At 64.3% G+C, this 54460-nt stretch carries 65 protein-coding genes (1 of these 65 cut by a window edge); 55 read left to right on the forward strand and 10 right to left on the reverse strand.

Features of this window, described 5'->3' with window-relative positions:
* Together AC1DQR_RS26680 and rpsJ are read left to right on the forward strand one after the other, a co-directional pair.
* Window positions 1-151 (forward strand): EF-Tu C-terminal domain-related protein (locus AC1DQR_RS26680; protein WP_456301274.1); only part of this gene is annotated, 151 nt, incomplete at its 5' end.
* Between the two features lie 94 nt (window positions 152-245).
* Window positions 246-554, forward strand: coding sequence for a 30S ribosomal protein S10 (gene rpsJ / locus AC1DQR_RS26685; RefSeq protein ID WP_006160488.1), 309 nt, complete (start codon window positions 246-248; stop codon window positions 552-554).
* A 102-nt stretch (window positions 555-656) separates the two neighbouring features.
* On the opposite strand, the gene AC1DQR_RS26690 is transcribed toward rpsJ, so the two are convergent.
* The gene (locus AC1DQR_RS26690; protein ID WP_416049858.1) at window positions 657-1670 is read right to left on the reverse strand and encodes an AraC family transcriptional regulator; all 1014 of its coding nucleotides are present in this window, start codon (window positions 1668-1670) and stop codon (window positions 657-659) included.
* Between the two features lie 239 nt (window positions 1671-1909).
* Here AC1DQR_RS26690 and AC1DQR_RS26695 point away from each other — a divergent pair, with 239 nt between their 5' ends.
* The 34 genes from AC1DQR_RS26695 (at window position 1910) to dsbD (ending at window position 23043) form a co-directional block, all read left to right on the forward strand.
* The gene (locus AC1DQR_RS26695) at window positions 1910-3139 is read left to right on the forward strand and encodes a dienelactone hydrolase family protein (protein WP_477134062.1); all 1230 of its coding nucleotides are present in this window, start codon (window positions 1910-1912) and stop codon (window positions 3137-3139) included.
* A 112-nt stretch (window positions 3140-3251) separates the two neighbouring features.
* Complete coding sequence (locus tag AC1DQR_RS26700) at window positions 3252-4040, forward strand: SDR family oxidoreductase (RefSeq protein WP_458762293.1); 789 nt, start codon at window positions 3252-3254, stop codon at window positions 4038-4040.
* A 69-nt stretch (window positions 4041-4109) separates the two neighbouring features.
* A complete protein-coding gene (locus AC1DQR_RS26705; protein ID WP_416049855.1) occupies window positions 4110-5351 on the forward strand; it encodes a styrene monooxygenase/indole monooxygenase family protein in 1242 nt (413 codons plus the stop codon).
* 1 nt (window position 5352) lies between these two features.
* Window positions 5353-5844, forward strand: a complete 492-nt coding sequence (locus tag AC1DQR_RS26710; RefSeq protein WP_477134063.1) for a flavin reductase family protein — start codon at window positions 5353-5355, stop codon at window positions 5842-5844.
* 236 nt (window positions 5845-6080) lie between these two features.
* Window positions 6081-6731: a 50S ribosomal protein L3 gene (gene rplC, locus AC1DQR_RS26715; protein ID WP_035870770.1), complete on the forward strand. Its 651-nt coding sequence runs from the start codon at window positions 6081-6083 to the stop codon at window positions 6729-6731.
* 11 nt (window positions 6732-6742) lie between these two features.
* Window positions 6743-7363: a 50S ribosomal protein L4 gene (rplD, locus tag AC1DQR_RS26720; RefSeq protein ID WP_006160474.1), complete on the forward strand. Its 621-nt coding sequence runs from the start codon at window positions 6743-6745 to the stop codon at window positions 7361-7363.
* Window positions 7360-7674 (forward strand): 50S ribosomal protein L23, encoded by a 315-nt coding sequence (rplW, locus tag AC1DQR_RS26725; RefSeq protein ID WP_006160473.1) that lies wholly within the window; start codon window positions 7360-7362, stop codon window positions 7672-7674. Before rplD ends, rplW begins: the two co-directional genes overlap by 4 nt.
* A gap of 2 nt (window positions 7675-7676) precedes the next feature.
* Window positions 7677-8507 carry a 50S ribosomal protein L2 gene (gene rplB, locus AC1DQR_RS26730; protein ID WP_043350353.1) on the forward strand — a complete coding sequence of 277 codons (831 nt, stop codon included), beginning with the start codon at window positions 7677-7679 and terminating at the stop codon, window positions 8505-8507.
* 21 nt (window positions 8508-8528) lie between these two features.
* Window positions 8529-8804, forward strand: coding sequence for a 30S ribosomal protein S19 (rpsS, locus tag AC1DQR_RS26735; RefSeq protein ID WP_006160471.1), 276 nt, complete (start codon window positions 8529-8531; stop codon window positions 8802-8804).
* Window positions 8805-8813: 9 nt separating this feature from the next.
* Window positions 8814-9143, forward strand: a complete 330-nt coding sequence (gene rplV, locus AC1DQR_RS26740; protein WP_006160469.1) for a 50S ribosomal protein L22 — start codon at window positions 8814-8816, stop codon at window positions 9141-9143.
* A gap of 9 nt (window positions 9144-9152) precedes the next feature.
* Window positions 9153-9959, forward strand: coding sequence for a 30S ribosomal protein S3 (gene rpsC / locus AC1DQR_RS26745; protein WP_006160467.1), 807 nt, complete (start codon window positions 9153-9155; stop codon window positions 9957-9959).
* A gap of 2 nt (window positions 9960-9961) precedes the next feature.
* Window positions 9962-10378: a 50S ribosomal protein L16 gene (gene rplP / locus AC1DQR_RS26750; protein ID WP_006160465.1), complete on the forward strand. Its 417-nt coding sequence runs from the start codon at window positions 9962-9964 to the stop codon at window positions 10376-10378.
* Window positions 10379-10389: 11 nt separating this feature from the next.
* Complete coding sequence (gene rpmC / locus AC1DQR_RS26755; RefSeq protein ID WP_006160464.1) at window positions 10390-10584, forward strand: 50S ribosomal protein L29; 195 nt, start codon at window positions 10390-10392, stop codon at window positions 10582-10584.
* Entirely contained in the window at window positions 10581-10859 is a 279-nt protein-coding gene (gene rpsQ / locus AC1DQR_RS26760; protein ID WP_006160462.1) for a 30S ribosomal protein S17, read from the forward strand. The genes rpmC and rpsQ overlap by 4 nt, the downstream gene beginning before the upstream one ends.
* Before the next feature lie 276 nt (window positions 10860-11135).
* On the forward strand, window positions 11136-11504 hold the full coding sequence (rplN, locus tag AC1DQR_RS26765; RefSeq protein ID WP_017225233.1) for a 50S ribosomal protein L14: 369 nt from the start codon (window positions 11136-11138) through the stop codon (window positions 11502-11504).
* Between the two features lie 9 nt (window positions 11505-11513).
* Window positions 11514-11822 (forward strand): 50S ribosomal protein L24, encoded by a 309-nt coding sequence (gene rplX / locus AC1DQR_RS26770; protein ID WP_043350346.1) that lies wholly within the window; start codon window positions 11514-11516, stop codon window positions 11820-11822.
* A 25-nt stretch (window positions 11823-11847) separates the two neighbouring features.
* A complete protein-coding gene (rplE, locus tag AC1DQR_RS26775) occupies window positions 11848-12390 on the forward strand; it encodes a 50S ribosomal protein L5 (protein WP_006160458.1) in 543 nt (180 codons plus the stop codon).
* Window positions 12391-12399: 9 nt separating this feature from the next.
* A complete protein-coding gene (gene rpsN / locus AC1DQR_RS26780; protein ID WP_006160456.1) occupies window positions 12400-12705 on the forward strand; it encodes a 30S ribosomal protein S14 in 306 nt (101 codons plus the stop codon).
* A 27-nt stretch (window positions 12706-12732) separates the two neighbouring features.
* Entirely contained in the window at window positions 12733-13128 is a 396-nt protein-coding gene (gene rpsH, locus AC1DQR_RS26785) for a 30S ribosomal protein S8 (RefSeq protein WP_006160454.1), read from the forward strand.
* A 10-nt stretch (window positions 13129-13138) separates the two neighbouring features.
* Window positions 13139-13672 (forward strand): 50S ribosomal protein L6, encoded by a 534-nt coding sequence (gene rplF / locus AC1DQR_RS26790; RefSeq protein ID WP_043350342.1) that lies wholly within the window; start codon window positions 13139-13141, stop codon window positions 13670-13672.
* Between the two features lie 11 nt (window positions 13673-13683).
* The gene (gene rplR, locus AC1DQR_RS26795; RefSeq protein ID WP_043350338.1) at window positions 13684-14040 is read left to right on the forward strand and encodes a 50S ribosomal protein L18; all 357 of its coding nucleotides are present in this window, start codon (window positions 13684-13686) and stop codon (window positions 14038-14040) included.
* A 21-nt stretch (window positions 14041-14061) separates the two neighbouring features.
* On the forward strand, window positions 14062-14580 hold the full coding sequence (gene rpsE / locus AC1DQR_RS26800; RefSeq protein WP_006160449.1) for a 30S ribosomal protein S5: 519 nt from the start codon (window positions 14062-14064) through the stop codon (window positions 14578-14580).
* A gap of 13 nt (window positions 14581-14593) precedes the next feature.
* Entirely contained in the window at window positions 14594-14776 is a 183-nt protein-coding gene (rpmD, locus tag AC1DQR_RS26805; RefSeq protein ID WP_006160440.1) for a 50S ribosomal protein L30, read from the forward strand.
* 22 nt (window positions 14777-14798) lie between these two features.
* Entirely contained in the window at window positions 14799-15233 is a 435-nt protein-coding gene (rplO, locus tag AC1DQR_RS26810; RefSeq protein ID WP_006160439.1) for a 50S ribosomal protein L15, read from the forward strand.
* Between the two features lie 48 nt (window positions 15234-15281).
* Window positions 15282-16625: a preprotein translocase subunit SecY gene (secY, locus tag AC1DQR_RS26815; protein WP_006160437.1), complete on the forward strand. Its 1344-nt coding sequence runs from the start codon at window positions 15282-15284 to the stop codon at window positions 16623-16625.
* Window positions 16626-16648: 23 nt separating this feature from the next.
* Window positions 16649-16867 carry a translation initiation factor IF-1 gene (gene infA / locus AC1DQR_RS26820; protein ID WP_006160436.1) on the forward strand — a complete coding sequence of 73 codons (219 nt, stop codon included), beginning with the start codon at window positions 16649-16651 and terminating at the stop codon, window positions 16865-16867.
* Between the two features lie 31 nt (window positions 16868-16898).
* Window positions 16899-17015 carry a 50S ribosomal protein L36 gene (gene rpmJ / locus AC1DQR_RS26825; RefSeq protein ID WP_006160433.1) on the forward strand — a complete coding sequence of 39 codons (117 nt, stop codon included), beginning with the start codon at window positions 16899-16901 and terminating at the stop codon, window positions 17013-17015.
* 19 nt (window positions 17016-17034) lie between these two features.
* Window positions 17035-17400, forward strand: coding sequence for a 30S ribosomal protein S13 (rpsM, locus tag AC1DQR_RS26830; protein ID WP_006160431.1), 366 nt, complete (start codon window positions 17035-17037; stop codon window positions 17398-17400).
* A gap of 24 nt (window positions 17401-17424) precedes the next feature.
* Entirely contained in the window at window positions 17425-17826 is a 402-nt protein-coding gene (gene rpsK / locus AC1DQR_RS26835) for a 30S ribosomal protein S11 (RefSeq protein WP_006160430.1), read from the forward strand.
* Between the two features lie 307 nt (window positions 17827-18133).
* Window positions 18134-18757, forward strand: a complete 624-nt coding sequence (gene rpsD / locus AC1DQR_RS26840; RefSeq protein ID WP_006160429.1) for a 30S ribosomal protein S4 — start codon at window positions 18134-18136, stop codon at window positions 18755-18757.
* A gap of 182 nt (window positions 18758-18939) precedes the next feature.
* Window positions 18940-19920 (forward strand): DNA-directed RNA polymerase subunit alpha, encoded by a 981-nt coding sequence (locus AC1DQR_RS26845; RefSeq protein WP_006160428.1) that lies wholly within the window; start codon window positions 18940-18942, stop codon window positions 19918-19920.
* Between the two features lie 161 nt (window positions 19921-20081).
* Window positions 20082-20477: a 50S ribosomal protein L17 gene (gene rplQ / locus AC1DQR_RS26850; protein ID WP_006160427.1), complete on the forward strand. Its 396-nt coding sequence runs from the start codon at window positions 20082-20084 to the stop codon at window positions 20475-20477.
* A 160-nt stretch (window positions 20478-20637) separates the two neighbouring features.
* Window positions 20638-20982 (forward strand): divalent-cation tolerance protein CutA, encoded by a 345-nt coding sequence (gene cutA / locus AC1DQR_RS26855; protein WP_253931125.1) that lies wholly within the window; start codon window positions 20638-20640, stop codon window positions 20980-20982.
* 117 nt (window positions 20983-21099) lie between these two features.
* Window positions 21100-23043, forward strand: a complete 1944-nt coding sequence (gene dsbD, locus AC1DQR_RS26860; protein WP_416050399.1) for a protein-disulfide reductase DsbD — start codon at window positions 21100-21102, stop codon at window positions 23041-23043.
* A 53-nt stretch (window positions 23044-23096) separates the two neighbouring features.
* On the opposite strand, the gene AC1DQR_RS26865 is transcribed toward dsbD, so the two are convergent.
* From AC1DQR_RS26865 to yihA, 3 genes are all read right to left on the reverse strand, one after another.
* Entirely contained in the window at window positions 23097-24443 is a 1347-nt protein-coding gene (locus tag AC1DQR_RS26865) for a magnesium transporter CorA family protein (protein ID WP_416049853.1), read from the reverse strand.
* 10 nt (window positions 24444-24453) lie between these two features.
* Window positions 24454-25446, reverse strand: a complete 993-nt coding sequence (hemB, locus tag AC1DQR_RS26870; RefSeq protein ID WP_416049852.1) for a porphobilinogen synthase — start codon at window positions 25444-25446, stop codon at window positions 24454-24456.
* 330 nt (window positions 25447-25776) lie between these two features.
* Window positions 25777-26523, reverse strand: coding sequence for a ribosome biogenesis GTP-binding protein YihA/YsxC (gene yihA, locus AC1DQR_RS26875; protein ID WP_477134064.1), 747 nt, complete (start codon window positions 26521-26523; stop codon window positions 25777-25779).
* 570 nt (window positions 26524-27093) lie between these two features.
* On the opposite strand from yihA, the gene AC1DQR_RS26880 reads away from it, so the two are divergent.
* From AC1DQR_RS26880 to msrQ, 8 genes are all read left to right on the forward strand, one after another.
* On the forward strand, window positions 27094-27753 hold the full coding sequence (locus AC1DQR_RS26880) for a c-type cytochrome (RefSeq protein ID WP_416049850.1): 660 nt from the start codon (window positions 27094-27096) through the stop codon (window positions 27751-27753).
* Window positions 27754-27911: 158 nt separating this feature from the next.
* On the forward strand, window positions 27912-30107 hold the full coding sequence (locus AC1DQR_RS26885; protein ID WP_477134065.1) for a cytochrome c biogenesis protein ResB: 2196 nt from the start codon (window positions 27912-27914) through the stop codon (window positions 30105-30107).
* Between the two features lie 45 nt (window positions 30108-30152).
* Window positions 30153-31325 (forward strand): c-type cytochrome biogenesis protein CcsB, encoded by a 1173-nt coding sequence (ccsB, locus tag AC1DQR_RS26890; protein ID WP_477134080.1) that lies wholly within the window; start codon window positions 30153-30155, stop codon window positions 31323-31325.
* 151 nt (window positions 31326-31476) lie between these two features.
* Window positions 31477-31917, forward strand: coding sequence for a COG4315 family predicted lipoprotein (locus tag AC1DQR_RS26895; RefSeq protein ID WP_416049848.1), 441 nt, complete (start codon window positions 31477-31479; stop codon window positions 31915-31917).
* A 24-nt stretch (window positions 31918-31941) separates the two neighbouring features.
* Window positions 31942-32499, forward strand: a complete 558-nt coding sequence (locus AC1DQR_RS26900) for an RNA polymerase sigma factor (protein WP_416049847.1) — start codon at window positions 31942-31944, stop codon at window positions 32497-32499.
* The gene (locus AC1DQR_RS26905; RefSeq protein ID WP_416049846.1) at window positions 32496-33320 is read left to right on the forward strand and encodes an anti-sigma factor family protein; all 825 of its coding nucleotides are present in this window, start codon (window positions 32496-32498) and stop codon (window positions 33318-33320) included. Before AC1DQR_RS26900 ends, AC1DQR_RS26905 begins: the two co-directional genes overlap by 4 nt.
* Before the next feature lie 220 nt (window positions 33321-33540).
* A complete protein-coding gene (gene msrP / locus AC1DQR_RS26910) occupies window positions 33541-34542 on the forward strand; it encodes a protein-methionine-sulfoxide reductase catalytic subunit MsrP (protein WP_416049845.1) in 1002 nt (333 codons plus the stop codon).
* Window positions 34543-34556: 14 nt separating this feature from the next.
* On the forward strand, window positions 34557-35240 hold the full coding sequence (gene msrQ / locus AC1DQR_RS26915) for a protein-methionine-sulfoxide reductase heme-binding subunit MsrQ (protein WP_416049844.1): 684 nt from the start codon (window positions 34557-34559) through the stop codon (window positions 35238-35240).
* Between the two features lie 3 nt (window positions 35241-35243).
* On the opposite strand, the gene AC1DQR_RS26920 is transcribed toward msrQ, so the two are convergent.
* From AC1DQR_RS26920 to lptM, 5 genes are read right to left on the reverse strand one after another with little or no spacing between them, the layout of a single operon-like run.
* The gene (locus AC1DQR_RS26920) at window positions 35244-36299 is read right to left on the reverse strand and encodes a Rieske 2Fe-2S domain-containing protein (protein WP_416049843.1); all 1056 of its coding nucleotides are present in this window, start codon (window positions 36297-36299) and stop codon (window positions 35244-35246) included.
* Window positions 36296-37438, reverse strand: coding sequence for a GNAT family protein (locus AC1DQR_RS26925; RefSeq protein WP_477134066.1), 1143 nt, complete (start codon window positions 37436-37438; stop codon window positions 36296-36298). Before AC1DQR_RS26925 ends, AC1DQR_RS26920 begins: the two co-directional genes overlap by 4 nt.
* The gene (locus AC1DQR_RS26930; RefSeq protein ID WP_416049841.1) at window positions 37435-38598 is read right to left on the reverse strand and encodes an ATP-grasp domain-containing protein; all 1164 of its coding nucleotides are present in this window, start codon (window positions 38596-38598) and stop codon (window positions 37435-37437) included. Before AC1DQR_RS26930 ends, AC1DQR_RS26925 begins: the two co-directional genes overlap by 4 nt.
* 35 nt (window positions 38599-38633) lie before the next feature.
* Window positions 38634-39902 (reverse strand): diaminopimelate decarboxylase, encoded by a 1269-nt coding sequence (lysA, locus tag AC1DQR_RS26935; protein WP_416049840.1) that lies wholly within the window; start codon window positions 39900-39902, stop codon window positions 38634-38636.
* 2 nt (window positions 39903-39904) lie between these two features.
* A complete protein-coding gene (gene lptM, locus AC1DQR_RS26940) occupies window positions 39905-40156 on the reverse strand; it encodes an LPS translocon maturation chaperone LptM (RefSeq protein WP_416049839.1) in 252 nt (83 codons plus the stop codon).
* Window positions 40157-40321: 165 nt separating this feature from the next.
* Here lptM and cyaY point away from each other — a divergent pair, with 165 nt between their 5' ends.
* Window positions 40322-40657, forward strand: a complete 336-nt coding sequence (gene cyaY / locus AC1DQR_RS26945) for an iron donor protein CyaY (protein ID WP_043350301.1) — start codon at window positions 40322-40324, stop codon at window positions 40655-40657.
* Between the two features lie 78 nt (window positions 40658-40735).
* On the opposite strand, the gene AC1DQR_RS26950 is transcribed toward cyaY, so the two are convergent.
* Window positions 40736-43108 (reverse strand): penicillin-binding protein 1A, encoded by a 2373-nt coding sequence (locus tag AC1DQR_RS26950; RefSeq protein WP_477134067.1) that lies wholly within the window; start codon window positions 43106-43108, stop codon window positions 40736-40738.
* 371 nt (window positions 43109-43479) lie between these two features.
* On the opposite strand from AC1DQR_RS26950, the gene pilM reads away from it, so the two are divergent.
* The 10 genes from pilM to AC1DQR_RS27000 form a co-directional block, all read left to right on the forward strand.
* Window positions 43480-44550, forward strand: a complete 1071-nt coding sequence (gene pilM / locus AC1DQR_RS26955; protein WP_416049837.1) for a type IV pilus assembly protein PilM — start codon at window positions 43480-43482, stop codon at window positions 44548-44550.
* An 18-nt stretch (window positions 44551-44568) separates the two neighbouring features.
* Window positions 44569-45213 carry a PilN domain-containing protein gene (locus AC1DQR_RS26960; protein ID WP_477134068.1) on the forward strand — a complete coding sequence of 215 codons (645 nt, stop codon included), beginning with the start codon at window positions 44569-44571 and terminating at the stop codon, window positions 45211-45213.
* A 2-nt stretch (window positions 45214-45215) separates the two neighbouring features.
* Window positions 45216-45896: a type IV pilus inner membrane component PilO gene (locus AC1DQR_RS26965; protein WP_183034191.1), complete on the forward strand. Its 681-nt coding sequence runs from the start codon at window positions 45216-45218 to the stop codon at window positions 45894-45896.
* Complete coding sequence (locus AC1DQR_RS26970) at window positions 45896-46426, forward strand: pilus assembly protein PilP (protein WP_416050397.1); 531 nt, start codon at window positions 45896-45898, stop codon at window positions 46424-46426. The genes AC1DQR_RS26965 and AC1DQR_RS26970 overlap by 1 nt, the downstream gene beginning before the upstream one ends.
* Window positions 46423-48597 (forward strand): type IV pilus secretin PilQ, encoded by a 2175-nt coding sequence (locus tag AC1DQR_RS26975; protein ID WP_477134069.1) that lies wholly within the window; start codon window positions 46423-46425, stop codon window positions 48595-48597. The genes AC1DQR_RS26970 and AC1DQR_RS26975 overlap by 4 nt, the downstream gene beginning before the upstream one ends.
* 247 nt (window positions 48598-48844) lie before the next feature.
* A complete protein-coding gene (locus AC1DQR_RS26980; RefSeq protein WP_043350282.1) occupies window positions 48845-49459 on the forward strand; it encodes a shikimate kinase in 615 nt (204 codons plus the stop codon).
* Window positions 49446-50552 carry a 3-dehydroquinate synthase gene (gene aroB, locus AC1DQR_RS26985; protein WP_416049835.1) on the forward strand — a complete coding sequence of 369 codons (1107 nt, stop codon included), beginning with the start codon at window positions 49446-49448 and terminating at the stop codon, window positions 50550-50552. Before AC1DQR_RS26980 ends, aroB begins: the two co-directional genes overlap by 14 nt.
* 75 nt (window positions 50553-50627) lie before the next feature.
* Window positions 50628-51764: a deoxyguanosinetriphosphate triphosphohydrolase gene (locus AC1DQR_RS26990; RefSeq protein ID WP_477134070.1), complete on the forward strand. Its 1137-nt coding sequence runs from the start codon at window positions 50628-50630 to the stop codon at window positions 51762-51764.
* A gap of 121 nt (window positions 51765-51885) precedes the next feature.
* Window positions 51886-52608, forward strand: a complete 723-nt coding sequence (locus AC1DQR_RS26995; protein ID WP_416049834.1) for a transposase — start codon at window positions 51886-51888, stop codon at window positions 52606-52608.
* Between the two features lie 379 nt (window positions 52609-52987).
* Window positions 52988-54460 carry the 5' end (the start) of a glutamate synthase-related protein gene (locus tag AC1DQR_RS27000; protein ID WP_477134071.1) on the forward strand. Its footprint extends 3309 nt past the window's final position, so 1473 of the gene's 4782 nt are visible here — the first part of the coding sequence; it begins with the start codon at window positions 52988-52990; its stop codon lies off the right edge, out of view.

Raw genomic sequence — 54460 nt, forward strand, 5'->3', positions numbered from 1 at the left:
GAAGGACAAGGAAATGGTTATGCCGGGTGACAACGTGTCGATCACGGTCAAGCTGATTGCCCCGATCGCCATGGAAGAAGGCCTGCGTTTCGCCATCCGTGAAGGCGGTCGTACCGTCGGCGCCGGCGTCGTGGCAAAGATCCTCGACTAAGCAAACTTCCTGGAGCAGGCTGGCGGTACAATACCGTCGGCTTGTTCCCATGTTCCAGGGCGCACGCCGCCCATCGCTCTTTTAAGGAAATATCATGCAGAACCAGAAGATCCGTATCCGCCTGAAGGCTTTCGACTATCGCCTGATCGACCAGTCGGCAGCCGAAATCGTGGATACCGCCAAGCGTACCGGTGCGATCGTCAAGGGCCCGGTGCCCCTGCCGACCCGTATCCAGCGCTTCGACATCCTGCGTTCGCCGCACGTCAACAAGACGAGCCGTGATCAGTTCGAGATCCGTACTCACCAGCGCCTGATGGACATCGTCGATCCTACCGACAAGACCGTTGACGCACTGATGAAGCTCGACCTGCCGGCCGGCGTCGACGTCGAAATCAAGGTGTAAGGTATTCAGCACAAGACCGCCCTAAGCGGTTTTGCGCAAACAAGAACGGCGAACTTCGGTTCGCCGTTTTTGTTTTAGCGCTCCCACCCCGGCGAATGCGGCCTAGACGGGCCCGCGCCGACGCAGCGTCTGCCCCGGCGGTTCGCCAAAACTTTTGCGGTATTCCACGCTGAAGCGCCCCAGATGGCTGAAGCCCCAGCGCAGGGCCGCAGCCGTGACCGAGTCGATCGCGGGGTCGTTCAGCAGGTCATGGCGAACACGCTCCAGCCGCACCGCACGCAGGTAGGCCATCGGGCTGATGCCGCGGTGCTCCCGAAAGCCCGCATAGAGCCCGCGCAGGCTCACCCCGGCGATTTCCGCCAGCAGGGCGGGGGTCAGTGGCGCCTGCGCGTGGGCATGGATGTACTCCTCGACCTGCTTCACGTGGCGCGGCGCCAGCGGTTTGCCCCGTGCCCGCATGGCCTCCGCCAAGCTGTGGGGCTGCACTGTCAACAACGTGCCGATCACCAGCTGCTCTAGCTGGCAGGCCGTCAACGGATGCCGCGCCGCGTCCGGCGCCAGCGCCAGCAGGTCCGCCAGGTAGTGCATCAGCTGATACCAGGCCGCCAGGCGGCGCCAACCCATCCCAAGCTCAAAACGCAGCGGTGCCTGTGACCGATGGCCGAGGTGCGCCGCGCATACCCGCTCCAGCGCACCACGCTCTACGCGCACGATCAACTGGTCGCTGTCGTGGCTCCAGCGCATCCGCACGGGGTCGCTCGGCGTGAGCACCGAGGCCATGTCGCGGTCGGAGAGGATCTGCTGCTGGCCGCAATGGATCTGGGCATGGCCCGCCAGCGGCATCTGCACAAGCAGGAAATCATCGAGCGGCCCCGGCTCGATCTGGACCTCGGCGCCATAGGCCAGCCGGTTGAACGACACCGCGCCAAGCGGCGCATGATGCATGCGGGCAGCCAGCGTCGTGCCGCCGATGGTGAGCTTGTGCGGCTTGAAAACCGTACCCACCGCTGCGCGCGTCTGGACCTGGTCGGTCGAGGCGAAGACCAGCCGGGTGGGGTCGGATAGCAGGGCGCGTGCCAGCGGCTCTATGGCCGTGGCCGCGGGGGGCTGAGGCATTGTCTCGCTCCTCGGCGTCATTGGCGCGCCGCTTAGTACATTGGGCCCGGCCAGTCTGCGGGCGGATTCCTTCACACCACTATAGTGGATCGCTTCCCGGCTCCCCTTGCCGATGTCGGCATTTTCCTGCACTAATCGGATAGCCGCTGCAGCCCGCGGCTAGTTTGCTGCGGTGCGGATCGCCCATGATGGTATCCAGCACGGCAGCCCCAACCCCCAAAAACAAAGGAGCGCAGCCCATGGGCCAGACTATCCAGATCCACGCCACCGACGGCGCATTCAACGCCTACCTTGCCACGCCCCTATCGGGCAAGGGACCCGGCATCGTGTTGTGCCAGGAAATCTTCGGCGTCAATGCCACCATGCGCGCCGTGGCCGACTACTACGCCGAGGAGGGCTACACGGTGCTGGTGCCGGACTTGTTCTGGCGTATCGCCCCCGGCATCGAACTGGGCGATCGCGGCGAGGACTTTCAGCGCGCCCTGGGCTTGTATCAGCGCTTCGATGAGGCCCTCGGCGTCAAGGATGTCGGTGCGGCGCTGGATGCGCTGCGGGCCCGTCCTGAATGCGTGGGCCAGACCGGGGTGCTCGGTTTTTGCCTGGGCGGGAAGCTCGCCTATCTGGCAGCCTGCCGCCTGGATGGCGTGGCCTGTGCCGTGGCGTACTACGGCGTCGGCATCGAGCGCGCGCTGGGCGAGGCGGCCAATATCCAGGGGCGGCTGGTGCTGCATGTGGCCGAGCGTGACGGCTTTTGCCCACCTGAGGCGCAGGCGCAGATCCGTGCAGCCTTGGGCGGCAAGGACGGCATCGAGTTGTACGTTTATCCGGGCGTGGACCACGCGTTCGCGCGCATCGGCGGCGAGCATTTCGACCACCCATCGGCGCTGATGGCGCATCAGCGCTCGATAGCCGCGCTGCGCGCAGAGATGGGTCCGCACTACGATTTCTCGGCCCTGTGGGACAAGCACTGCGAATACGAGTTCGCCACCCGCGATGTCGACGCCACGATGGCGACGATGGTGTCGGAACCCTACGTGAACCATATCCCGACCATGACTGGCGGCGTCGGCCACCGGCAGCTCAAACGCTTCTACCAGAACCATTTCGTCAACAGCAATCCGCCCGATACCAGCCTGATCCCGCTGTCGCGCACCGTGGGCGCCAGCCAGATCGTCGACGAGATGCTGTTCTGCTTTACGCATACCTGCGAGGTCGACTGGATGCTGCCTGGCGTGGCGCCCACTGGCAAGCGGGTGGAGATCCCCCTCATCGCCATCGTCAAGTTCCGCGGCGATAAGCTCTACCACGAGCATATCTACTGGGACCAGGCGAGCGTGCTGGTGCAGATCGGCATGCTCGATCCGGCCGGCCTGCCGGTGGCCGGTGTGGAGACCGCGCGCAAGCTGCTCGACGAAACGCTGCCCTCCAACACCCTGATGGCGCGCTGGCAGGAGAGCGAAGGCAAGTAAGAGCCCGTAAGGGCAAGTACCACGCATCACAGAAAAGCAAAAGGCCGCACCCGGCACGTGCTGTCGCAAGGCGGCAGCCGGGCAGCGTCCAAGACAACCAGGAGACAGCGTCATGAAAGGACTGCGGGACAAAGTGGCCATCATCAGCGGTGGTGCTACGTTGATCGGCGCGGGCGTGGCCAGCGCCTTCGTCGAGGCCGGCACGCGAGTGGCCATTCTCGACATCGATGCCAGCGGTGGCGAGCGGGCGGCTGCCGCGTTGGGCGAGCGGGCGTTGTTCGTCCACACGGACATTACCGACGATGCCCAGGTGGCCGCGGCGGTTGCCCGGGTGAGCCAGCACTTCGGTGGCGTTGACTACCTGGTCAACTTGGCGTGCACTTATCTGGACGACGGCTTCAAATCAGGACGACGCGACTGGCTTGCGGCGCTGGACGTCAATGTGGTTTCCGGGGTGATGCTGGCGCAGGCCGTACACCCGGCCATGCGGGCGCGCGGCGGTGGCGCCATCGTCAACTTCACCAGTATTTCCGCCAATGTGGGGCAGACGGGCCGCTGGCTCTATCCGGCCTCCAAGGCTGCCATCCGGCAACTTACCCGCAGCATGGCGATGGATCTCGCGCCCGATGGCATCCGGGTCAACGCTGTTTCTCCCGGCTGGACATGGTGCCGGCTGATGGACGAGGTCAGCGGTGGCAACCGCGAGCGCACCGATCGCGTGGCGGCGGACTTCCACCTCCTTGGCCGCGTTGGCGAGCCCGACGAAGTGGCGCAGGTCGTGTTGTTCCTCTGTTCCGACCACGCCAGTTTTGTGACCGGCGCGGACTATGCGGTGGACGGCGGCTACTCGGCGATGGGGCCCGAGCAGAACGTCCCCGCCATTCCCAGGCTGGCCGATTGACGCCGGCATCGAGCATCCCCCAAATCCGGGGCTTCGATTTTCGTCCTGAACATCCAGTAGGAGATTGCCATGAGCCAACGCATTGCCATCGTCGGGGCAGGCCAGTCCGGCCTGCAGATGGCCCTCGGGCTGCAAGCCAAGGGCTATCAGGTCACACTGCTGACCAATCGAACGCCGGACCAGGTCAGGGCGGGCAAGGTCATGTCCAGCCAATGCATGTTCGATCGCTCGTTGCAGGCCGAGCGCGAGCTTGGGCTGAACTGGTGGGACGATAGCTGCCCCCCCGTAGAAGGCATTGGCCTGGCGATTCCGCATCCGGAGCAGGTTGGTGCCAGGCTGATCGACTGGGCCGCCCGACTCGAGCGGCCGGCGCAGGCCGTGGACCAACGCGTCAAGATGCCAGCCTGGATGGAGGCCTTCGCCGAGCGTGGCGGCGACCTGCGCATCGCCGATGCCGGCATCGATGAGCTCGAAGCGCTGACACTTGAGCACGATCTGGTCCTGCTCGCCGCCGGCAAGGGCGAAATCGTTAGCCGCTTCGAGCGTGACGCCGCGCGCAGTCCCTTTAGCGCACCGCAACGCGCGCTGGCCTTGACCTATGTGAACGGCATGACGCCGCGCACGCCGTATTCGCGGGTTTGCTTCAACCTGATTCCCGGCATCGGCGAGTACTTTGTGTTCCCAGCGCTGACCTTGAGCGGACCTTGCGAGATCATGGTGTTCGAGGGCATACCGGGCGGACCCATGGACCAATGGGCTGAGGCGCGTACGCCCGAGCAGCACCTGGCTGAAAGCCTGCGCATCCTTCGCACCTGGCTACCATGGGAAGCGCAACGCTGTGAAAATGTCACGCTGACCGATGAGCAGGGCATCCTCGCCGGCCGGTTCACGCCAACCGTGCGCCATCCGGTCATGACGCTGCCGTCCGGCCGGTTGGTGTTCGGCATGGCGGACGCRGTGGTAGTCAACGACCCCATCACCGGACAAGGCTCGAACAACGCCGCCAAATGCTGCAAAGTTTATCTGGAGGCGATCGTCGCGCGCGGCGATCATGCCTTCGACGCCGCCTGGATGACGCAGACCTTCGCCAGCTACTGGCAATACGCCGGTGACGTCGTGAACTGGACCAACTCGCTGCTCACGCCGCCGCCGCCGCACATCCTGGCATTGCTGGGCGCGGCCGGGCAGGTGCCGGCGCTGGCCGCACGCATCGCCAACGGCTTCGACAACCCGCCGGACTTCTTCCCCTGGTGGGCCGATCCCGCCGCCTGCCAGCAACTGATCGACCGGCATTTGCCGCAGGCAGCCTGAGATGGACGCCACTTGTGCCGTGCTCGATCCCATGGCGCTGCGCCACGCTTGTGGCCGTTACGCCACCGGCGTGGCGGTCATCGGGGCCTGCGGTGCTGATGACCGCCCGATTGGCCTGACCATCAACTCCTTTGCCTCGCTGTCGCTGGCGCCGCCGTTGATCCTGTGGAGTCTCGCCTTGCGTTCGCCAAACGCGGCGCGTTTCACGCCGGGGAACCCCTTCGGCGTCAGCATCCTGCGGGCGGGGCACGGCGAGCTCGCCCGACGCTTTGCCAAGCCCGCAGACGACAAGTTCGCCGGAGTCGCCCATCGGCGATGCCAGCGTGGAGTGCCTTATCTCGATGATGCCCTGGCCACCCTGGCGTGCCGGGTTGAGCGCGCCGATGCCGTCGGGGATCACTTGCTGATCGTGGGCCAGGTGGAGGGGGTTGAGGTAGGGGAAGGGGAGCCGCTGGTCTTCTTTGGCGGGGAATTTGTGCAGCTGGAGCGATAGGATCACGCGGAAACGTCACAAAACAACACCGCCCCGTACGCCCCCGCATACTTGTCAATCCACGCTTGCTCTTTCCAAATCTACGCGATATAGTGTAAGGCTACCCGTTTGTCTATGGGTAGTGGGCTGGCCAGTTTGGCCGCGCGCAGTCTTCTTCAGCGCAAGCCCCGCACTGCAAACACTGTTTTCGTGTATTAATCAGCCCCGGCCAATCGCAGCTGGGAATGGAGCAAACCATGAGCCTTGGCCTTGTAGGTCGCAAGGTTGGCATGACCCGTATTTTCACGGACGACGGCGATTCAATTCCCGTTACCGTGGTCGAGGTCGGCGACAACCGCGTGACACAAATCAAGACGGACGAGACCGACGGTTATACCTCGGTTCAAGTCACTTTCGGCGCACGCCGCGCTAGCCGCGTCACCAAGCCCCTGGCAGGTCACCTTGCCAAAGCTGGTGTTGAAGCTGGTGAAATCATCCGCGAATTCCGCATCGATGCCGCTAAGGCTGGCGAACTGCAACCCGGCGGCACGCTGTCGGTTGACCTGTTCGAAGTCGGTCAAAAGATCGACGTCCAGGGCGTGACCATCGGTAAGGGCTACGCCGGTACCATCAAGCGTCACCATTTCGCATCGGGTCGTGCCACCCACGGTAACTCGCGTTCGCACAACGTGCCGGGTTCCATCGGTATGGCGCAGGATCCGGGCCGTGTGTTCCCCGGCAAGCGCATGACTGGCCATCTGGGTGACGTCACCCGCACCGTCCAGAACCTGGAAATCGCCAAGATCGACGCAGAGCGCAAGCTGCTGCTGGTCAAGGGCGCCATTCCCGGCTCCAAGGGCGGCAAGGTTATCGTTACCCCGGCCGTCAAGGCCAAAGCCAAAGCTTAAGGAGCGAATCAATGGAACTCAAGCTCCTCCAGGACAATGGCCAGATCGGTGCAGGCGTTGACGCCTCGCCCGAAGTCTTCGGCCGTGACTACAACGAAGCCCTCGTTCACCAGGTCGTCGTCGCTTACCAGGCTAACGCTCGCAGCGGTAACCGTAAGCAGAAGGACCGTGAAGAGGTCAAGCACACGACCAAGAAGCCTTGGCGCCAGAAGGGTACGGGTCGCGCCCGTGCCGGTATGTCCTCCTCGCCGCTGTGGCGCGGGGGCGGCCGTATCTTCCCGAATTCGCCGGAAGAGAACTTCACGCAGAAGGTCAACAAGAAGATGTTCCGTGCCGGCATGCGCTCGATTTACTCGCAGCTCGCACGTGAAGGTCGTATCAACGTGGTGGACGGTTTCACCGTCGATGCGCCCAAGACCAAGCTCTTGGCCGACAAGTTCAAGGCCATGGGCCTGGACTCGGTGCTGATCATCACCGACAGCCTCGACGAAAACCTCTACCTGGCTTCGCGCAATCTGCCGCACGTGGCGGTTGTCGAGCCGCGCCAGGCTGACCCGCTGTCGCTCGTGCACTACAAGAAGGTGCTGGTGACCAAGGCAGCCGTCGCGCAGATCGAGGAGTTGCTGAAATGACGCAAGTAGCCAAGAACGATCATCGTTTGATGCAGGTGCTGCTCGCGCCGGTGGTTTCCGAAAAGGCAACCCTGGTCGCCGACAAGAACGAACAAGTCGTGTTCGAAGTCGCTCGCGATGCCAACAAGGCAGACGTGAAGGCGGCAGTCGAACTGCTGTTCAAGGTCGAGGTGCAGTCCGTTCAGATCCTGAACCAAAAGGGCAAGCAAAAGCGTTTTGGCCGTTTCATGGGGCGTCGCAACCACGTGAAGAAGGCTTACGTTTCGCTTAAGCCGGGTCAGGAAATCAATTTTGAAGCGGAGGCCAAGTAATCATGGCACTCGTCAAGACCAAGCCGACGTCCCCGGGCCGTCGCTCCATGGTAAAGGTTGTTAACCACAACCTGCACAAGGGCGCGCCCCACGCTCCGCTGCTGGAAAAGCAATTCCAGAAGTCGGGTCGTAACAATAACGGTCACATCACCACCCGCCACAAGGGCGGTGGTCATAAGCACCATTACCGCGTGGTCGACTTCAAGCGCAACGACAAGGACGGCATCGCCGCCAAGGTCGAGCGCCTGGAATACGATCCGAACCGCAGCGCCAATATCGCGCTGGTGCTGTTCGCCGACGGCGAGCGCCGCTACATCATTGCCACCAAGGGCATGGTAGTTGGCCAAGCGTTGATGAACGGCTCGGAAGCTGCGATCAAGTCGGGTAACAACCTGCCGATCCGCAACATTCCGGTTGGTACCACCATCCACTGCGTGGAAATGCTGCCGGGCAAGGGCGCTCAGATCGCTCGCGCCGCTGGCGGCTCCGCTGTGCTGCTGGCTCGTGAAGGCATCTACGCTCAGGTTCGCCTGCGCTCCGGTGAAGTGCGTCGTGTTCACATCGAATGCCGCGCCACCATCGGTGAAGTCGGTAACGAAGAGCATAGCCTGCGCGTCATCGGCAAGGCCGGTGCAAATCGTTGGCGCGGTATCCGCCCGACGGTTCGCGGCGTTGTGATGAACCCGGTGGACCACCCGCACGGTGGTGGTGAAGGCAAGACCGCTGCTGGTCGTGACCCCGTTTCGCCGTGGGGTACCCCGGCTAAGGGTTACCGTACCCGCAGCAACAAGCGCACTGCCAGCATGATCGTGCAGCGCCGCCACAAGCGTTAATCGGTAGGTAGGAGCCTAGACATGACACGTTCCGCAAAAAAGGGTCCGTTCTGTGACGCCCACCTGCTGAAAAAGGTGGAAGCGGCCTCAGCCGGCAAGGACAAGAAGCCCATCAAGACTTGGTCGCGTCGCTCGACCATTCTGCCGGACTTCATCGGCCTGACGATCGCCGTACATAACGGCCGTCAACACGTGCCGGTGTATGTTTCGGAAAACATGGTTGGCCACAAGCTCGGTGAATTTGCGCTCACGCGTACGTTCAAGGGCCACGCGGCTGACAAGAAAGCGAAGAGGTAAGGTGCCATCATGGAAGTGAAAGCGATTCATCGCGGTGCCCGCATCTCCGCCCAGAAAACGCGCCTGGTCGCTGACCAGATCCGCGGTCTGCCGATCGAACGCGCGCTCAACGTCCTGACGTTCAGCCCGAAAAAGGCGGCCGTCATCGTGAAGAAGGTGGTCGAATCGGCCATCGCCAACGCCGAGCACAACGAAGGCGCCGACATCGACGAACTGAAGGTCAAGACCATCTTCGTCGACAAGGCAACCTCGCTCAAGCGTTTCACGGCACGAGCAAAGGGCCGCGGCAACCGCATCGAGAAACAAACTTGTCACATCACTGTGACGCTCGGCAACTAAGGAGTCACGATGGGACAGAAGATTCATCCGACTGGCTTCCGTCTGGCCGTCAGCCGTAACTGGGCTTCGCGTTGGTACGCCAACAACACGAAGTTCGCCGGCATGCTGAAGGAAGACATCGAAGTTCGCGAGTTTCTGAAGAAGAAGCTCAAGAACGCTTCGGTTGGCCGCGTCGTGATCGAGCGCCCCGCCCGTAATGCACGTCTCACCATTTATAGCTCGCGTCCGGGCGTGGTGATCGGCAAGAAGGGTGAGGACATCGAACTGCTCAAGGCCGAGCTGCAACGCCGCATGGGTGTGCCCGTGCACGTGAACATCGAGGAAATCCGCAAGCCGGAAACCGATGCGCAGCTGATCGCCGACTCGATCACCCAGCAGCTCGAGCGCCGTATCATGTTCCGCCGCGCAATGAAGCGCGCGATGCAGAACGCGATGCGCCTCGGTGCCCAGGGCATCAAGATCATGAGCGCCGGTCGTCTGAACGGCATCGAAATCGCTCGTACCGAGTGGTATCGCGAAGGTCGTGTGCCCCTGCACACCCTGCGCGCCGACATCGACTACGGCTTCTCCGAAGCAGAAACCACCTACGGCATCATCGGTGTCAAGGTGTGGGTCTACAAGGGTGATCACCTCGGCCGCAACGATGCGCCGGTGGTGGAAGAGCCGCAAGACGATCGTCGTCGTCGCCCGGGTGGTCGTCCTGATGGTCGCCGCCGTGAAGGCGAAGGCGGCCGTCCGGGTGGCAACCGCCGCGGTGGCGCGGGTGCCGGTGCAGGTCGCCGCGCTCCTGGCGCAGATGCGAAGAGTGGAGAATAACGATGCTGCAACCTAAGCGCAGAAAATACCGCAAGGAGCAGAAAGGCCGCAACACGGGTAAGGCTACCCGTGGCAACGCCGTGTCTTTCGGCGAATTCGGCCTGAAGGCGATGGGCCGTGGTCGTCTGACGGCTCGTCAGATCGAGTCGGCACGTCGTGCGATGACCCGTCACATCAAGCGTGGCGGCCGCATCTGGATCCGGATTTTCCCGGACAAGCCGATCTCGAAGAAGCCCGCCGAAGTCCGTATGGGTAACGGTAAGGGTAATCCGGAATACTACGTGGCAGAAATCCAGCCGGGCAAGATGCTGTACGAAATGGATGGCGTGACGGAAGAGCTGGCTCGTGAGGCGTTCCGCCTCGCCGCCGCCAAGCTGCCGATCGCTACCAATTTCGTGGTGCGCCAGGTCGGGACGTAAGGAGAGCAGGGATGAAAGCATCCGAACTTCGCGGCAAAGATGCCGCAGGGCTGAACCAGGAGCTCTCCGAGCTGCTGAAGGCCCAATTTAGCCTGCGCATGCAAAAGGCCACCCAACAGCTGCAGAACACCAGCCAGCTGAAGAAGGTGCGCAAGGACATCGCGCGGGTGCAAACCGTGCTGAACGAAAAGGCGACCTCGAAATGACTGAAACTGCACAAACGGAATCGTCGCTTCGCCGCACGCTGGTCGGTCGGGTAGTTAGCGACAAGATGGACAAGACCGTCACGGTCTTGATCGAAAACCGCGTCAAGCATCCTCTGTACGGCAAGTACGTGCTGCGTTCCAAGAAGTACCACGCACACGACGAAGCCAACCAGTACAAGGAAGGCGACAAGGTCGAGATCCAGGAAACGCGTCCGCTGTCGCGGACCAAGTCCTGGGTGGTTTCCCGTCTGGTCGAAGCTGCGCGCGTCATCTAAAAAACCACACGGTTTTCGGTTGACTTGCGAGTCCAGGGTTATGTGCTATAATCCTGGACTTCCGCTTTGTTGCATTCGCCTTAGTTGTATCACCCCGGCGAATCGGTGAAGCGAACCTAGCCGAGCGGCTCCTGATTAACCATGTTCAGGCCGCCTGGTAACTACCGACTTCAAAGTTGATCAACCCAAACGGTTGCTGGCGCAAAGCCAGGGGCTGACGGGACCAAGACTGACCGGCGGGCGTTGCCCGGTGGATTAAGTTGGGAAGATAACACCATGATTCAGACAGAAAGCCGGCTCGAAGTAGCCGATAACACTGGTGCGCGCGAAGTTCTGTGCATCAAAGTGCTGGGTGGGTCCAAGCGCCGCTATGCGAGCGTGGGCGACATCATCAAGGTGACCGTTAAGGACGCAGCGCCGCGCGGTCGCGTGAAGAAGGGCGATATTTACAACGCCGTCGTCGTGCGCACCGCCAAGGGCGTGCGTCGCGCTGATGGTTCGCTCGTCAAGTTCGACAGCAATGCCGCTGTCTTGCTGAACACCAAGCTCGAGCCGATCGGCACCCGTATTTTCGGGCCGGTGACTCGTGAACTCCGTACCGAGCGCTTCATGAAGATTGTGTCGCTCGCGCCGGAAGTGCTGTAAGGAGCCGCCATGAACAAGATTCGTAAAGGCGACGAAGTCATCGTCCTGACCGGAAAAGACAAGGGCAAGCGCGGCACCGTGCAAGCCATGCTCGGCGAGAAGGTTGTGGTGGAAGGCGTCAACGTTGCTAAGAAGCACGCACGTCCGAACCCCATGCTGGGCACCACCGGTGGTGTGGTCGACAAGGTCATGCCGCTGCATATTTCTAACGTTGCGCTCGTGGATGCCAATGGCAAGCCGTCGCGCGTCGGTATCAAGGTGGAAGACGGCAAGCGTGTACGCGTGCTGAAGACCACCGGTGCCGTCGTGGCAGCTTGATTCTGGGCACAGATAGGAGTTGAGCATGACTGCACGTCTGCAAGAGTTTTACAAAGAACAAGTAGTACCGAAGCTGATCGAGCAATTCGGCTTCAAGTCGGTCATGGAAGTGCCGCGCATCACCAAGATCACCCTGAACATGGGCCTTGGCGAAGCCATCAATGACAAGAAGGTCATTGAGCTGGCCGTGGGCGACCTGACCAAGATCGCCGGCCAAAAGCCGGTGGTGACCAAGGCCAAGAAGGCAATCGCCGGCTTCAAGATCCGCCAGGGTTATCCCATCGGCGCGATGGTGACGCTGCGCGGCGAACGCATGTTCGAATTCCTGGATCGTCTCGTGACCGTGGCCCTGCCGCGCGTGCGTGACTTCCGTGGTGTTTCGGGCCGCTCGTTCGATGGTCGTGGCAACTACAACATCGGTGTGAAAGAGCAGATCATTTTCCCCGAAATTGAGTACGACAAGATCGACGCACTGCGTGGTCTGAACATCAGCATCACGACGACGGCGAAGAATGACGAGGAAGCCAAGGCACTCCTCGCAGCATTCAAGTTCCCGTTCCGTAATTAAGGGGTAACCGTGGCTAAATTGGCTCTGATTGAACGTGAGAAGAAGCGCGCTAGGCTCGTGGCAAAGTATGCCGACAAGCGTGCGACCCTCAAGGCCATTATCGACGACCAAGAGAAGTCGGAAGAAGAGCGTTATAGCGCGCGTCTCGAGCTGCAGCAGCTCCCGCGCAACGCGAACCCGACTCGCCAGCGTAACCGCTGCGCGATCACCGGTCGTCCCCGCGGTACCTTCCGCAAGTTTGGCCTGGCGCGTAATAAGATCCGTGAAATCGCCTTCCGTGGCGAAATCCCGGGTCTGACGAAAGCCAGCTGGTAATTACGCACAGGCTACAGGAGAAACAGTATGAGCATGAGCGATCCTATCGCCGATATGCTGACGCGCATCCGCAACGCCCAAGGCGTGCAGAAAGTGTCGGTTGTCATGCCGTCGTCGAAGCTGAAAGTGGCAATCGCCAAGGTCCTTAAGGACGAAGGCTACATCGACGACTACGCCGTGAAAGAAGAAGGCGGCAAGGCACAACTGAGCATCGGTCTGAAGTACTACGCTGGCCGTCCGGTCATCGAGCGCATTGAACGCGTCTCGAAGCCTGGTCTGCGTGTGTACAAGGGCCGCAGCGACATCCCCCAAGTGATGAACGGCCTCGGCGTCGCAATCATCTCGACCCCCCAGGGTCTGATGACCGATCGCAAGGCACGTGCCACTGGCGTGGGCGGCGAAGTTCTTTGCTACGTCGCGTAAGGAGTAGACCATGTCCCGTGTAGGTAAGGCTCCCATCGCGCTGCCCAAAGGCGCAGAAGTCAATGTGGCGGCTGGCGTGCTCTCCGTTAAGGGCCCGCTCGGCACGCTGACGCAGCCGATTCACAGCCTGGTCAAGGTCAATGTCGAAAACGACACGCTGACCTTCGCTCCGGTCGATGAATCGCGCGAAGCAAACGCACTGCAGGGCACCATGCGCGCCCTGGTGGCCAATATGGTCAAGGGTGTAACCGCCGGTTTCGAGCGCAAGCTTAACCTGGTCGGCGTGGGCTATCGTGCCCAGCTGCAAGGTACTGCGCTGAAGCTCCAGCTTGGTTTCTCGCACGACGTGATCCATGCGATGCCGGAAGGCGTGACGGCGGCAACGCCCACGCAGACCGAGATCATCATCAAGGGTGCGGACAAGCAGAAAGTCGGTCAGGTGGCTGCGGAAGTCCGCGCGTACCGTCCGCCTGAGCCCTATAAGGGCAAGGGCGTTCGCTACTCGGACGAGCGCGTCATCCTGAAGGAAACCAAGAAGAAGTAAGGGGTGCAATCATGAACAAGAAAGACGCTCGTTTGCGCCGTGCACGTCAGACCCGCGCCAAAATCGCGGAGTTGAAGATCAACCGTCTGACCGTGTTCCGTACGAATTCGCATATTTACGCCCAGGTCTACTCGCCGTGCGGCACGCAAGTGCTGGCATCGGCTTCGACCGCCGAGGCAGAAGTGCGCAAGGAACTGACCGGCAGCGGTGCTACCGCAGCCGCCGCGACCCTGATTGGCAAGCGCATCGCCGAAAAGGCGAAGGCAGCTGGCGTGGAAACCGTTGCGTTCGATCGCGGCGGCTTCCGCTTCCATGGTCGCGTGAAGGCACTGGCTGACGCAGCACGCGAAGCCGGCCTTAAGTTCTAAGCGCACATAGAGAGATACGTCATGGCAAAAATGCAAGCAAAAGTCCAGCAGGACGAACGCGACGACGGCCTCCGCGAGAAGATGATCTCGGTCAACCGCGTCACCAAGGTGGTGAAGGGTGGCCGGATTCTCGGTTTCGCTGCGCTGACCGTGGTTGGTGACGGCGATGGCCGCATCGGCATGGGCAAGGGCAAGGCTAAGGAAGTGCCGGTTGCAGTTCAGAAGGCAATGGACGAAGCCCGTCGCAAGATGGTCAAGGTCTCGCTGAAGAACGGCACGCTGCAACACGAAGTCGTTGGCAAGCACGGCGCCGCCAAGGTGCTGATGATGCCCGCCAAGGAAGGTACCGGCGTGATCGCTGGTGGCCCGATGCGCGCGATTTTCGAAGTGATGGGCGTGACCAACGTCGTGACCAAGTCGCACGGCTCGACCAATCCGTACAACATGGTTCGCGCCACSCTSGAYGGTCTKCAAAAGATGAGCACGCCGGGCGAGATCGCCGCAAAGCGTGGCAAGTCTGTTGAAGACATCCTCGGTTAAGGAGTCGGACGAAATGTCGCAACAAACCGTAAAAGTGCAACTCGTGCGCAGCCTGATCGGCACGCGCGAGGATCATCGCGCCACCGTCCGTGGCCTGGGCCTGCGCCGTATCAATTCGGTGTCGGAGCTGCAGGACACGCCTGCCGTGCGCGGCATGATCAACAAGGTCTCGTACCTGGTCAAGGTTCTGGCCTGAGTCCCGGGACACGGAGAGCAAGATGCAACTCAACAACCTGAAACCGGCTGACGGTTCGAAGCACGCTAAGCGTCGCGTCGGCCGCGGTATCGGCTCCGGCCTGGGCAAGACTGCCGGCCGTGGTCACAAGGGTCAGAAGTCGCGTTCGGGCGGCTTCCACAAGGTCGGCTTCGAAGGCGGTCAAATGCCGCTGTATCGTCGCCTGCCGAAGCGTGGCTTCACGTCGCTGACGAAGGCCTTCAACGCTGAAGTGACCCTGCGTGATATCGAGCGCCTGGAAGCCACCGAGGTGGACCTGCTGGTTCTGAAGCAAGCTGGCCTGGTGGCTGAGCTGGCCAAGAGCGCCAAGGTCATCAAGGCTGGTGAGCTGACCCGCAAGGTTACGATCAAGGGTCTGGGCGCCACCGCTGGTGCCAAGGCTGCGATCGAAGCCGCCGGCGGTCAGATCGCGGCGTAATTTAGCAGCAGATTTCGCAGCATAGGCGAGTCACAGTCGGAGCATCGTTTGGCCACGGCGAAACCCAATGCAAGCACGCAAGCCAAGAACACGGCGAAGTACGGCGACCTGAAGCGCCGGCTGATGTTCCTGGTGCTGGCCTTGATCGTGTACCGCATCGGAGCGCATATTCCGGTGCCGGGAATCGATCCGGAACAGCTTGCGAAGCTTTTCCAGAGTCAGTCAGGTGGCATCCTCGGGATGTTCAACCTGTTCTCGGGCGGTGCGCTGTCGCGCTTTACCGTCTTCGCGCTCGGCATCATGCCGTACATCTCGGCGTCGATCATCATGCAATTGCTGACGATCGTGCTGCCGCAGCTGGAGTCGTTGAAGAAGGAAGGGCAGGCGGGTCAACGCAAGATCACGCAGTACACGCGCTACGGCACGGTGGTTCTGGCCACTTTCCAGGCGCTGTCGATTGCGGTCGCGCTGGAATCTCAGCCTGGTCTGGTGATCGATCCGGGCCTGATGTTCCGGGCTACGGCAGTGATCACGCTGGTGACCGGTACGATGTTCCTGATGTGGCTGGGTGAGCAGATCACCGAGCGGGGTCTGGGCAACGGTATCTCGATCATCATCTTCGGCGGTATCGCAGCGGGCTTGCCCAACGCGATCGGCGGGCTCTTCGAACTGGTTCGCACTGGTTCCATGAGCATCATTGCTTCGATCCTGATCGTGGCAATCATCGCCGGTGTTACCTTCGCCGTGGTGTTTGTCGAGCGTGGCCAGCGCAAGATCCTGGTGAACTATGCCAAGCGTCAGGTCGGCAACAAGGTGTATGGCGGTCAATCGTCGCACCTGCCGCTGAAGCTGAACATGGCAGGGGTGATTCCGCCGATCTTCGCATCGTCGATCATCTTGTTCCCGGCGACCATCGCGGGCTGGTTCACGTCTGACTCGACGAGCGCTGCCGGCCGGTTCATCAAGGACCTGGCTGCGACGCTTTCGCCGGGGCAGCCGGTCTACATCCTGCTGTACGCTGCTGCAATTATATTTTTCTGCTTCTTCTATACGGCTCTTGTGTACAACAGCCGGGAAGTCGCGGACAACCTGAAGAAAAGCGGTGCCTTCATTCCGGGCATTCGTCCGGGCGAGCAGACGACGCGCTACATCGACAAGATTCTTGTCCGTCTGACGCTGGCTGGTGCGATCTACATCACACTGGTCTGCCTGTTGCCGGAATTCCTGGTACTGCGCTGGAACGTTCCGTTCTATTTTGGCGGAACCTCGTTGCTGATCATCGTGGTCGTCACGATGGACTTCATGGCCCAGGTCCAGTCCTATGTCATGTCGCAGCAATATGAGTCCCTGCTGAAGAAAGCGAATTTCAAGGGTAATCTGACCTTGCGCTGAAGCCGGGTCGGTACAGGCTAGGTATGGCAAAAGACGACGTCATCCAGATGCAGGGGGAGGTCCTGGAAAACCTCCCCAACGCGACGTTCCGCGTCAAACTGGAAAACGGCCATGTAGTGCTGGGCCATATCTCCGGCAAGATGCGAATGAACTACATCCGGATTCTTCCGGGTGATCGGGTGACGGTTGAACTGACCCCATATGATCTGTCACGCGCGCGCATCGTCTTTCGGACGAAGTGAAGCGAACAGGAATTGAAGGAAGAGGAAAATCATGAAAGTGCTGGCTTCTGTTAAGCGCATTTGCCGCAACTGCAAAGTTATCAAGCGCAACGGTGTCGTGCGCGTGATCTGCTCGTCGGATCCCCGCCACAAGCAACGCCAAGGCTAATCGGAAAGAGGATTGACGAATGGCACGTATCGCAGGGGTTAACATCCCGAACCATAAGCATACCGAGATCGGCCTGACGGCTATTTACGGTATCGGCCGCTCGCGCGCCCGCAAGATTTGCGTGGCCACCGGCGTTCCCTTTGACAAGAAGGTCAAGGACCTGACCGACGGCGACCTGGAAAAGCTTCGTGACGAAGTAGCCAAGGCCACGGTTGAGGGTGACCTGCGTCGTGAAACCACGATGAACATCAAGCGTCTCATGGACCTTGGTTGCTATCGTGGCGTCCGTCACCGCAGGGGTCTCCCGATGCGCGGTCAGCGCACCCGCACCAACGCCCGTACCCGCAAGGGTCCGCGTAAGGCCGGCGTGGCTCTGAAGAAGTAAAGCCGAAGGCAGAGGAAGAAACTAATGGCAAAAGGTCCGAATAACGCCGCCCAGCGCGCGCGTAAGAAGGTCAAGAAGAACGTTGCCGACGGCATTGCGCACGTCCACGCTTCGTTCAACAACACCATCATCACGATCACCGACCGTCAGGGCAATGCCCTGGCATGGGCAACCTCGGGTGGCCAGGGCTTCAAGGGTTCGCGTAAGTCGACGCCCTTCGCAGCTCAGGTTGCTGCAGAGAACGCCGGCCGCGTGGCGCAAGACCAGGGTATCAAGAACCTGGACGTGCGCATCAAGGGCCCTGGCCCTGGCCGTGAATCGGCTGTGCGCGCGTTGAACGCGCTCGGCATCAAGATCTCGATTATCGAAGACGTGACGCCAGTGCCGCACAACGGCTGCCGTCCGCCCAAGCGTCGTCGGATCTAAGCGCCGGTGTGATACCCGGGCTGCGGGTGAGGTCTTCCTCGCCCTCTGCCCGGTGTGGTAACATCGCACGTTGACCTGCTGCATATGCTTTGCGGCAGGTTTTCGTTTTGCGTTTTTGTGTCTGGCGATTGGCCCGATGGTCCGTCGCCTGATGCTAGTAGTCAGTCATATGCTTTTGCGCGTGCCCTTCGGGGAATGCGCTGGATAAGCCCACCGTCTGCCACTCACGCGCCCCTCGAACGGGCGGAGAAGGCGGACTCGCGGCGCGTCAAACAAGGCGCCGCGATCGATCAGGAAGGAAGATAAAGTGGCACGTTATATCGGCCCGAAGGCCAAACTCTCCCGTCGTGAAGGTACCGACCTGTTCCTGAAGAGCGCACGCCGCTCGCTTGCAGACAAGTGCAAGCTGGACAGCAAGCCGGGCCAGCACGGCCGCACCTCGGGTGCACGCACCTCCGACTACGGCAACCAACTGCGCGAAAAGCAGAAGGTCAAGCGCATCTATGGCGTGCTCGAGCGTCAGTTCCGCCGCTACTTCGCTGAAGCCGACCGCCGCAAGGGCAACACCGGCGAGAAGCTGCTGCAACTGCTGGAATCGCGCCTGGACAACGTCGTTTACCGCATGGGCTTCGGCTCGACCCGCGCTGAAGCGCGCCAGCTGGTGTCGCACAAGGCGATCCTGCTGAACGGTCAAGCCCTGAACGTGCCGTCGGCGCAAGTCAAGGCTGGTGACGTCATCACCATCCGCGAGCAGTCGAAGAAGCAAGTCCGTATCGCCGAAGCGCTGTCGCTGGCTGAGCAATCGGGTTTCCCGGCATGGGTTGCCGTGGACGCGAAGAAGTTCGAAGGCACCTTCAAGCAAGTGCCGGATCGCGCCGATATCTCGGGTGACATCAACGAAAGCCTGATCGTCGAGTTGTATTCGCGTTAATCACTCGAATTCTGACCGACACCATCGAACGGCCAGGGGCTTGCGTTTCCCGCCAAGCTTCACATTCAGCCCGACGCGCTGCCGCGCGTCGGGCTTATTKCCCATCGTGCGATGGGATTTTCRGGTTCCAAACGTCAGCCTTATCGGTGTAACGAGCCGAGGGTATTGAAAAGGACAACCTAATGCAAACAGCACTACTCAAGCCTAAAATTATTGCCGTGGAGCCGCTCGGCGACCATCACGCGAAGGTCGTGATGGAGCCGTTCGAGCGTGGCTATGGCCATACGCTCGGTAACGCCCTGCGTCGCGTGCTGCTGTCGTCGATGGTCGGTTATGCCCCGACCGAAGTCACGATCGCTGGGGTGGTCCATGAGTACTCCACCATCGATGGCGTGCAGGAAGACGTAGTCAACCTGCTGCTGAATCTGAAGGGTGTGGTCTTCAAGCTGCACAACCGCGACGAAGTCACGGTCTCGCTGCGCAAGGAAGGCGAAGGCGTTGTGACGGCTGCCGATATCGAGCTGCCCCACGATGTCGAGATCATCAACCCCGGCCACGTGATCGCTCACCTGTCGGCCGGCGGCAAGCTCGATATGCAGATCAAGGTCGAACAAGGCCGTGGTTATGTGCCGGGCAACGTGCGCAAGTTCGGCGACGAAGCGGGCAAGGTCATTGGCCGCATCGTGCTGGACGCTTCGTTCTCGCCGGTGCGCCGCGTTTCGTACGCAGTCGAATCGGCTCGTGTGGAACAGCGTACCGACCTCGACAAGCTGGTGATGAACATCGAAACCGACGGCGTGATTTCGCCCGAGGAAGCGATTCGTCAATCGGCGCGCATCCTGGTTGACCAGTTGTCGGTGTTTGCCGCGCTGGAAGGCACCGAGTCGTCGGCGGAAGCCGCTTCGAGCCGTACGCCGCAGATCGATCCGATCCTGCTGCGCCCGGTCGACGACCTGGAGCTGACCGTGCGTTCGGCCAACTGCCTGAAGGCCGAAAACATCTACTACATCGGCGACCTGATCCAGCGTACCGAGAATGAGCTGCTCAAGACCCCGAACCTGGGTCGTAAGTCGCTCAACGAAATCAAGGAAGTGCTGGCTTCGCGCGGTCTGACCCTCGGCATGAAGCTCGAGAACTGGCCGCCCGCAGGGCTGGAGAAGTAATAGCCAGGCGCGGTGGCGGGCTTGCCCAGCCGCCGCGCCAGGTCATCGCGGCGACCGGCATGTGCCGGCTGCCTTAATAGACTACCGGCCCGCGCCGAACCGGAGATTGCTCCGGCCAAGCGATAGAAGAGCTGGTCAAACATTGCAATAAAGGAATCATCATGCGTCACCGTCATGGTTTGCGGAAACTGAACCGCACCTCGTCGCACCGCCTCGCGATGCTGCGCAACATGTCCAACTCGCTGTTCCAGCACGAGCTGATCAAGACCACCCTGCCCAAGGCCAAGGAACTGCGCAAGGTTGTCGAGCCCCTGATCACGCTGGCCAAGAAGGACACCGTTGCCAACCGCCGCCTGGCTTTCGCCCGTCTGCGCGACCGCGACATGGTCACCAAGCTGTTCAACGAACTCGGCCCGCGTTACAACGCGCGTCCGGGTGGCTACACCCGTATCCTGAAGTTCGGTTTCCGCCAGGGCGACAATGCGCCGATGGCGCTGGTCGAACTGGTTGACCGCCCGGAAATCACCGAAGCGCCGGCTGAAGAAGCAGGCGAATAAGGTTGATTCCGTCCCGGCCCGCTTGCGACCGTTGGTCGCGGCGAGCCGCGCGGACACCGCTTACAATCGAGCCAGGCTACATGCCTGGCTCTTTTGTTTTCCGGGGCCGGTGCGCCGGAGTCTGGCCGCGGGGCAGCCTGCGGCCTGGGAGGACGATCTGATGAGCGAAGCAATCTTGGTGATGACATCGCTGCCGGACGCCGAGTCCGCCGGGCGTGTTGCAAGGGCCGTGCTGGAGTCGAGGTTGGCGGCATGCGTGAACCGGCTGGCGCCGTGCGAGTCCGAGTACTGGTGGCAAGGTGAGATCGAAAGCGCACGCGAGTGGCCGCTGATGATCAAGACCACCCAGGAGCGTTACGCCGCGCTGGAGGCAGCGATTCGGCTAGCGCACCCCTACGAGGTGCCAGAGATCGTGGCAATGCCGCTGGTCGCGGGATTCGCGCCGTATCTGGCCTGGGTAGCGCACGAAACCCGAACGACCACGGACGAAGGCGACAGTGCGTAAGGATAGTGGTTGCTGCGCCGACTCACACTGATGCTGGCAATAAGTACTGCGGCCGGGGACCGGCACGATGATGCGAGCGCGATGCGGATACAACGAATGACATTTCAAAGGCAGGGCATGAGTTTCGGTGTGAGCGCGAACGCCTCGGGTGGTTGGGGGGCTGGGCAAGCCATGCGGCATAGTGCCGCAGTGCGGCTGCTGATCATGCTGCTGGCCTCACTCTGGCTGTGCCTCGCCGGCGTGGCACATGCCGCCGATGACGACTTCTTGCCGCCGGAACAGGCCTTCCGGTTTGCTGCCCATCAGGTCGATGCGAAGACGATCGAGGTTCGCTTCGACGTGGCGGATGGCTATTACCTCTACCGCGATCGCTTTGCCTTTGCGGCGCAGCCTGCATCCGTCAAGCTGGGTGCGCCGGTGTTCCCGCCCGGCAAGGTCAAGTTCGACGAGACGTTCGGCAAAGAGATGGAAACCTATCACGGCGGGCTGACCATCCGCGTGCCGGTGGAGTCTGCACCGGCCGACGGCAAATGGTCGCTGGTGGTGACTTCCCAGGGCTGTGCCGACAAAGGCCTGTGCTATCCACCGCAGGAAAGTGTGTTCAAGGTCGGCGGTGGTGTGCTTGACGGATTATTCGGCAAGCGGGCACCGTCGGATTCCAGCAGCATCGGCAACAGCCCGCCCGCCGCAAGCGGCGACGCGGCCGGCCCCTCCCCCGCCCTGCTGGCCCCGACGGCCGACGAGAACGACCGCATCGCCGGCGCCCTGGCCAGCCGCAACCTCGGCGTGATCGCCGCGCTGTTCTTCGGCCTGGGCCTGCTGCTGACCTTCACGCCGTGCGTGTTGCCGATGGTGCCCATCCTGTCGTCGATCGTCGTGGGCGAGCACGTTACGCGCAAGCGTGCCTTGCTGGTATCGCTGTCCTATGTGCTCGGCATGGCAGTGGTCTACACGGGGATCGGCGTGGCGGCGGGCCTGCTGGGTGAGGGCCTCTCCGCAGCGCTGCAGGCGCCGTGGGTGCTGGCTGCCTTTGCGCTGCTGATGGTGGCGCTGTCGCTGTCCATGTTCGGTCTCTATGAGCTGCAGCTGCCGCAGCACTGGCAGACCCGGCTGACGGCATCGTCCAACCGCCGCCAGGGCGGGCAGCTTGCCGGTGCCGCAGCCATGGGCGCGATCTCCGCGCTGATCGTCGGGCCGTGCGTGACGGCGCCACTGGCCGGCGCGCTGGCCTATATCGCGCGCACTGGCGATGCTGTGGTCGGCGGCGGTGCGTTGTTTGCCATGGCGCTCGGCATGGGCGTGCCGCTGGTGCTGGTGGGCGTGGGAGCGGGCAACCTGCTGCCGCGCGCCGGACGCTGGATGGAGACGACCAAGCGCTTCTTTGGCTTCCTGCTGCTGGGTGTGGCGCTCTGGATGGTGAGCCCGGTGCTGCCCGCGTGGGCGCTGATGGCGGGCTGGGCTGCGCTGCTGCTGGTTGGTGCGGTCTTCCTGAGCGCCTTCGATTCACTCGGCCCAGATGCGCATGGCCTGGCCAGGGTAGGCAAGGGCCTGGGCCTGCTGGCGGCGCTGGCAGGCGCCATCCTCCTGGTCGGGCTGGCCTCCGGCGGCCGGGACCCCCTGCAGCCGCTGGCGCACCTGAGCGCCGCGCGCTCGGCGCCGGAAGCGGCGGCCGGCGGCGCGTCCGACGTACGGTTCGAGCGCGTCCGCTCAGTTGCGGAGCTCGATGCACGCGTGGCGCAGGCCGCTGCCGCCGGCAAGCCGGTGCTGCTCGATTTTTATGCAGACTGGTGCGTGAGCTGCAAGGAGATGGAACGCTTCACATTTACCGATGAGCGCGTGCGGGCGCGGCTGTCCGAGGTTGTGATGCTGCAGGCGGATGTCACCCGGAACAACGCCGATGACCGCGCGCTGCTCAAGCGCTTCGGCCTGTTCGGCCCCCCGGGCATCATCCTGTACGGCGCCGACGGGCGCGAGCGGCCGGTCCGGGCGATCGGCTATCAGCCGGCCACACGGTTTCTCGACACGCTGTCGCGCGCACTCGATACCAAAGCCAATACCTGAGACGTACCTGAAATACCCGATGCGGCCGAAGCGGCAGCTTCGGCTGGTGTCGGCTAGCTTTGCTCCAGCCGGCGCCCCAGCGCCCATACCGCGGCCAGCACCACCACCACCGCTCCCATCAGCCCCAGCGACCACCAGAAGCCCTGGGGTTCGCGCAGCCATGGCATGCGGTCGAAGTTCATGCCGAAGATGCCGGTGATCAGCGTGAGCGGCATGAACAGCGCGGTGATCAGCGTCAGCGTGCGCATGGTGCGATTGGTGCGGTGCGCCACCGAAGAGAAGTGAATCTGCACTGCGGACTCGATCGAGTCCTCCAGCCGGCGCGCATGCGCGAGCACGCGCGAGATGTGCTCCATCACGTCGTTGATCCGCACCAGCAGCGCATCGTCGCGGCCTGGCGTACCTGGGGTGCCTGCGGCGGATCGTTCACTCGCGATGCTATAGCTGTTGTCGAGCAGGCTGTCGCGGAACTCTTGCAGCGCATCGTGCTGCTCCTCGCACAGGTGCTCCAGCCGCCGCAACTCGATGCGGGCATCGAGCAAGCCCTCCCAGCTGGAAAAGCTGCGCCGCGCGTTAAGCAGCGCGCGCTGCCACCGGTCGAGCTGGCGCGTCAGCGGCGCACGCAGGTCCAGGTAGCGGTCGACCATGGCGTTGAGCAGCCGCAGCATCAGGTCTTCCGGGCGCGTTGGCGGGCGGATGCCATGCACCAGCGCGGCGTGGCCGTTGGCTCGTGTCTTTGACGCCGCTTGCGGCCGCGGCGCCTGGCACAGCTCAAGCAGGCGCTGGCGCACCTGGTCCAGCGTGCGCGATTGCGCGGGCCGTACCGTCAGCAGCACGTTGTCAAAGACGAAGAACGTGACCGGCTGGGTATCGATCTTGGCCAGCGCGGGCAGGAAGCCCGGCGGGTAGCGGCGCGGCTTGGTTGGGGGACTGGGTTTTGCCGCGGCCTGCGCGCCGGCTGTCGCGCAAGCCGTGGCCGAAACCACGGGCTGGCCCGGCATCGTCGGCATGTCCATCGCGGCGGTGGCTGAGGCCGTCGCCGTTGCCGTCGTGCTCGTACTCGTTCCGGATGCCGCCGCCCCCTCTGCGCCAGCCTCGGCGATCAGCCGGCTGGTCTCGAAGGTGAGCTTGCGGAAGATCACCATGTCGTAGACATGCGTCGTATCGAAATACGACGGATGCGACGGGTTGGTGGCATCGATGAGATGCAGGTCCAGCACCGGGGCGCCCGTCAGCGCCTGGACGCTGTCGCGCCAGGCCGTCGGCGCGGCGCTGATTTCCTCGATCGGCGTGTCGACCCAGACGAAACGGGCCGCTGCATTGCCGGCGAGGAAATCGCGCGCCGCGTCGAGCGAGGCGAGCGGATGGACCTGGCTGGCGGAAAAGCCTAGCAGCTGCATCCGGGCCGGTTCAGCGCGTGAGCAGGCGAGCGGCGTCGCGTGCGAAATAGGTCAAGATGCCATCAGCGCCGGCGCGGCGGAAGGCCAGCAGCGATTCCATCATGACCTTGTCGTGATCCAGCCAGCCATTCTGGGCTGCGGCCTTGAGCATCGCGTACTCGCCGCTGACCTGGTAGACGTAGGTGGGGAAGCGGAACTCGTCCTTCACGCGCCGCAGGATGTCGAGGTAAGGCATGCCGGGCTTGACCATCACCATGTCGGCGCCTTCCATGATGTCCTGCGCCACTTCGCGCAGGGCTTCGTCGGAGTTGGCCGGGTCCATCTGGTAGGTCATCTTGTTGCCCTTGCCCAGGTTGGCCGCCGAGCCCACCGCATCGCGGAACGGGCCGTAGAAGGCGGAGGCGAACTTGGCCGAGTACGCCATGATCCGGGTATGGATATACCCGCCGTCTTCCAGCGCCGCGCGCACGGCGCCGATGCGCCCATCCATCATGTCCGAGGGCGCCACGATATCCACGCCGGCCGCAGCCTGCGTCAGCGCCTGCTTGATCAGGATCTCCACCGTGACGTCGTTGATCACGTAGCCGTCGTCGTCCAGCACGCCGTCCTGGCCGTGGCTGGTGTACGGATCCAGCGCCACGTCGGTCAGCACGCCCAGTTCCGGGAAGCGGTCCTTGAGCGCGCGCACGGCGCGCGGGATCAGGCCTTCGGCGTTGGTCGCCTCGATGCCGTCGGGCGTTTTCAAGGCCGGATCGATCACCGGGAACAGCGCGATGACCGGGATGCCGAGTTTCACGCAGTCTTCCGCCACCGGCAGCAACAGGTCAATCGACAGACGCTCCACGCCGGGCATGGACGCCACGCTCTCACGCTGGTTTTGGCCGTCGACGATGAATACCGGATAGATCAGGTTATCTGGAGACAAGCGGTTCTCGCGCATCAGCCTGCGTGAGAAATCATCACGGCGCATGCGGCGCGGACGGTACTCGGGAAATGTGGACATGGCTTGAGAGAGGAGTCGAAAAAGAAGTGCGGGAGTCTGCCGGGCGGCTGGCGCGACGCGACTGGCGAGTGCCTGGCCAGGCCGCTTGCGAAAGAAAAACTAAACTTTTGATCTCGCCCGCTATCATACTCGCGGACACTCTGCGTTGCGCTTGCGTGATGCAGCGTCCCCCGCTACTCCTCCCTGAGCGGGTACCCGCCCTTAACCGGTGGGAAAGTTCGCCCCCGTTGCTTGCAACGGGGTTTTTTTTGCCGGTTCATTTACCGATTGGCGTGTCGATTCGACAACGGGGCGGGCGCAGGGGTGGGTACGCTTTGTGGCGCCAGCAGATCAGTTCGCGGGCGTGTCGGGAGGCGCATCTTCCGCAGCGGTATCTGGTTCCGCTTCCGGTTCAGCTTGCCGCGCAACTGCGGCCTTGTTCTCCTGGGCTGCGGGCGGCAGGGCCTCGGGCAGGGACAGCCAGCCCGCCACCACGCGCTGGGCTTCCTCGATGCCGCGGCGCTTCAGGCTGGAGAACAGCTGCGCGGTCAGGGGTACGGGCGTGTCCAGCTGTTCTGCGTAGCCGGCCAGCACCTTGCGGGTTTCGCGCAGGGCCAGGGCGTTCTCGCTGTTGGTCAGCTTGTCGGCCTTGGTCAGCAGCACRTGRATSGGCCGSCSCGTGGGCAGGAACCACTCSACCATCTGGCAATCCAGGTCGGTAAAGGGGCGGCGTGCGTCCATCATCAGCACCAGGCCGGACAGTTGCGAGCGGGTCTGCACGTAGTCGCTCAGCAACGCTTGCCAATGGAACTTGGCCGACCCCGAGACCTGCGCATAGCCGTAGCCGGGCAAGTCGACGAGGAAGGCGAGCGGGTCCGGCGCCTTGACCGGGGCCACGCCGAAGAAGTTGATGTGCTGGGTGCGACCCGGCGTGCGCGACGAGAAAGCCAGCCGCTTCTGGTTGCACAGGATGTTGATGGCGGTGGATTTGCCGGCGTTGGAGCGGCCGGCGAACGCCACTTCCGGCACGGCCGTGGCAGGCAGGTCGCGCAGATGATTGACGGTAACGAAAAAGCGGGCCTGATGTAGGAGGGACATGCGCTTGGGCGATGGGGCGGGTGGGGGCGGGCTGCCGCCTGGATTCAGGCGGGTTCGCCGGCGTCACCGCGCCGATGTGAGTGAGGTGGGCGGCACATGCGGCCGCCTGGATGGCCGGGGCTGGCGTCTGGCCGCGTCGCGGCGCGCACATCCTCTATCCGGCACACGATTTATTGTACAATAACGCGGTTAACGGCCTCCCGATTAGGTGACGCGCGGCATCCTTGGTCGCGCATTTATCTGGCAGGGAAGTCTTGCGTGTCCGTTCCATCGTGGTAGCAAGCCTGTTGGTCTAGTCCCTGTTACGGCGCCAAAGCCTGGCGTCGGTGCAAGAGGGCCAACCGGGGGTCTGGGCCTGCTACCGGGATATTCGCACGGTCTGCCGCTCTCGTTCGCATGGGGGCGGTGCCATCCGGCTTTCGCCTGGGCGTTTTCTGGCTTCAGGCGAGCCGGCGGTCCGTCGTGATGAATTTCCGATGTCAAAGTGCCTGTCCATCGCGTCCTCACCGCGGGCAGTGTGCTGAACGGCGTGCTCCATGGAATTCAAAACAATTCAGACAAGGTGTGCGAATGAACCGCATTGCGAAACTTCTGGCTGTTGTGGCGCTGGCTCTGCCGGCAACTGCCATGACCGGTCTGGCATCTGCCGCAGAGCAGGCCGCCGCAAAGGCTGATCCGGCCAAGGGCGAAACCCTCTACACGCAAGGTGCCCCTGATCGCAATGTCCCGGCTTGCCTGAGCTGCCATGGCGCCAACGGTAACAGCGGCGGCGCCGCCAACCCGAAGCTGGCCGCCCAGCATCCGGAATACGTGCACAAGCAGCTCGACGACTTCAAAGCCAAGGCTCGTAATAACGCCATCATGTCGCCCTACGCGGCCGCCTTGTCCGAGCAGGAAATGAAGGACGTCGGCGCCTACCTGGCCAAGCAGACCCTCAAGCCTGCTACCGCCAAGAACAAGGACACCATCGAAGCCGGCCAGAAGATCTACCGTGGTGGCATCGCGGCCAAGGGCGTGCCGGCCTGCGCGGCTTGCCACGGCCCAACCGGCGCTGGCATTCCCGCCCAGTACCCGCGTGTCGGCGGCCAATGGTCCGAGTACACTGAAGCGCAACTGGTTGCGTTCCGCCAGGGCACCCGCAAGAACAATCCTGTGATGACCACCATCGCCGCGAAGATGTCGGATGCCGAGATCAAGGCTGTGGCTGATTACGTCGCAGGGATTCGCTAAGTCGTTCCGCGCCGGGTAGCCGGAGCACCGCAGCGGGCCTCGCCACTCGCGAGGCGCCATGCCCAGGTGCAACCAAGCAGCCCGGCAACAATCGAAGAGGGTGGCCTGCGCGAGCATGTCCACCCTTTTTCATTTCAAGGCCGAGGGCCCTACTGCACATGTCCACCGCTTCCACGTCAGGACTGCACCTGAAGACTTCTCACCGCCTGCTACGCGACGCGGTTGAGCTGCTGTCCTCGATGCGTTTCGCTATCGCGCTGCTGACGGTGATTGCGATTGCCAGCGTGGTCGGCACCGTCCTCAAGCAGAACGAGCCCTATCCCAACTATGTGAACCAGTTCGGTCCTTTCTGGGCTGACCTGTTCCACGCGCTGTCGTTGCAAAAGGTTTACAGCTCCTGGTGGTTCCTGCTGATCCTGACCTTCCTGGTGATTTCCACCTCGCTGTGCCTGACCCGCAACGCGCCCAAGATGATCAAGGATATGCGCTCGTGGAAGGACCACGTGCGTGAGCGCAGCCTGCGGTCCTTCCACCATCACGCCGAGTTCGATTCGGGCCGTCCCCGCGCCGATGCGGTGACGCGTCTTACCGCGTTGCTGGCCAATCGCGGCTACCGCATCAAGAGCGTTGCGCATGAGGGCGCCACCTTGCTGGCCGCCAAGGCGGGCGCGGCCAACAAGCTAGGCTACATCCTCGCGCACACCGCTATCGTGGTGATCTGCGTCGGCGGCCTGCTCGATGGCGACATGTTGATCCGCGCACAGATGTGGTTTGGCGGCAAGAGCCCGATCAGCGGCAACGCCGTGATCAACGACATCCCGCCCCAGCACCGTTTGTCGGTCAACAATCCGGGCTTTCGCGGCAACGCCTTCGTGCCGGAAGGCTCGACGGTGTCCACCGCTATCCTGAATATCTCGGACGGCGCGCTGGTGCAGGACCTGCCGTTCAATATCACGCTGAAGAAGTTCACCGTCGAGCATTACTCGACCGGCATGCCCAAGCTGTTCGCCTCCGATGTGGTCATCACCGACCGCGCCACCGGCCACAAGACGGAGGCCACCATCAAGGTCAACGAGCCGCTGGTGGTGGATGGCGTGGCCATCTACCAGTCCAGCTTCGAGGATGGTGGCTCCAAGCTGAAGTTCGTTGGCTACCCGATGCAGGGTACTAGCGACAAGACCTTTGCCTTTGCCGGCACCGTGGGCGCCAACGCGCCACTGACCGGCACGGGCAACGCGGCCGACGCCGAGGGGTTGACGGTCGAGTTCAGCGATTTCCGCCTGATGAATATCGAGAACGTCACCGATGCATCGGGCAAGCCGGACGCGCGTGGCGTTGCGCGCAAGTCGCTCAACGAGAAGCTCGAGTCTCACCTGGGCTCGGCGGTCAATCCTGACCGTGCGAAGGAGTTGCGCAATGTTGGCCCTTCGGTGCAGTACAAGTTGCGCGACCGCAACGGCCAGGCGCGCGAATTCAACAACTACATGGTGCCGGTGCAACTCGACGGCCAGTCGGTCTTCCTTGCCGGCATGCGGGATACGCCTAGCGAGCCGTTCCGCTACCTGCGCATCCCGGCCGACGAGCAAAACGGCGTGGCGGACTGGATGCGCTTGCGTGCCGCGCTGCAGGACCGCGCGATGCGCAGCGAAGCCGCGCGCCGCTTCGCACTTGCCTCGATGCCGGGCGAAGACCGCGAAGTATTGCGCGGCCAGTTGGCCGAGAGCGCCTTGCGCGCGCTCGACCTGTTTGCCGGCGCTTCGCGCAGTAACCCGCAAGCCCCGCCGGGCGGCTTCACCGCGATTGCCGCCTTTCTGGAAAAGTCCGTGCCGCCGGCCGAACAACAGAAAGCCGCGGATGTGCTGCTGAAGATCCTCAATGGCTCGATGTGGGAGCTCTGGCAGTTGGCGCGCGCGCAAGACAAGCTGCCGGTGGTGCCAAATAGTGCTCAGAGCGGCGCTTTCATGCAGCAAGCCGTCAATGCGCTGTCCGACAGTTTCTTCTACACCGCGCCGGTTTTCYTGCAGCTCGACGACTTCACGGAAGTGAAGGCCAGCGTGTTCCAGATGACCCGTGCACCAGGGAAGAACATCGTGTATCTTGGCTGTCTGCTGTTGGTGCTGGGCGTGTTCTCGATGTTCTACATCCGCGAGCGCCGCGTCTGGCTCTGGGTGAAGGATCCCGCAGATACCGCGGATTCCGCGGGAACCGCCGGGGGACAGGGCGCCTCCAGCCATGTGCTGATGGCCATGTCCACGCAGCGCCGTACACTGGATTTCGAGAAAGAGTTTGTCGCGCTGCGCGACGATGTAGGCCGCGCCGCCGGCAGCATCGACACGGCCGGCGCCCGCAATTAAGCAGGAACCACTATGTCTTCGAATGTGAATCAGGCCCGGCCGGGCATGCATGAGAGTCCGGCGGGCGTTGCCGCGAGTGGCGCCGAGCAGGCCTACCTGGAGCCGTCGTACCTGCGCCGGCTGGGCTGGGTCGACTGGCTCTTTGCCTTGATGCTGGCAGTGGGCGCGGGCTTCGCGCTGGCGCGCTACGGCGAGTGGATGAATGTCTACGACAAGGGCGTGCTGATCGCCGCGGTGCCTACCTTCGCGCTGCTGGGATGGCACTGGAAGCCGGTGCGGCTGCTGATGGTGACGCTGACCGTGTTGTCGCTGTTCGCGATCCAGCTCTACCAGGGCCAGTTGCCGCGCGCCGAGCAGGCCTTCTTCCTCAAGTACTTCCTGTCGAGCCAGTCCGCCATCTTGTGGATGAGCGCCCTGGTGTTCCTGTCCACCCTGTTCTATTGGGGCGGCTTGCTGGCGCGCTCGGAGACCGGGCTGCAGATCGGCAGCAAGATGGTCTGGGCAGCGGTGGTGCTGGGCTTTACCGGCATGCTGGTGCGCTGGTACGAGTCCTACCTGATCGGCGCCGACATCGGCCACATCCCCATCTCCAATCTGTACGAAGTGTTCGTGCTGTTCACGCTGATCACCTCGTTGTTCCACCTGTATTACGAAGGCCGTTACAAGACCCGTGCGCTGGGGCCGTTCGTGATGCTGGTGGTATCGGCGGCAGTCGGTTTCCTGCTGTGGTACACCGTCAGCCGCGATGCGAGCGAGATCCAGCCGCTGGTGCCCGCGCTGCAGAGCTGGTGGATGAAGATCCACGTGCCGGCCAATTTCATCGGCTACGGCACCTTCGCCCTGGCTGCCATGGTGTCGGTGGCCTACCTGCTCAAGCAGCACGGCATCCTCGCCGAGCGCCTGCCCTCGCTCGAAGTGCTCGACGATGTGATGTACAAGTCAATCGCGGTGGGCTTTGCCTTCTTCACCATCGCCACAATCCTGGGCGCGCTGTGGGCGGCGGAGGCCTGGGGCGGCTACTGGAGCTGGGACCCCAAGGAAACCTGGGCCCTGATCGTCTGGTTGAACTACGCGGCCTGGCTGCATATGCGGCTGATGAAGGGCCTGCGCGGCACCATGGCGGCCTGGTGGGCGCTAGTGGGTTTGCTGGTCACGACCTTCGCCTTCCTGGGCGTCAACATGTTCCTTTCCGGCCTACATAGCTACGGCGAACTCTGACCTGGGTGTTGCGCCGCAATGAGAAAACCTGCCCATCGCTCCGATGCGGCAGGTTTTTTTTTTCGCCCGAATGGAATAAAGCCGTCACATCCGGTGTTTACTGAAGGGACGGCGCCGGCTGGCGGCGCCGCATCGCATGGAGATCGACATCATGGCCCTTTCCCGTCCCAACGCAGTCGCTTCCCTCGCATCGTTGTCCCGCCCCGCCGTGCTCGCGCTCGCTTCTGCAGCGGTCCTGCTGTCCGCTTGCTCGGGCATGGGCAGCATGGGTGGCAGCGCCGGCGATATGCCGCCCACGGTGAAGGTTGCCGGTGGCACATTGACCGATCCCCAGGGCCTGACGCTCTACACGTTCGACCGTGACACGGCCGGCAAGAGCGCTTGCAACGGCGGCTGCGCCACCAACTGGCCACCCCTGATGGCCGCGCCCGGCACCAGCGCCACGGGCGACTACAGCGTGATCACGCGCGACGATGGCGGCAAGCAATGGGCCTATCGCGGCAAGCCGCTCTACCGTTTCTCCAAGGATGCCAAGCCGGGCGACCGCGCGGGCGACAACTTCAACAACGTCTGGCACGCGGCAACGCCCTGATACGGGCCAGGGCAGCCTGACGGCATGGACGGTTTCGACCGCCAACTGGTGGCGCTGGCGCCGCGCTTGCGGCGCCACGCCCGGGGCTTGACCGGCGACGCGGCCTCCGCCGACGACCTGGTGCAGGACACGCTGGAGCGCGCGCTGCGCTTCCGCTGGCGCTTTCGCCTGCGCGCGGGTGCCTGGTGGGGCGATGGCGCGGATGGCCTGCTGTCTTGGCTGCTGACCATGATGCACCGGCTGCGCGTGAATGCGTACCGTCGCGCCGACCTTGTGACCTATACCGACACGCTACCCGACGTACCCAGTGCTGCGCCTGAGCCCGGCCTGCGGCTGGACTTGGCGCGGGCGCTGGCCCGCTTGCCCGAGGCGCAGCGCGCGGTAATGCTGCTGGTCGGCCTGGAGCAGCTCAGCTATGCCGAGGCGGCGCAGGTGCTGGCGGTGCCGGTGGGCACCGTGATGTCCCGGCTGTCGCGGGCTCGGGAGCAGATGCGCATGCTGATGGACGGCGCGCCCGCCGAGGCGGCCGAGGCGAACCCGCAGGCCGCCGGCCGCGCGGCCGGACTGCAGCGAGTCAAATGATGTCCCCAGTCAACGAAGCCGATCTCCACGCCTATGCCGATGGCCAGCTCGATCCCGCAAGACGCGCCGAGGTGGAGGCGTACCTGGCCGCCCATCCCGAGGCCGGGGCGCGCGTGGGGGGCTGGCGGCGGCAGACGGACGAATTGCACGCGGCCTTCGACGGCGTGCTCAATGAATCAGTGCCGCTAACGGCACTTCCGCCAAGGCTGCGGGGCAGTAGCCGCGATGCGGCGCGGCGACCCGCCGGCTGGGGCATGGCGTTGGCCGCCAGCATTGCCTCGCTGGCGGTAGGCGGCGCAATCGGATGGATTGCGCACGATCGCGCGGATACGCTGGCGGCCGGGGCGCCGTCGGTGGAGCGCTTCGCGCGCGAGGCGTTGGCCAGCCATGTCGTCTATGCGCCGGAGGTGCGCCATCCGGTCGAGGTGGCGGCCACCGATGAAGCCCATCTTGTTGCCTGGCTGTCCAAGCGCCTGGGGGCACCGCTGCGGGTGCCGGACTTGGGCGCCCAGGGATTCCACCTGATCGGGGGCCGTCTCGGCGTGGCCGAAGGCGGCCCGTCGGCCATCCTGATGTACGAGGCCGACGACGGCACCCGGCTGTCGCTGCAACTGCGGCACATGGCGCGCGACACGCCCGATACGGGCTTCCGGCTGGAGCGCATGGGCCCGGGGCCAAGTGAGCGTCCCGCCGCTGCGGCGCGTACCATGGCCTTCTACTGGGTAGACCGGGATCTTGGCTTCGCGCTGGCCGGGCCGCTGGAACGCGCACCCTTGCTGGCATTGGCGGAGGCCGTTTACCGGCAGTATCAGGGCGGTTGAGCCTCAGTCATGCTTTGCGCGGAGCGCCCCGCATCCGATTGCCGGCTGCAACGCGTACGCAGGTCAGGCGATGCGACGGTGACGACGGGCCTGAAAAAATGTCAGGATTTCCTCGTACCAACCGACTCAAGCTCAAGTCCAATCGTGCAGGCGGGCCCCACCCGGGCCAGGCACGAATGGTGAACCGCATTTTGCATATGGCACGCAACGAGGAACAACAATGCTGATCCCCTCTCCGAAATGGCTGCGCGGCGACGATATTGCCGCCAGCGAGATCACGCCCCGCGGTGTTTTCGACGCGCGGCGCCGCCTGCTGGCGCTGGCTGCAGCGGGCGCAGCGGGGAGCACGCTGGCGCCATGGTTCGCCCGCGATGCGCATGCCCAGGCGCCGCGCGGGCAGAAACTGCCGGCCACGCCCAACAATGCTTACGTGGTGCCCGAGAAGCGCACGCCTTACGAGGACGTCACCACGTACAACAACTACTACGAGTTCGGCACCGACAAGGCGGACCCGGCGCGCAACGCCGGCACGCTGCGGACCCGGCCGTGGCAGGTTGCGGTCGAAGGCCTGGTGAAGAAGCCCAAGGTCTACGACATCGACGAACTCGTGCGCCTGATGCCGATGGAAGAGCGGGTCTACCGGCTGCGCTGCGTGGAGGGCTGGTCGATGGTGATTCCGTGGAGCGGCTACGCGCTGGCCGAGCTGGTCCGCCGCGTCGAGCCGCAGCCGGGCGCGAAGTACGTGGAGTTCGTCACCCTCAACGACAAGAAGCAGATGCCCGGCGTCAGCGCCCGCGTGCTGGACTGGCCCTACACCGAAGGCCTGCGCATGGATGAGGCGATGCACCCGCTGACCTTGCTGGCCTTTGGCCTGTATGGAGAGGTGCTGCCCAATCAGAACGGCGCGCCCGTGCGCGTGGTGGTGCCCTGGAAGTACGGCTTCAAGAGCGCCAAGTCCATCGTCAAGATCCGCTTTATCGACAAGCAACCCGCCACCAGTTGGAACCTCGCCGCGGCGCAGGAGTACGGCTTTTACTCCAACGTGAACCCGGACGTGGATCACCCGCGCTGGAGCCAGGCTACGGAGCGCCGCATCGGCGAGGACAAAGGCAGCGGCTTTGGCGCGCTGTTCGCGCCCAAGCGCAAGACGCTGCCGTTCAACGGCTACGGGCAGCAGGTGGCGTCGCTGTACCAGGGCATGGACCTGCGGAAGTTCTTCTGATGGCGCCCCCGGATATGTCCCCGTCGCGCCAGGCGGTGCGCCCGTCGCGGGCGGCCGGGCAGCCCGGGCTCGAGACGCTTGCGCCGGAACGCGTGCGCACGGTGAAGATGGTGGTGTGGCTGCTTGCCATGCTGCCTTTTCTGCGGCTGCTCTATCTCGGCTTTACCGATCAGTTCGGTGCCAATCCGCTGGAGTTCGTCACACGCTCGACCGGCACCTGGACGCTGGTCATGCTGTGCGTCACGCTGGCGGTGACGCCGCTGCGCCGGCTCACGGGCTGGAACTGGCTGATCCGGCTGCGCCGCATGCTCGGGCTCTTTGCCTTCTTCTACGCACTGCAGCACTTCCTGTTGTGGCTTGCCGTGGACCGGGGCTTCGATGTGGCCTACATAATCAAGGACATTGCCAAGCGCCCCTTCATCACGGTGGGGTTTGCCGCCTTCGTGCTGATGGTGCCGCTGGCGGCCACCTCGGCCAATGCCATGGTCAAGTGGCTGGGTGGCAAGCGCTGGCAAGGGCTGCACCGGGCGGTGTACGCCATCGCCGTGCTGGCGATCCTGCACTACTGGTGGCACAAGGCAGGCAAGCACGACTTTGGCACGGTATCGATCTATGCCGCCGTGGTGTTCGGGTTGCTGGCGATGCGGGTCTGGTGGTGGTGGTGCAAGCCTGCAACCGGCCTCAAGGCACAGCGGTAGAACTCAAAGGTAGAGCGTAATTTCGCGCTCGGCGGGGCGGGGCGGCTGCCCCGCTTGGGGGAGCCATAGGGCTTCAAGATGGCCCCGGACCAGGTCCAGCTCCGTCGAGCAGTGGCGCCGCCCCGGAAAGCGCCGCAGGTTGTCGGATTGCAGCGCCAGCACCGCCTGGTCCTGGCGCGCCACGCGCCTCAAGAGGGGCCATGCCAGCAACCGCACCGCCCATGCCGGCGCCCATCGCCCGGCCACGTGCAGGGTGGCAAATACGCGGGTTTGCGTCGTGCTTTCCGGTGTGAAATTCAGCGTGATCCAGAGCCGGCTGCCGTTGGCGTAGCGATAGTCGATCTGGGCCGTGCCCGCGCCGCTGAAGTGCGCGCTCTCGCCGGTCCGTGGCGACTCGAACAAGCGATACAGCAGCCCGGACTGCATCGGCTGGTCGAGGTAGTCGACCGTGAACCCCTGTGGCGTATTCGACAAGCGGGCCCGCACCGGCGCGCGTTCGCCATCCTTGCGCACCAGCCCAGGATGCACCGTGTGCGTGTGCAACGGATCCAGGAAGTTCTCGATCGCGTCCAGCACATGGGCTTGCCAGCGGCTTTGCCACAGAAAGCGCCGGGAGCCGGCGGGCAGGGTGGCGACCGGCGCCGGCAGTGAGCGCGAGTCCGGCGCGGCTTGGCTGTCGGCCGCGGGCATCTCCGGGCCCGGCCGCAGCCAGACCAGCCCGTCATGCTCCAGCACTGGCAGGCGGCGCACGCCAACCTGCGGCAGGCAGGCTTCGGGCGCCAATCCGGGCACCGCGCTGCAGCGCCCGTCCGCGCTGAAGGTCCAGCCGTGGTACGGGCAGCTCACGCCAAGCGGGCCGATGCGCCCATGCGACAGCGGCGCTTGCCGGTGCGGGCAGCGGTCCTCGCAGGCCAGGATCTCGCCGGACGGCAGGCGTGCCAGCATCAGCGGGCGATCCAGCACCGTGACCGCCAGCGGGCGGGCATGCAGCGCACTGCTGCGCGCCACGGCGAACCATTGCGAGAAGACGGATTCTGGCCAGGGTGTGGATATCGTCATAGCTGGAACCGTTGCATGACAGGCACCCCGACGTGCGTGGCCAGCGAGCGCAGCAGCCCGATGCCGGCGCGCAGCGGCAGCGCCAGGTGCGCCGCATACACCGCGCTGTATTCGATTGCCGCCTGGCCGCCGCGCAGGCGCTTGAAGTGGCCCGCGCCAGCGCTCAGGTTGATGCCGTAGCCGGTCTCGATGGCGCGCGCGAACACCGTTGCCATCAGCAGCCGGTACAGCCCCAGCGGGGCCGGCAGGGCCGTGTTGTAGCCGACCACCGGCGCTGTGATGATGCCGCCCTGCACGAACAGGCCCACCACGGCTTGCAGTTGCCCTTGCCCGTCGCGCCAGCCATGCAGCTCCAGCAGCCCGGCCCCATGCCAGTGGCGCATGAAGGCGGCGGTGTAGTGCGGGTTGAGGCGGGAGTATTTGTCGAGGTACAGCAGCCCGTAGAGGGCGGCGATCCGCTCGTAGTCATCCTCCCGGCCGGCGGCTGCCCCGATGGTTTCGTTGCCGGCTCGTGCCAGCGCGGAGCGCTGCATCTCGCACAGGTCGCGCTTGAGGTTGGCATGGCGTCCCTTGGCCAGGTCCGCGGCCTCGAAGCACCACACCTGGCGGCTGGGCACCAGGCTGAAGCCCTCGGCCGCCAGTACCGCCAGCCAGTCGGGGTGCTGGCGCGTATTGAGCGAGCGAAACCACAGCGCGTGGCGCGGCCAGCGGGCGCGGGCCTGGGCGATGGTGTGTTGCAGCGCGCTGGTGTCGAGCGCGGGATACAGGTTGGTCGACAGCAGCCAATTGTTGATGGCCACCGCGCGGTCGACGCCGGCAGCGCCCAGCCAGCGTCCGTAGCCGCGGCACAGCAGGCGCAGCGGCCACGCCAGCGCGCCGTGCAGATGGCGGTCGATTTCCTCGCCCGCGTAGCGGCAATATGTGGTCAGCGGCGAGCAGACCCAGGCCGCGGTGGCATCGGCTTTGCCACTGTCGACCGTGACCGGCATGGCCCAATCGCCGGCACGGAGCAGGCCGACCTGGCTTTGCAGGTTGCGTACGAGTTGCGGGGTTGGCACCCGCGCATGCAGCGCCGACAGGCTTTGCGCGCTGCGATTGAATCGCGAGGCTGCGCGGTCGTCGCCCGAGAGCATCGTCAAGGCGAGAGCTCCTCGCCATCCCATTCGATATCCCGCGTGGTGGCGGCCCGCAGGCTGCAGCGCCGGCTGAGGGCAAGCCGCCCGTAGGCGGCAAGATCGCGCAGGGCGCCTAGCAGCGGCGCGCGGTCGCCAGGCCGGGTGATCACGTCGTCGGCGCTGGCAAAGGCCCGGCGCCATTCTCCCAGCCTGCCGCGCCTTGCCATGTCGTAGAGCCCGGCACTCGCCATGACCGCGGTGATCATGCGCGGGCGCTGCTCCGATGGCGTGATGCAGTCACGCACGGCCGCGTCCCCGGCCAGCGCCGCCGGCACGGCGTCGTCCAGGCCGAACAAGTGCAGGCCGCTGGTAGCGCGCGGGTTGCATTCGAGCACGGTGGGGTGGGCCGGATCGGCCTCGATCCAGTCGAAGGCGATCTGCCCGGTGAAGCCGATCCTGGCCACCAGCGTTTCGACGCAATGCTGGATGGCGGCGGATTCATGGTGCGCAAAGTAGAAGCTGGCGCTCTGGCTGAGCCGGTAGGTGGGGCGGTAGGCCGCGTGCGCGAGCAGCCGGCCTTGATGCGCGATGCTATAGGAGCAGATTTCCGGCCCAGCCACAAAGTGCTGGGCCACCCAGCGGCCGTGCGCGGGCAGCGGCGGCGCAGCGGCGGGTACGCCTTGCGGGTACAGCCGCAGGTGTGCGCCGAAGCGGGAATACTCGGGTTTGAGCACCAGCGGCGTGGCGCCGGCCCAGGCGCGTGCCTGGTCGAGGCTATCCACCAGCGCGCTGTCGGCGACACGAAATCCGCACTCACGCGCCAGCGCCAGGAACTGCCACTTGCTGTGCAGGCCGCGCAGCTTGTCGAAGTCGTCGACGGCCACGGTGAGTGTTACCGGCAGCTTGGCGCGGTGGCGGGAGAGAAAGAAGACTTCTTCGCAGGTTGGCACCACCAGGTCGATGCGATGCTGGTGCACGGCCTGGCGCAGGTCCTCGACAAAACGGGCCGGCTCTGTACGCGGCGGCGCGAGCCGCACGGTGGCGCAGACGGCACGCGATGCGCCGGCCGTATGGCAGGGGATGCTGTCCGCCACCACCGCGCGCCAGCCCTGGCGGGCAAAGCGGCGCGCGTGATCGAGCGCCACGGGCGCGCGCCCACCCAGGATCAGGACGCTGTGGGCCATTGGGGGGCGCGAGTGATGGCGGGGAGGGTGGGGGCTTAGCCTTGCAGCAGGCGTTCGTCGCGGAACAGGTCAGCCACGTGCTCGCGGCCGCGCACCAGGTGCACGTCGTCGCCGTCGACCATGACTTCGGCCGCGCGCGGGCGGGTGTTGTAGTTGGAGCTCATGACGAAGCCATAGGCGCCAGCTGACATCACGGCCAGCAGGTCGCCCGGCTGCACCGCCAGGGCGCGGTCGCGGCCGAGCCAGTCGCCGGATTCGCACACCGGGCCGACCACGTCGTAGGTCAGGGCGGTGGCCTGCGCGGTCTCGCGCAGCTGCACGGGCTCGATGCGGTGGTAGGCCTCGTACATGGCAGGGCGGGCCAGGTCGTTCATGGCCGCGTCGACGATGCAGAAGTTCTTGGCGGCGCCCGGCTTGAGGAACTCGACCTGGGTCAGCAGCACGCCGGCGTTGCCCACCAGCGAGCGGCCCGGCTCGAACAGCACCTCGCGATGGCCATGGCCACGCTCTGCCACGCGGTCCAGCAGCGTGCGGGCAAAGCCGGTGATGTCCGGCGGGGTCTCGTCGTCGTAAGTGATGCCCAGTCCACCGCCCACGTCGATATGCTCAAGGTTGATGCCTTCGCGTTCCAGCGCTTCCACCACGTCCAGCACCTTGTCCAGCGCTTCCAGGTAAGGGGCGACCTCGGTGATCTGCGAGCCGATATGGCAGTCGATGCCCGCGACTTCCAGGTGCGGCAGCGCGGCGGCGGCGCGGTAGGTCGGCAGCACGTCCTCGAAGGCSACGCCGAACTTGTTGCCCTTCAGGCCGGTGGARATATACGGGTGGGTCTTGGCGTCCACATCCGGGTTGATGCGCAGCGACACGCGCGCGCGCTTGCCCAGGCGGCCGGCCACGGCATTGAGGCGGTCCAGCTCGGGGATCGACTCCACGTTGAACGACAGCACATCGTGCTGGAGCGCCAGTTCCATCTCGGCGGCGGTCTTGCCCACGCCCGAGAACACTACCTTGCGCGGATCGCCGCCCACTGCCAGCACGCGCTGCAACTCGCCGCCAGAGACGATATCGAAGCCCGCGCCGAGCCTGGCAAAGACCTGCAGGATCGCCAGGTTCGAATTGGCCTTCATGGCGTACTGCACGCGCGCGCGGCGCCCTTGGCACGCAGCGGCGTAGGCCTGGTAGGCGGCGGTCAGCGCGGCGCGCGAGTAGACGTAGGTAGGGGTGCCGTATTCGGCGGCAATGCGCGCGAGCGGCACGTGCTCGACGCTCAGGGCGCCGTCGTGGCGATGGAAGAAGGCGGTCATGGTTATTTGGCGGTGGGAGTGGCGGCAGGCACTGCGTCCGGGGCCGTGGCGGGTGCCGCAGTGGAGGCGGAGCCCCGGGGAGCCGCCGGATTCGGCACGGCCGGGTTGCCCAGGCCAGGATCCGGTACACCCGGCTGCGCCGGTGCGGGAGGCTGCTTGGGCATCGTCAGCGGGCCGCGGATGCCGCATCCCGACAGCAGGGGCATCGCAAGGCTGGCGGCAAACGCCGATACAATCGCAACACGACGCAACATCGGGTCGTCCTTAAAATGTCGTCCAGGGTCGTCCCCGATCGTCCCGGAGTGTCCCTCAAGCGGAGCGCGGCGGGACCACCGGAAATACGAAGTACTTTTCAATACGCTGCCGGCTACGGCACCACATCGCTATAGCGGCGCTGGCCGGCGGTCTTGGAGTTTAGCATGCCCCCCATGAGTGAAAGTGAGTTCCTGGCGCTGGCCCAGCAAGAGCTGGACCGGCTGGAAAGCGCGGTGGAAACCGCCGCCGACGCGGCCGACGCCGACATCGAAATCAACCGTGCCGGCAATCTCATGGAGCTCGAATTCGAAGACGGCTCCAAGATCATCGTCAACAGCCAGGCGCCCATGCAGGAACTGTGGGTGGCCGCGCGCTCGGGCGGTTTCCATTTTCGCCATGATGGCCAGCGCTGGGTCGATACGCGCGGCGGCGGCGAGCTGTACGCGGCGCTATCGGGCTACGTGAGCCAGCAGGCGGGGGTGACGTTGAAACTGGCCTGAGCGCTCTCGCCCAGGCATGAAAAAAGCCGGCGCGAAGCCGGCTTTTTCATTGGCGGGAAGCTGTCCCGGCGGTGCCCCTCAGCCGCCGCCGAACATTTCCAGGATGCGCTTCTTCTCTGCCTCGACGTCGGCGGGCGATTGCGTGCTTTCGTCCGGCTTGCCAGGCCACGGATCGCCCAGGCCAACCGAAGCCACGCCAGCGCCGCCCGCGTTTTCCTCGAAGGTCCAGTCGCCGCCCACCATGACCACGCCTTCCGGGGCCTGGCGTTCGGGGAGTTCCGGTACGCCCTTGAGCATCTTGCCCATGTAGCCCACCCAGATTGGCAGCGCGAGGCCACCGCCGGTCTCGCGCACACCCAGGCTCTTGGGCTGGTCGTAGCCCATCCAGGCGATGGCCACCAGCTTGGGCGTGTAGCCAGCGAACCAGGCGTCGACGGCGTCGTTGGTGGTGCCGGTCTTGCCGGCCAGGTCGTTGCGGCCCAGGCGCTGCTTGGCGCTGTTGGCCGTGCCGGTGCGTACCACGTCGCGCAGCATGGTGTCGGCGATAAAGGCGGTGCGGGCATCCAGCACGCGTACCGCATCCGCGCCGGCGCGCTGGGGCTTGGTTTCGGAGATCACATTGCCGCGCGCATCGACAACCTTCTGGATCAGGTAGGGATTGACGCGGTAGCCGCCGTTGGCAAACACCGAGTAGGCGCCGGCCATCTGCAGCGGCGTGACGCTTCCCGCGCCCAGCGCCATCGGCAGGTAGGCAGGGTGCTTGTCGGCATCGAAGCCGAAGCGCGTGATGTAGTCCTGGGCGTACTGGGTGCCGATGGCGCGCAGGATGCGCACCGACACCAGGTTCTTGGACTTTGCCAGCGCGCGGCGCATGGTCATCGGGCCTTCGAACTTGCCGTCGTAGTTCTTCGGCTCCCAGACCTGGCCACCGTTATCGCTGATCGACAGCGGCGCGTCATTGATCACAGTGGCGGGGGAGAACCCCTTTTCCAGCGCCGCGGAGTAGATGAACGGCTTGAAGCTGGAGCCGGGCTGGCGCCAGGCTTGCGTCACGTGGTTGAACTTGTTGCGGTTGAAATCGAAACCGCCAACCATCGAGCGGATCTCGCCGTCTTCCGGGTTGAGCGAGACAAAGGCCGCGGATACTTCCGGCARCTGCGTGACCGWCCAYGCGCCYTTTTCGTCCTGYGTCACGCGGATGATCGCACCCGGCCGGATCTTGGCCTTGGGTTGCGCATTGGCCGCCAGCGACGGCGCGATGAAGCGCAGCGCCTGGCCTTCGATGGTGGCGACTTCGCCGGACAGCAGCGTGGCGGTGACCTGCTTGGCCGTCACGCTGGTGACCACGGCCGAGCGCAGGTCGTCGCTGCCCGGGTGCTCCAGCAGTGCGTCGTCGATGGCCTGCTCGCGCTCGTCCGCGCCGGCGGGCAGGTCGATAAAGGCCTCGGGGCCACGGTAGCCGTGGCGGCGCTCGTAATTCATGATGCCCGAGCGCACCGCCTCATAGGCGGCGTCCTGGTCGGGCTTGTTCAGCGTGGTGTAGACCGTCAGGCCGCGGGTGTAGGTTTCCTCGCGGTATTGCGCGTACATCAACTGGCGCACGATCTCGGCCACGTACTCGGCGTGGGTGGAGAACTCATTGCCCTCGCCGCGCACCTTCAGTTCTTCGTGGATGGCCTGGTCGTATTGCTCGGGCGTGAGGTAGCGCAGGTCGCGCATGCGCTGCAGGATGTATTCCTGGCGTACCTTGGCGCGCTTGGGGTTGACCACCGGGTTGTAGGCCGACGGCGCCTTGGGCAGGCCGGCCAGCATGGCGGCCTCGGCCGGCGTGACGTCCTTGATCGACTTGCCGAAATACACCCGTGCCGCGCTGGCAAAGCCATAGGCGCGCTGCCCCAGGTAGATCTGGTTCATGTACAGCTCGAGTATCTGGTCCTTGGACAGGTTGGCCTCGATCTTGTAGGCCAGCAGCATTTCATACAGCTTGCGGGTGTACGTCTTCTCGCTGGAGAGGAAGAAGTTGCGCGCCACCTGCATGGTGATGGTGGAGGCGCCCTGCGACAGGCCGCCGCGCAGGTTGGCCAGCCCGGCGCGCAGCACGCCGACGAAGTCGACGCCGCCGTGTTCGTAGAAGCGATCGTCCTCGATGGCCAGCACGGCCTTCTTCATCACGTCCGGTATTTCCGCAATCGGCACGAAATTGCGCCGTTCTTCGCCGAACTCACCGATGAGCACGTTGTCGGCCGTGTAGATCCGCAATGGGATCTTCGGGCGGTAATCCGTGATGGTGTCGAGCGATGGCAGGTTGGGCGCGGCCACCAGCAGCGCGTATCCCACCAGCAGTGCCACCGCCACGATCCCGGCCACCAGCAGGCCCAGGGCCCAAAAGGTTAGCCGCATCCAGATCGGACGTCGGGCAGGTAGGGACGGCTTCTGTTGTGCTGTGGCCATAAGGGAAATACCTAGTTAGAGGTGCCGGGATTATATCTCCCGGGATACTCCGCTCCCGGCGCGCTGTGGCGCGCAAGCCGCTATCGCGCTGTTACAAGATGTAATGGGATTGAGATCTGCATGAAACGAAAAGATGGGCAAAGTGGGTAGGGCGAAGGGCACCGTCGGATTTTGGCAACGCTTTGTGAGGGGCGTTGATGAAAAGCAATCGTGGTCAAACCGGCACATTGCCAGCGCCCCGTTTTTTGGTGAGAATCCACCAACTAAAAGAGCAAAACGTTTCATCCAAGAAACAATACAGACTCGCCAAATTAGAGCAACCAAGCCAAGGCGAGTTCAACGGTCAGGGGGTCACCTTGCGGCGAGGTATCTTGTCGGGGTTGTTGCGCCGTACGACGGTCGGCGTTGACATCGGGTCGTCCAGCGTTAAGGTAGTCGAGCTGTCCGTGGGCAGTGGCAAGAACGACTATCGGCTGGAAAAATGTGCCAGCGAACTGCTGGACCGTAATGCCGTTGCCGATGGCAACGTGGTCAATATCGAAGCCGTTGGCATCGCTCTCAAGCGCGCCCTCGGCAAAGCCGGCATCCGCACCAAGGAGGTGGTGCTCGGCGTGCCTTCGATGCTGACCGAATCGCAGACCGTCAGCCTGCCGGACAACCTGTCCGAGGACGAGCTCTACGTCCAGGTGGAATCCGAGGCGCATCGCCTCTATCCGCCATCGCAGGCCGTCAATTTCGATTTCGCCGTGATCGGCCCCAGTGAAACCGAGGGCGGCATCGGCGTGCGCGTTACCGCGGCAAACAGCGACCGTGTGCAGGAGCGCGTGACCGCTGCCGAAATGGCCGGGCTCAAGCCGTACGTGATGGACGTCGAGGAATACGCGGTGCAGCGCTCCGTGGTGCAGATGCTGGGCGTGTCCGCCGACATCAGCGCCACCGACGCCAAGGAACTGCCCGTGGTGGCCGTGATCCACCTTGGCGGCAGCCGCTCCAAGGCGATCTTCTACCAAGGCTGGAAAGAGCTCTACGAGCAGCCGCTCAACAGCTACGGCGACCAGCTCACCCAGAGCGCGGCGCGCATGTTTACGCTGGACGCGCTCAAGGCCGAGATCAAGAAGCGCAAGAATACGCTGCCCGAAGCCTGGCGCACCCAGTTGCTCAAGCCCTCCCTGGAGGCGCTGGCGGTGGAGGTGCAAGGCGCCGTGCGCAACTTCCTGTCAGCTTCGAGCATCGGCCGGGTCGACGAGATCCTGCTCTCCGGTGGCCATGCGTCGCTGGTCGGCGTGCAAGCCGCGATCGAGCAGCAAACCGAGATCACCACCACGCTGGCCAACCCCTTTGCCAACATGATGACAGCCGTCAAGGTCAACGAGCGCTATCTGCAGCGCGACCTGCCGGCCTACATCGTGAGCGCCGGGCTTGCGCTGCGCGGCCTGCAGTAAGCCAGCGAGGGAAGCCGCATGTCTACCAATTCGATCCCGACAGTCAATCTGCTGCCTTACCACGAAGCCCGCAGGGCCTCGCGGCGCAAGAAGGTCTACGCCCTGCTGGGCGGCGCGGCCGGCGCCGGCGCGCTGGTGGTGCTGCTGGGCGGCATGTACATCGATCGCCGTGTCGATGCCGTGTCCAGCCTGAACCAGGTGCTCCTCGCAGAGAACAACCGCATGGACGGCCAGATCCGCGAGGTCAATACGCTGCGCAAGGATATCGAAGGGCTGCTGCAGCGGCAGAAGGCCATCGAGGGCCTGCAGAACGAGCGCAACCGTCCCGTGCAGCTGCTGGAGGAACTGGTGCGCCAGGTGCCCGAAGGCGTGTACCTGACCACCCTCAAGCAGACCGGCGACGCCTTTACCGTGACCGGCATCGCGCAGTCGAACGAGCGCGTGTCGGAGTTGCTGCGCAACCTTAGCCAGGTGCAGTGGCTGGACAAGGCCGAGCTGGGCGAATCCAAGGCCGTGATGATGACCAACAACCTGCGCGAGCAGCGGCGCCTGTTCGATTTCTCCATGCGCTTTGCCTATCGTGCGCCGGAAGCGCCGGAGGACGGCAAGAAGGGCAAGGCCGGCCTCGCCGGCGCGAGTGCGCCAGCAGGCGGAAAGGGCTGACCATGGCACTCAATAGCGAAATCTCGCTCGCCACGCTGAACGATCTTACCGCGCAGTTTCGTGGCCTGAACCTCAATGAGCCGGAAACCTGGCCGGCCGCCCCGCGCGTGCTGTTCGCGGTGCTGGCTGCGGTGCTGGTGCTGCTGCTGGGCTGGCAGTTCTACTGGAGCGGCAAGCTCGAGGATCTCGATCGCCGGCATGCCGAGCAGGACACCCTGAAGCAGTCCTACCTGAGCAAGGTGGCGCAGGTGGCCAACCTGGATGCGCTGCGCAAGCAAAAGGCGGAAGTGGAGCAGCGCGTGGCACTGGTCGAGCGCCAGTTGCCCAACAAGACCGAGATGGACGCGTTGCTGGCCGACGTCAATCACGCTGGCGTGGCGCGCGGCCTGCAGTTCGAGTTGTTCAAGCCGCAAGCCGCCGTGATCAAGCCCTACTTTGCCGAGATCCCGGTCAACCTGAAGGTCACCGGCCGCTACCACGACGTGGCCCAGTTCAACGCCGATGTTGCCGCGCTCTCGCGCATCGTCTCGATGCAGGGGCTGCAGTTCACCACCGGCAAGGATGGCGGGCTGACGATGGAAGCCACGGCCATGGCCTACCGCGCGCTGGACCCTGACGAACAGGCGGCGCAGCGCAAGGCGGAAGCCGCGGCGGCCAAGACGGCCGCGGGAGCAAAGAAATGATGCCAGCGATCCAGGCTTCGTGCCTGCGTGCCTGCGCTTGCGCGCTGATCGGCGCCGCGCTGTTGGCAGCCTGCGGGGGCAGCGAGGAAGATGGCCTGCGCCAGTGGATGGCACAAGCCCAGGCTGCCAAGGCGCCGCCGCCGGCKCCGCTGCCCGAACCCAAGCCCTACGTGCCGCGCGACTACGCTGGCCGCAGCGCGCCCGAGCCCTTTGCCCAGAACAAGATCGGCGACCTGAACCGGGTCCTGTCCGAGTCGCCGGAATCCGGCCGCCGGCGCGAGCCGCTGGAGGATTTCCCGCTGGAGAACTTCAAGATGCTGGGCGCCATGAAGAAGAGCGGCGAGACCTACGGCGTCGTGCAGGTAGATAACAAGATCCACCACGTCAAGGTGGGGCAGTATCTCGGCCAGAATTACGGCCGGGTGGTCCGCATCAACGATCAGGAGATCGTGTTGCGCGAATTGGTCCGGGAAGGGGTAGCCGAGTGGAAAGAGAAAATGACCAGCCTGAAGCTGGAGGGGTCGGCATGATCATGGGTCGCTGGTACCGGGCGCTTGCGGGCGCCGCAATGATGACGCTGGTATTGGCCGCGCCGGCTGCACTGGCGCAACCGACGCCGGGCAACGCCATCAAGCGCGTCGATGCCACTACGGTGGGCGAGCAGACCGTGTTCACGGTCGAGATGCAGGGGCCGCCGGCGCAAAAACCGGCCGACTTCACCACGCAGAATCCGCCCAAGCTCGCCATCGACTTTCTCGATACCGGCTTCGCGGCCGGGCGAGCGCAATATGACTTCGGCGGCAAGCTGCTCAAGAGCGCCAATGTGGTCCAGATCGGCGATCGCACCCGTGTGATCCTCGACCTGACCCGCGTGGCCAGCTACCGCACCGAGGTGCGCGGCAACCTGTTCGTGGTGCTGCTCGATAATGTCGCCCCGACTGCCCGTGCGGCTGTACCGACGTTCGCCCCCAGCTCGGCGCAGGCGCCGGTAGTGCCGGCGATGCGGCCGACCGTGCGCAATATCGATTTCCGCCGTGGCCAGGATGGCGCTGGCCGCATCGTGGTGGATCTTTCCTCGCGCGACTCCGGCATCAATATCGCGCAGCAGGGCCAGAACGTGGTGGTCGATTTCCTCAATACATCGCTGCCCGACGGCATGCGCAGGCGCTTTGACGTGACGGATTTCGGCACACCGGTGCAGGGCATGCGCGCGAGCGACAACAACGGCAGCACCCGCCTCACCATCGAGCCGCGCGGCAACTGGGAGTACAGCTCCTACCAGACCGATACGCAGTTCGTGGTGGAGGTGCGCCCGGTCAAGGAAGATCCGGCCAAGCTGATCAGCGGGGCAGGCTTTCGCGGCGAGCGGCTCTCGCTGAACTTCCAGAACATCGATATCCGCTCGCTGCTGCAGGTGTTTGCCGATTTCACCAACCTCAACATCATCACCAGCGAAAGCGTGCAGGGCAACCTGACGCTGCGCCTGAAGGATGTGCCCTGGGACCAGGCGCTGCAGATCGTGCTCGATGCCAAGGGACTGGCCTCGCGCCGCAACGGCAATGTGTTGTGGGTGGCGCCCAAGGCCGAGCTGGCCACCAAGGAAAAGCTCGAGCTCGAATCGCAGCAGCAGATCAATGACCTCGAGCCGATCCGCAGCCAGGTGTTCCAGCTGAACTACCAGCGTGCCGAAGACGTGCGGCGCATGCTGCTCGGGCTGGCCGCGGCGGGTGCCGGCGGTGTCGGCGGCGCGGGCGCGTTGGGCAGCGTGGGCGCTGTCGGGGCAGTCGGCATAGGCGGTGCGGCTGCCAGTAACACCCGCATGCTGTCCAAGCGTGGCTCGCTGACGGCCGATCCCCGTACCAACCAGCTGTTCGTGTCCGATATCGCGACCAAGCTCGAAGAGGTGCAGAGTTTCCTCGGCAAGATCGACATCCCGGTGCGCCAGGTCATCATCGAGGCGCGCATCGTCGAGGCTAACGATACCTTCAGCCGCAACCTGGGCGTCAAGCTGGGCTTTGCCTCCAAGACGGCGGGTGCCGGCTACGGCAACACCTACACCAATGTGGTCAGCCCGGTGACGCAGAACGCAACCTGGGACAACGGCCCGGCGCTGAGCTTGCCGGCGGCGGCGATCAACGGCGTCAACCCGGGCTCGGTCGCGGTCAGCCTGTTCAGCAACACGGCCGGCCGTTTCCTGGCGCTCGAACTGTCCGCGCTGGAAGCGGACGGGCGGGGCAAGATCATCTCCAGCCCGCGCGTGGTCACCGCCAACAATATCAAGGCGCTGATCGAGCAAGGGACAGAGTTGCCCTACCAGGCCGCCACCTCCAGTGGCGCCACCTCGGTGCAGTTCCGCAAGGCCAACCTGAAGCTGGAAGTCACGCCGCAGATCACGCCGGAAGGCAATGTGCTGCTGGACGTCGACGTCAACAAGGACAGCGTGGGCATCCAGACCACCTCGGGCTTCGCCATCGACACCAAGCACGTGCAGACGCAGGTGCTGGTGGAGAACGGTGGCACGGTGGTGATTGGCGGCATCTATAGCCAGACCGAGTCCACCAATGTGAACAAGGTGCCATTGCTGGGGGACATCCCGATCCTTGGCAACCTGTTCAAGGACAACGCCAAGGTCAACAACCGGACCGAGCTGCTGGTGTTCCTGACGCCACGCGTGCTTAACGACAGCGTGTCGCTGAAATAGCGCCCGCTCGCGCCGGATGCAGTAGACTGACAGGCCGCATCGTTCCGATGCGGCTTTTTTTATTGTCCAGGCGGGCTAGAGAGGTTGGGCGAAGATGCATGTGGCCGGCGCGCAAGGCGTGTCGCGAGGCGGGTTGCCTTGTGCCGATTGCGCCTCGCCACTTGCCCGGATCGTCCCAACATAAGAAGATGATGCAGTTTTCCACCGCGAGGGCCGGCCAGAGACCCGGCTCCCGCCCGACACGCCAGTGACAGTCACCCGCCCGAACCTTTTCTTTGTTGGCCTGATGGGTGCCGGCAAGACCACCGTCGGCCGTACCGTGGCCCGGCGCCTGAACTACCCGTTCTTCGATTCGGATCACGAACTCGAGGCGCGTTGCGGCGTGCGTATCCCGATCATCTTCGAACATGAGGGTGAAGCGGGCTTTCGCGACCGCGAGGCACAGGCGATCGACGAGCTGACCCAGCGCCGCGGCATCGTGCTGGCCACCGGCGGCGGCGCCGTGCTGCGCCCGGAGAATCGCGCTCACCTGAAGGCGCGCGGCACCGTGGTCTACCTGCGCGCCAGCCCGCACGACCTGTGGCTGCGCACCCGCCACGACCGCAATCGCCCGCTGCTGCAGACCGAAGACCCCAAGGGGCGGCTGGAAACGCTCTATGGCGAGCGGGACCCGCTTTACCGCGAGGTGGCGGATTTCATCATCGAAACCGGCAAGCCTTCGGTGGCGCAGCTTGCTAATATGGTGCTGATGCAACTTGAAATGGCCGGTTTCACCGTTGCCGCCGAAGAACCCGAAGGGGCAGACGGCGAGTGCGCGGACAACCTCCCGGCGCAGGACCAGAATCACAATGATCACCCTTGAAGTCAGCCTCGGGGAGCGCAGCTACCCCATCCATATCGGCACCGGCCTGCTCGACCAGACTGAGTTGTTCCGCCCCCATGTGCGTGGCCAGCATGCCGTCATCGTCACCAATGAGACCGTAGGGCCGATGTACGCCGCACGCGTCCAGGCCAGCCTGGCGGCGCTTGGCAAGACCGTGCGCACCGTGACCCTGCCCGACGGCGAAGCCTTCAAGCAGTGGGAAACGCTCAACCTGATCTTCGACGCGCTGCTCAGTGCGGGCGCCGACCGCAAGACCACGCTGATCGCCCTGGGCGGCGGCGTGGTGGGCGACATGACCGGGTTCGCCGCTGCCTGCTACATGCGCGGCGTGCCGTTCGTGCAAGTGCCCACGACCCTGCTCTCGCAGGTGGATTCGTCGGTGGGCGGCAAGACCGGCATCAATCACCCGCTCGGCAAGAACATGATCGGTGCCTTCCACCAGCCCAATGCGGTGATTGCCGACATCGACACCCTGCGCACGCTGCCGGAGCGCGAGCTCGCGGCGGGCCTGGCCGAGGTGATCAAGCACGGCGCCATGGCCGATGCCGGGTATTTCGGCTGGATCGAGCGCAATATCCGCGCGCTCAACGCCTGCGACCCGGACATCATGGCGCTGGCGGTCAAGCGCTCCTGCGAGATCAAGGCCGCCGTGGTGGCCCAGGACGAGCGCGAGGGCGGCCTGCGCGCCATGCTTAATTTTGGCCACACCTTCGGCCACGCGATCGAGGCTGGCATGGGCTACGGCGAGTGGCTGCACGGCGAGGCCGTGGGTTGCGGCATGGTGATGGCGGCGGACCTGTCGCACCGGCTCGGCTTCATCGACACCGAAACGCGTGCGCGCGTGGTGCACCTTATCCGCGCCGCCATGCTGCCGGTGGTTGCGCCGGAACTGGGCACCGACCGCTACATCGAACTGATGAAAGTGGACAAGAAGGCAGAAGCCGGCAGCATCAAGTTCATCCTGCTCAGGAAGCTGGGCGAAGCCTTCATCACCACTGTGCCAGACCCTGACCTGCGCGCTACCTTGCAGCACGCGGTGCTCAGGCCGCCTACCGAGGCGCCGGTCGCCTGACGCGATCGGTTGTGCCTTGCAACGCCGGCCGGGCGGCGCACCGCCACCCGGCCGGACGCCTGACCGGATTGCCGCATGACCGACCTCGAAAGCCATCTCGCTCCCTATGCCGCCCGCTCCGCGCAGACACTTGGGCGGGTGCATGCCGAACCGGCCTCGTCCTCGCGCACGGAATTCCAGCGCGACCGCGACCGCGTCATCCACAGCACGGCCTTCCGGCGGCTCGAGTACAAGACCCAGGTCTTCGTCAATCATGAAGGTGACCTGTTCCGCACCCGGCTCACCCATAGCCTGGAAGTGGCGCAGATCGCTCGCTCCATCGCCCGCAACCTGCGCCTGAACGAGGACCTGGTCGAAGCCATTTCGCTGGCGCACGATCTTGGCCACACGCCCTTCGGCCATGCTGGCCAGGATGCGCTGAACAACTGCATGAAGAACCACGGGGGCTTCGAGCACAACCTGCAGAGCCTGCTGGTGGTGGATGAGCTGGAGGAACGTTATGGCGGCTTCAACGGGCTCAACCTGACGTTCGAGACGCGTGAGGGCGTGCTCAAGCATTGCTCGCGCGTCAATGCCTCTGCGCTTGGCGAACTGGGCCGGCGCTTTCTGGAGGGAACGCAGCCCTCGCTGGAGGCCCAGCTGGCCAACCTGGCCGACGAGATCGCCTACAACAACCACGATATCGACGACGGCCTGCGCTCCGGGCTGCTCACGCTTGAGCAGATGGACGAAGTGCCGATGTGGGGGCGCCATCGCGCCGAGGCGATGGCGGCATTTCCCGGTATCAACGGGCGGCGCGTGATCAACGAAACCGTGCGCCGCATGATCAACACACTGATCGTCGACCTGATCGAAACCACCAGCCAGAACATTGCCGCCGCCAACCCGCGCAACATCGAGGCCGTACGAGCTGCAGGCCCGCTGGTGGCCTTCAGCGCGCCGGTGCGCGAGGAAGCGGCGGCGCTCAAGCGTTTCCTGTTCCGCCATCTCTATCGCCATTACCTGGTGATGCGCATGTCCTCCAAGGCCCAGCGCATCATCACCGACCTGTTCGATGTCTTCATGGCGGATCCGCGCCTGCTGCCGCCGCAGTACCAGGCGGGGCAAGGCCGTGACCCGTCCCGGCTGATCTCGCACTACATCGCCGGCATGACCGACCGCTATGCGATCCGGGAGCACCGCCGCATTTTTGCTGTCGACGAAKGCAGTTAGGCCAGCGCGGCCAGTGGGAAAATTGGGGACGGATCAGGCTGCGGCTGCGCTATCATCGGGCATCGCTTCCGTTTGAGCCATCCGACCGGCAAGCACCTATCGCCGATTCCCTTCGCCCATCATGGCCCGACTTCCTCGTTTCTCTCCGGCTTCGCTGCCGGCGCTGGTGTTGCAACGCGGCAACAATCGTCAGCCCGTCTTCCTTGGCACCGACGACTACCTCCACTACCTGGACTGCCTGCGCATGGCCGCGCGGGAGCACGATCTGGCGATCCACGCCTACGCCTTGCGGCCGAATCATGTCCACCTCGTGGCAACCCCCAGGCATGCCGATTCGCTTAGCCTCACCATGCAAGCGGTAGGGCGCCGCTACGCGCGCTATTTCAACCGGGTCGCGGACCGTACCGGCACGTTGTGGGATGGCCGCTTTCGCTCGGCGGTATTCGATCCCGCTGCCTGGATGCTGCCGGCCATGCAGTACGTGGAGGGCAACGCCGTGCGTGCCGGCGAGGTGATCTCGGCCGAAGGGGATCGCTGGAGCAGCTATCGCCACCATGCGGGCATCGAGGCCAGCCCCTTTGTGAGCGATCACTCTGCGTACTGGGCGCTGGGCAATACGCCGTTCGAGCGCCAATCCAACTACCGTGCCGTCACCGCTGAAGGGCTGTCGTCGATGACGCTGGCCACACTTCGCCGCCACGCGCATAGCGGCTGGCCTCTGGGTGACGCGGCCTTCCTTGCGCAACTGGAGCGCCAGGGCGGGCGGCGCGTGCAGCCGTTGCCCAAGGGCCGCCCGGCGGGCCGATCCGCAATGGACAAGGAGTCTGAGCCGGACACGGTCTAGCCTCGTGCCGGGCGTGTGAAGTACGGCGCGCTCGACCGCGGCGAGATCAGCAACGCGTGCCCCGCGATGCACCATTCTTTATCTGTCCCCAAATAAAGACCATCCCTGTTGTGGTGCGAGGCTTAATATTATCTGACCCCATTTAAAAATTTTGCGGGACGCGTACGATTCTTTTATAGTTCCTCCACCCACATTCATTGTGCGGCGCGTCACGCCTGTGTACGCCGCTGCGGCCCCGCTGTCTCTCTGGTTCCCCGTCCCCGGTTTTCAACCGGCCCCGGTGGAAGAGTGCGGTCCCCGTTCCGGTCTGCCTTGCTGGCTCGCAGCCCTCACCGGAATCAAGCCCGTGGACCAATCGCAATCCCAATCAAAGCAAACGATGGCCCAAGCGCAGGCCGCAGAGTCTGCCGCCGCTGCGCACGCGCCTGCCTCGCGTCCGCAAGCCCAGGGCATGTACGACCCCGCCAATGAAAAAGACGCCTGCGGCGTCGGCATGGTTGCCCATATCAAGGGCAAGAAGAGCCATGAGATCGTCCAGCAAGGCCTGAAGATCCTGGAAAACCTGGATCACCGCGGCGCGGTCGGCGCCGATGCGCTGATGGGCGACGGTGCCGGTATCCTGATCCAGATCCCGGACCAGTTCTACCGCGAAGACATGGCCAAGCAGGGCGTGACCCTGCCGCCGTCCGGCGAGTACGGCGTGGGCATGATCTTCCTGCCGAAGGAGCACGCCTCCCGCCTGGCCTGCGAGCAAGAGCTCGAGCGCACCGTGCGCCTGGAAGGCCAGGTCGTGCTGGGCTGGCGCGATGTGCCGGTGGACGCCGCCATGCCGATGTCGCCGACGGTGCGCACCACCGAGCCGGTGATCCGCCAGATCTTCATCGGTCGCGGCCGCGACATCATGACCACGGACGCGCTGGAACGTAAGCTCTATGTGATCCGCAAGACCGCCAGCCACGCCATCCAGGCGCTCAAGCTCAAGCACGGCAAGGAATACTTCGTGCCCTCGATGTCGGCGCGCACGGTCGTGTACAAGGGCCTGCTGCTGGCAACGCAAGTTGGCGAGTACTACCTGGACCTGCAGGACCCACGCGCCGTCTCGGCCCTGGCCCTGGTGCACCAGCGCTTCTCCACCAATACCTTCCCGGCCTGGGAACTGGCCCACCCGTACCGCATGGTCGCCCACAACGGCGAAATCAACACGGTCAAGGGCAACGTGAACTGGGTCAACGCACGGACCGGCGCGATCTCGTCGCCGGTGCTGGGCGACGACCTGCCCAAGCTGTGGCCGCTGATCTATCCCGGCCAGTCGGACACGGCATCGTTCGACAACTGCCTCGAACTGCTGACGATGGCTGGCTACCCGCTCGTCCACGCCATGATGATGATGATCCCGGAAGCCTGGGAACAGCACACCATGATGGACGACAACCGCCGCGCCTTCTACGAGTACCACGCTGCCATGATGGAGCCCTGGGACGGCCCCGCCGCGATCTGCTTCACCGATGGCCGCCAGATCGGCGCCACGCTGGACCGTAACGGCCTGCGCCCGGCACGTTTCTACGTGACTGAGGACGACATCGTGGTGCTGGCTTCGGAAGCCGGCGTGCTGCCGTTCCCCGAGTCGCGCATCGTGCAGAAATGGCGCCTCCAGCCGGGCAAGATGTTCCTGATCGACATGGAGCAAGGCCGCATCATCGACGACAAGGAACTCAAGGACAACCTGGCCAACGCCAAGCCCTACAAGAGCTGGATCGACGCCGTGCGCATCAAGCTCGACGAGCTGGATGCCAAGCCCGAGGACGTGGCAGCCGAGAAGAAGCCGGACGCACGCCTGCTGGACCGCCAGCAA

Source organism: Cupriavidus sp. 05L411 (genome assembly GCF_056398045.1).

Excerpts from the sequence above, each read along its gene's own strand:
- rpsJ (WP_006160488.1), top strand. The coding sequence starts at position 246 with ATGCAGAACCAGAAGATCCGTATCCGCCTGAAGGCTTTCGACTATCGC.
- AC1DQR_RS26690 (WP_416049858.1), bottom strand. The coding sequence starts at position 1,670 with ATGCCTCAGCCCCCCGCGGCCACGGCCATAGAGCCGCTGGCACGCGCC.
- AC1DQR_RS26695 (WP_477134062.1), top strand. The coding sequence starts at position 1,910 with ATGGGCCAGACTATCCAGATCCACGCCACCGACGGCGCATTCAACGCC.
- AC1DQR_RS26700 (WP_458762293.1), top strand. The coding sequence starts at position 3,252 with ATGAAAGGACTGCGGGACAAAGTGGCCATCATCAGCGGTGGTGCTACG.
- AC1DQR_RS26710 (WP_477134063.1), top strand. The coding sequence starts at position 5,353 with ATGGACGCCACTTGTGCCGTGCTCGATCCCATGGCGCTGCGCCACGCT.
- rplC (WP_035870770.1), top strand. The coding sequence starts at position 6,081 with ATGAGCCTTGGCCTTGTAGGTCGCAAGGTTGGCATGACCCGTATTTTC.
- rplD (WP_006160474.1), top strand. The coding sequence starts at position 6,743 with ATGGAACTCAAGCTCCTCCAGGACAATGGCCAGATCGGTGCAGGCGTT.
- rplW (WP_006160473.1), top strand. The coding sequence starts at position 7,360 with ATGACGCAAGTAGCCAAGAACGATCATCGTTTGATGCAGGTGCTGCTC.
- rplB (WP_043350353.1), top strand. The coding sequence starts at position 7,677 with ATGGCACTCGTCAAGACCAAGCCGACGTCCCCGGGCCGTCGCTCCATG.
- rpsS (WP_006160471.1), top strand. The coding sequence starts at position 8,529 with ATGACACGTTCCGCAAAAAAGGGTCCGTTCTGTGACGCCCACCTGCTG.
- rplV (WP_006160469.1), top strand. The coding sequence starts at position 8,814 with ATGGAAGTGAAAGCGATTCATCGCGGTGCCCGCATCTCCGCCCAGAAA.
- rpsC (WP_006160467.1), top strand. The coding sequence starts at position 9,153 with ATGGGACAGAAGATTCATCCGACTGGCTTCCGTCTGGCCGTCAGCCGT.
- rplP (WP_006160465.1), top strand. The coding sequence starts at position 9,962 with ATGCTGCAACCTAAGCGCAGAAAATACCGCAAGGAGCAGAAAGGCCGC.
- rpmC (WP_006160464.1), top strand. The coding sequence starts at position 10,390 with ATGAAAGCATCCGAACTTCGCGGCAAAGATGCCGCAGGGCTGAACCAG.
- rpsQ (WP_006160462.1), top strand. The coding sequence starts at position 10,581 with ATGACTGAAACTGCACAAACGGAATCGTCGCTTCGCCGCACGCTGGTC.
- rplN (WP_017225233.1), top strand. The coding sequence starts at position 11,136 with ATGATTCAGACAGAAAGCCGGCTCGAAGTAGCCGATAACACTGGTGCG.
- rplX (WP_043350346.1), top strand. The coding sequence starts at position 11,514 with ATGAACAAGATTCGTAAAGGCGACGAAGTCATCGTCCTGACCGGAAAA.
- rplE (WP_006160458.1), top strand. The coding sequence starts at position 11,848 with ATGACTGCACGTCTGCAAGAGTTTTACAAAGAACAAGTAGTACCGAAG.
- rpsH (WP_006160454.1), top strand. The coding sequence starts at position 12,733 with ATGAGCATGAGCGATCCTATCGCCGATATGCTGACGCGCATCCGCAAC.
- rplF (WP_043350342.1), top strand. The coding sequence starts at position 13,139 with ATGTCCCGTGTAGGTAAGGCTCCCATCGCGCTGCCCAAAGGCGCAGAA.
- rplR (WP_043350338.1), top strand. The coding sequence starts at position 13,684 with ATGAACAAGAAAGACGCTCGTTTGCGCCGTGCACGTCAGACCCGCGCC.
- rpmD (WP_006160440.1), top strand. The coding sequence starts at position 14,594 with ATGTCGCAACAAACCGTAAAAGTGCAACTCGTGCGCAGCCTGATCGGC.
- rplO (WP_006160439.1), top strand. The coding sequence starts at position 14,799 with ATGCAACTCAACAACCTGAAACCGGCTGACGGTTCGAAGCACGCTAAG.
- infA (WP_006160436.1), top strand. The coding sequence starts at position 16,649 with ATGGCAAAAGACGACGTCATCCAGATGCAGGGGGAGGTCCTGGAAAAC.
- rpmJ (WP_006160433.1), top strand. The coding sequence starts at position 16,899 with ATGAAAGTGCTGGCTTCTGTTAAGCGCATTTGCCGCAACTGCAAAGTT.
- rpsM (WP_006160431.1), top strand. The coding sequence starts at position 17,035 with ATGGCACGTATCGCAGGGGTTAACATCCCGAACCATAAGCATACCGAG.
- rpsK (WP_006160430.1), top strand. The coding sequence starts at position 17,425 with ATGGCAAAAGGTCCGAATAACGCCGCCCAGCGCGCGCGTAAGAAGGTC.
- AC1DQR_RS26845 (WP_006160428.1), top strand. The coding sequence starts at position 18,940 with ATGCAAACAGCACTACTCAAGCCTAAAATTATTGCCGTGGAGCCGCTC.
- rplQ (WP_006160427.1), top strand. The coding sequence starts at position 20,082 with ATGCGTCACCGTCATGGTTTGCGGAAACTGAACCGCACCTCGTCGCAC.
- cutA (WP_253931125.1), top strand. The coding sequence starts at position 20,638 with ATGAGCGAAGCAATCTTGGTGATGACATCGCTGCCGGACGCCGAGTCC.
- dsbD (WP_416050399.1), top strand. The coding sequence starts at position 21,100 with ATGAGTTTCGGTGTGAGCGCGAACGCCTCGGGTGGTTGGGGGGCTGGG.
- AC1DQR_RS26865 (WP_416049853.1), bottom strand. The coding sequence starts at position 24,443 with ATGCAGCTGCTAGGCTTTTCCGCCAGCCAGGTCCATCCGCTCGCCTCG.
- hemB (WP_416049852.1), bottom strand. The coding sequence starts at position 25,446 with ATGTCCACATTTCCCGAGTACCGTCCGCGCCGCATGCGCCGTGATGAT.
- AC1DQR_RS26880 (WP_416049850.1), top strand. The coding sequence starts at position 27,094 with ATGAACCGCATTGCGAAACTTCTGGCTGTTGTGGCGCTGGCTCTGCCG.
- ccsB (WP_477134080.1), top strand. The coding sequence starts at position 30,153 with ATGCATGAGAGTCCGGCGGGCGTTGCCGCGAGTGGCGCCGAGCAGGCC.
- AC1DQR_RS26895 (WP_416049848.1), top strand. The coding sequence starts at position 31,477 with ATGGCCCTTTCCCGTCCCAACGCAGTCGCTTCCCTCGCATCGTTGTCC.
- AC1DQR_RS26900 (WP_416049847.1), top strand. The coding sequence starts at position 31,942 with ATGGACGGTTTCGACCGCCAACTGGTGGCGCTGGCGCCGCGCTTGCGG.
- AC1DQR_RS26905 (WP_416049846.1), top strand. The coding sequence starts at position 32,496 with ATGATGTCCCCAGTCAACGAAGCCGATCTCCACGCCTATGCCGATGGC.
- msrP (WP_416049845.1), top strand. The coding sequence starts at position 33,541 with ATGCTGATCCCCTCTCCGAAATGGCTGCGCGGCGACGATATTGCCGCC.
- msrQ (WP_416049844.1), top strand. The coding sequence starts at position 34,557 with ATGTCCCCGTCGCGCCAGGCGGTGCGCCCGTCGCGGGCGGCCGGGCAG.
- AC1DQR_RS26920 (WP_416049843.1), bottom strand. The coding sequence starts at position 36,299 with ATGACGATATCCACACCCTGGCCAGAATCCGTCTTCTCGCAATGGTTC.
- AC1DQR_RS26930 (WP_416049841.1), bottom strand. The coding sequence starts at position 38,598 with ATGGCCCACAGCGTCCTGATCCTGGGTGGGCGCGCGCCCGTGGCGCTC.
- lptM (WP_416049839.1), bottom strand. The coding sequence starts at position 40,156 with ATGTTGCGTCGTGTTGCGATTGTATCGGCGTTTGCCGCCAGCCTTGCG.
- cyaY (WP_043350301.1), top strand. The coding sequence starts at position 40,322 with ATGCCCCCCATGAGTGAAAGTGAGTTCCTGGCGCTGGCCCAGCAAGAG.
- AC1DQR_RS26960 (WP_477134068.1), top strand. The coding sequence starts at position 44,569 with ATGTCTACCAATTCGATCCCGACAGTCAATCTGCTGCCTTACCACGAA.
- AC1DQR_RS26965 (WP_183034191.1), top strand. The coding sequence starts at position 45,216 with ATGGCACTCAATAGCGAAATCTCGCTCGCCACGCTGAACGATCTTACC.
- AC1DQR_RS26975 (WP_477134069.1), top strand. The coding sequence starts at position 46,423 with ATGATCATGGGTCGCTGGTACCGGGCGCTTGCGGGCGCCGCAATGATG.
- aroB (WP_416049835.1), top strand. The coding sequence starts at position 49,446 with ATGATCACCCTTGAAGTCAGCCTCGGGGAGCGCAGCTACCCCATCCAT.
- AC1DQR_RS26995 (WP_416049834.1), top strand. The coding sequence starts at position 51,886 with ATGGCCCGACTTCCTCGTTTCTCTCCGGCTTCGCTGCCGGCGCTGGTG.